This window comes from Pararhizobium sp. P1_E7 (assembly GCF_056405855.1).
The window spans coordinates 1-55197 of sequence record NZ_JBFUBH010000013.1 but is presented as its reverse complement, the minus strand read 5'-3'; the positions used below and the strand labels follow the sequence as shown (position 1 = coordinate 55197).

The window sequence follows — 55197 nt, the reverse complement described above, 5'->3', positions numbered from 1 at the left end:
TCATCATCGAGACCTTGCTTGCCGAAGAGCCGGGCAGCGTTACGCTCTGCACCCTGGGGGCGCTGACCAATATCGCGCTGGCGCTCAACAAGGCGCCGCAGATTGCCCCGCGTGTGCGTGAACTGGTGATGATGGGCGGCGGCTTTTTCGAGGGCGGCAACATCACGCCGGCTGCCGAATTCAATATCTATGTCGATCCCGATGCGGCCGACATCGTCTTCAAGTCGGGTATCCCCATCGTGATGATGCCGCTCGACGTTACCCACCGGGTGCTGACCTACAAGACGCGCGTCGAAAAGATCAAGGCGATCGGCTCGCCGGCTGCGGTTGCGATGGGTGAGATGCTGGAATTCTTCGAGCGCTTCGATATCGAGAAATACGGTTCCGATGGTGGCCCGCTGCATGATCCGACCGTGATCGCCTATCTGCTGCGTCCCGAGCTGTTCAAGGGCCGCGACTGCAATGTCGAGATCGAGACCAGGTCGGAACTGACCGTCGGGATGACGGTGGTCGACTGGTGGCAGGTCACCGGCCGCAAGCACAATGCCAAGGTGATGCGCGAGGTCGATGACCAGGGCTTCTTCGATCTTTTGACGGAGCGCCTGGCGCGTCTCTGAGCATTGGCAGCACGGCATTGGCAACAACGGCGTCGCAAAGGCGCCGTTGTCTCGGCTCACAGGCGCTGTGCCCAATCCGACTTCACAACTACGGTGTCGTCGTCGTGGGTTGCGTGGTCGTCGTGCCGGTTGTGCCGGTCGCAGGCGTACCCGTTGTTCCGGTTGCAGGTGTCTCTGTTGCCGGAGTATTTGTTACGGGCTTGTCCGCCGATGGGGTTTCCACCGCCGGTACATTGACGTTCACGTCGGTGCCGCCACCGCCGTTGAGGTTGATAACGCCGGTAAACATCAGCAACCCGCCGATGACGACCAGCGCCACAATCACCGCCACCACCCAACTGGCGGTGCTTCGGCCTGAATTGACAACTGTTGGTCCACGATCAGTCATCTTAAGCTCCTTCGCGTTGAACTACAGCTGTAACGCAGAAGTTCTGCGAAAGTTCCCCTTTAGGTTGGTCAGTGATCATGGGGGAAGGCGATGTGCCGGCGGTGACCGATGATTGCCGCGGCGACCGGCGCATTAAGGTCAAACGGCGCCACATGGGCGCCGTTTGCATCTCGGTTGTCTTGTTTCAAGGCCGGGGCTCAGAACTCTTCCCAGTTGTCCTGGGCGAGAGCCGTATTGCCCGAAACCTGCGGCACTGCCCTTTGTGGCGGGGCAACGTAGCGGGCCGGCGCCGGCTTGGCAGGCGTGCTATAGCTTGGCGCGGATGCCTTGGCAGGCGTGCGCATGCGGTCAGCGGTGCTGCGCAGCATCTCAGCCGAAGACTGGCCCTGACGAGCGACATGGAAGCGAGAGACCAGCGCGCTCAGCGCGCGTGCCTCTTCGTTCAGCGCCATGCTGGCGGCGGTGGTTTCTTCCACCATCGCTGCGTTCTGCTGAGTCACCTGGTCCATCTGGTTGACCGCCGTGTTGATCTCCTTGAGGCCGACGGCCTGTTCGGATGCCGAGCCGGAAATCTGGCGGATCAGGCCGTTGATCTGGACCACCTGGTCGGCGATCTTCTGAAGCGCACCGCCGGCGCGGCCGACGAGATCGACCCCGTCGCGTACCTGACCGGCCGAGGTGTTGATCAACTGCTTGATCTCCTTGGCGGCATTGGCCGAGCGCTGGGCCAGTTCGCGCACTTCCTGGGCAACGACGGCAAAACCCTTGCCGGCATCGCCCGCGCGAGCAGCCTCGACGCCAGCGTTCAGCGCCAAAAGGTTGGTCTGGAAAGCGATTTCGTCGATGACGCCGATGATCCGGCTGACTTCTCCCGAAGATTGTTCGATGCCCTTCATGGCGGCAATCGCCTTCTGCACCACTTCACCGGACTGTTCGGCATCGTTGCTGGCGGTCTCGACGGATTTCGCTGCGACCTTGGCATTGTCGGCGCTGGCATTGACCTGCGAGGTCAGCTGATCAAGCGCCGCCGCCGTTTCTTCCAGGCTTGCCGCCTGCTGTTCGGTACGGTGCGACAGATCGTTGGCGGCGTTGCTGATTTCGCTGGTGCCGGTGCCGATATTGACGACCGAGGTGTTGACCGTCTGGATCGTCTCTTCGAGGCTGTCCATGGCGGAATTGAAGTCGGTCTTCAGCTGGGCATATTCGCCGGGGAAGTCTTCGGTGATGCGATAGGCAAGGTCACCCGAGGAAAGCTGCGACAGGCCCTTGGCGAGCTTGGCGACAATCTCGCGCTGGGTGGCGTTCGACTGGGCGCGTTCGGCTTCGGACTGGCTGCGCTGCTGTTCGGAAGACTGACGTTCCTGCTGCGCTTCGGCTTCCAGGCGCTTGGTGTCGGCCAGCCGGTGGCGGAAGCCTTCGAGCGCCTTGGCTACGGAGCCGGTCTCGTCGGTGCGGTCCTGTCCGGAGACGGCGTTGGTGTAGATGCCGCTGCTGAGGTTTGCAACGTCGCTGACGAGGCCAGCAAGCGGCTTCTGAACGAAACTGCGCACGGCCAGATAAAGGCCGAGAAGAACGGCGCCGAGCACGATCAAGCCGCCAGCGATCATCATGTAGGTCTGGTCGACGACCGGTGCGTTGATGGCAGTCTGCGGCACATCGACGAGGACGACCCAGGTCGCGTTCACATCGGGCAGGGTGAAGGGATAGACCACCCGCTCGAAGGTCGCGTTGCCGTCATAGGTCAGATCATGGATCATGCCCGGCTGCGAGCTGGACAGCGCCTTCTTGACGATGTCCGCGCCGATGCCGTCATATTCCTTCATCAGGAGATCGGGGATTGGCGAGACCAGCCATTTGCCGMTCTGCGACAGCAGCGTCACGCGGCCGGAACCGAAGGGGCGGATATCCTTGACCTTATTGGCAAGCGAAGTCAGGGAAACATCGACGCCGCTGACGCCGATCAGCTTGCCATTGGAGATGACCGGGTAGGCGATCGAGGACATCGAGTTGTTTTCGCCGGTCGTCGTCTCGGTGTAGGGCTGCGACATCGCGCCCTTGAGGCTCTTGGCCGCCAGCGAATACCAATCGGCAGGATAGTCGGAATCGAAGGTCGAGAAGGCGATGCCGGTCTTGCTCTTGGTCCAGTAGGGGTTCAGCGTACCGTCCTTGCTGGCGCCGAATTCCTTCTGGCCTGCATAGTCCTTGGCCTTCCCGTCGAAGGCATTCGGCTCCTCGGCAAACCAGCTGCCGAAAGCGAACGTGTTCTTTTCGACATTGGTCTTGAGCATATCGACGATGCCCTTGCGGTCGAGATAGCCGCCTTCATGGCCGCGTCCGATGACGCCGGCCGTCGAACGGGCAGCGCCCGCCAGTTCGGCAATGTTGCTGGCAATGTCGGACGCAATGGATTTTGCTTCGGTGCGCGCCTGGTCCAGCACCAGTGTTTCGACCCGATCCTGCGTCTGGGAAATCAGCACGTAGTTGGAGGCGAGAAGGACGAGCGCGATCGTGCCGCCCGTTACCGCGATGAGTTTTGTGGCCAGCGATCTGGCCTGGAACTTGAACATGAATGGCCCCGCATTGTGAGAGGTCCGCGGGTTTCAAGCCGCGGAATGACGCGATCTTTGGATGGAAGATGCCCCCTCATGGAGCGCCAGATGCCGACCGGCATCGTGAGGCCACCCCTGATCCTTGGAAGGCGGCCTTTGCAGCTGTTTGATAGCCCGATATTTATTAAAATTGGGACAATATCAAAAACCGAAATCCGGCTGTTTTTGACGGATGTTCGCTGGAATGCCGCACCGGCGACTTTCGCTGTCCTGATTGCGCAGCCGCCGATCTCCGGGTCGCAACCGGTCAGATTTTTAGATCAACCTCGGCGGCCTCTGGGATGGCCGGCTGCGCGCCGGGTTTCAGGCAGGCAAGCGAGCCGGCAACGGCGGCACGGCGCAAGGCTGCGCCGAAATCGATCCCGGCATCGAGACTGGCGGCGAAGTAACCGCAGAACGTATCGCCGGCGCCGACGGTATCGACTGGCTCGATCTTCAAGCCCTTTGCCCGATGGATATTGCCGTCGCGCACCGCAACGACACCCTCGGCACCCAGCGTCACGATGACGGTCTGGCCTGTTTCCGCTGAAAGCGTCCGCATGGCATCTTCACGCTCACCTGCCGAAAGCCCATCGCGGCCGGCGAGCAACTCGAATTCCGTCTCGTTGGCAACGACGATGTCCGCCATCCGGCCAAGCCGTGCGGCGTCCGAAGTCAGCGGCGCAATGTTGATGATCGAGGTGATGCCTTTGCTCTTGGCAGCCACGAGCGCCTTTTCCACCGAGGCCGGTGGAATTTCGAGCTGAAGCATCAGCGTATCGCCGGCGCTCATTGTCTCGACGGCGGATTGCGCATCCCCTGTGTTCACCGTGCCGTTGGCGCTGGCCACGACGACGATGACGTTTTCGCCGTCACCGCCGACAAGAATATGCGCGGTGCCAGTCGGTTCGCTGACAGTTTTTGTCAGCGACAGATCTGTGCCGGCCTGTTTCAACAGAGCCAATGCGCCATCGGCAAAACTGTCTGTCCCAACCGCACCGGCCATGCGAACGGTCGCTCCGGCCCGCCGCGCCGCCAGAGCCTGATTGGCGCCCTTGCCGCCGGCGGCGGTCGAAAAGCCTGTACCGGTCACGGTCTCGCCGGGCTTCGGCAGGCGTGCTGTGGTGGCGATCAGGTCCATGTTGATGGAACCAAAAACGGTGATCATGCGAAGCGTCTCCCGGGGCAGGCGATTTTTGCAGGGACAGTGCCCGACAGGGTCAGTCCTCGTCAACCACCCGCAGCTTCAATTGCCCGATGCGGGTGTCGAAGGATTTCTGATCCGGCTTGCCATCTGCGTCAGCGCCAGCTGTTTCGAGATCCAGCGCCTCGATGCGCGTGCCGCGCCGCTTGAGCTTTTCCGACGAAACCAGAATGTCGTCGACATCCTTCTGCGTGGTGAGGAAATGGCCGTGCAGCTTGCGCACCCGGTCGTCGAGCCGGGTCAGGTCCTCCATCAGCCGGATCACCTCGCCCTGGATCAAATGGGCCTGCTCGCGCATCCGGGCATCCCGCAGGATGGCCTGAATAACCTGGATCGACAGCATCAGCAGCGATGGCGAGACGATGACGATGCGCGACCGGTGCGCCTTCTGGACGATCCCTTCGAAATGCTCGTGGATCTCGGCGAAAATCGATTCGGAGGGAACGAAGAGGAAGGCCGTCTCCTGGGTCTCGCCGGGGATCAGGTACTTTGCCGAAATATCCCTGATATGCACTTCCATATCGCGGCGGAACTGTTGCTGCGCCTGGCGGATCATCTCCGGGTTTTCGGCACTGCGGATGGCGTTCCAGCCTTCGAGCGGAAATTTGGCATCGATGACCAGTACCGGCTGACCGTTCGGCATGCGGATCGTGCAGTCCGGCCGCGATCCGTTGGACAGTGTCGTCTGGAAGGCATAGGCCCCCATCGGCAAGCCGTCTGCGATGATCGTTTCCATGCGCGACTGGCCAAAGGCGCCACGCGTCTGTTTGTTGGACAGAATGCTCTGCAGTCCCGCCATGTCCTTGGCAAGCGACTGGATATTGGTTTGCGCCGTGTCGATCACCGCCAGCCGCTCCTGCAGCCGGCGCAGATTTTCGTGCGTTGCCTTCGTCTGTTCGGTAATCGACGTGCCGAGCCGGTGCGTCATGCCGTCGATCCGCTGGCTGATCGACTGGTTGAGCTCGGACTGGCGGGCGCCAAAAACATCGGCCATGGCCGCGATACGGCCCTGCATCTCCGTCTGCGCGGCCAGGAGCGCGGTCATGCGCTGCTCGGCGTCAACAGCCGATTGCCGGTCCCGGCGCCGTCCAAGCGCCATCGGGATGCCGGTCAACAGCAGGATGGCGACAGTGGCGAACAGGCACATGCCGAGAGTTATCGGGTAGGAGCCCAGAATGAAAAGCGGCTGATCGAGCGTGAGAATTGTTGGTTCCATCGGCATAGCCTAAGCGGATTCGCGGGCAGTGACCAGATCAAAGCATGAACATTGGTGAATCGATCGATACAAACTGCTGCATTTGCTGCAAAAATCTTGAAAACGAGAATTCCATCGGCGCCAAAGATCGGTTATGGGAGCCGGATGACCATCAAGCCGCTCATCATTCTCCCCGATCCCGTGCTGCGCCAGCTGTCCAAGCCGGTGGAAACGGTCGATGCCGATGTCCGCCGCCTGGCCGACGACATGCTGGACACAATGTATGACGCGCCGGGCATCGGCCTTGCCGCGATCCAGATCGGCATCCCGCGCCAGATGCTGGTGATCGACGTGTCGAAGGAGGGTGAGGAAAAGCAGCCGCTGGTTTTCATCAACCCGAAGGTACTGACCACATCCGACGAGCGGTCCGTCTACGAGGAAGGCTGCCTGTCGATCCCCGACTACTATGCCGAGGTAGAGCGGCCAGCGACGATTACGGTCGAATATATCGATCTCGAAGGAAAGCAGCTGACGGTCAAGGCCGACGGCCTTCTGGCGACTTGCCTGCAACACGAGATCGATCATCTGAACGGCGTGCTGTTCATCGACCACATCTCCAAGCTCAAGCGCGAAATGGTGATCCGCAAATTCACCAAGGCCGCCAAGACCCGCGGCGCCAAGGCGATCTGACGCTTCCATTGAAAATCCGGGCCTTTGGAACTATGATATCAGTGATATCACAGTGGAGGTTGCGCATGGGCGATCTGCTGATCCGAAATATCTCTGATGCTCTGAAGCGCGACATCGCCGCTGCGGCCGACCGCACCGGGCGCAGTCTTTCCGACGAAGCCAAGGAGCTTTTGCGTAAAGGGCTGATTGCCGAGAGCGGCATCAAGCCGGTGGAGGAACAGTCTGCCTACGATGTTCTGCGTGCGGCCGTCGCAGATTGCCTGATGACGGATGAAGAGCACGACGAGTTCATGGCCGCAATAGAAGAAAGCCGGAAGAACGACCTTGCGCGGCCGGGCTTTGAATTTGAATGATTGTTCTCGATACCAATATCGTGTCGGAAATTGCAAAGGTCACTATTCATCCGGCCGTGATAAAATGGCTTAGGCGAAGAAGCATGTTGGAACTCTTCGTCAGTGTCCCAACAGGAACGGAGCTTGCCTACGGCGCGGAGAAAGTTTTCATCCGGGATCGTTCGACTCGCTTCATTGCGATGATGGAAGAGACATTGGAGCGTCGGTTTTTCGGTCGAATACTCGGGTTTACAATGGAGAATGCCATCACGACGGGCCGGCTCCGTGCGAAGCGCGAAAGTGCCGGCCGCCCGATCTCGGTTCAGGACGCCATGATCGCCGCAATCTGCCTGTCGCATGATGCTACGCTTGCGACCCGCAACACAAAAGACTTCGAGGGGCTTGATTTGAAGCTCGTAAACCCGTTTGAAGAGGCTTGACCAGAACGGGGAACCGCGCACCATGCCGCTTCGCATCATCTTCATGGGAACGCCGGAGTTTTCGGTTCCGACATTGGCGGCGCTGGCTGAGGCGGGTCACAAGATTGTCGCTGTTTACACCCAGCCCCCGCGTCCGGGTGGACGCCGTGGCCTCGACCTGCAGAAATCGCCAGTGCATCAGGCCGCAGAGCTTTTGGGCATCGACGTGTTGACGCCGGTCAATTTCAAGGACGCCGCCGACCGCCAGACCTTTCGCGATTTCGACGCCGATGTCGCCGTCGTCGTGGCTTACGGCCTGCTGTTGCCGGAGGAGATTCTGAGCGGCACGAGGCTCGGCTGCTACAACGGCCATGCGTCGCTTCTGCCGCGCTGGCGCGGGGCGGCACCCATCCAGCGGGCGATCATGGCAGGTGACCATGAGACAGGGATGATGGTGATGAAAATGGACAAGGGGCTCGACACCGGCGATGTGGCGCTGACCAAGGTGGTGGCGATCGGCAGCGAAATGACGGCCGGCGAACTGCATGACAAGCTGATGCTGGCCGGCGCCGGCCTGATGAAGGAGGCGATGGACAAGCTCGATGGCGGCGACCTGCCGCTGACGCCGCAAACCGGGCATGGGGTGATCTATGCCGCCAAGATCAGCAAGGCGGAGACGCGGATCGATTTCAAGAGGACCGCCACCGAGGTTCACAATCACATTCGCGGCCTTTCTCCCTTTCCCGGCGCATGGTTCGAAATCCCGGCCGCCGGCAAGCCGGAACGCGTCAAGGTTCTCGCGTCCGTTGTTGAAAGGGTGGGCGGTGAAACCGGCACGGTCCTGTTCGATGACCTGACGATTGCCTGCGACAACGGTTCGGTGCGGTTGACCCGGCTGCAGAAGGCCGGCGGCAAGGTACTCGATGCGGATGATTTCAGGCGCGGCACGCCCATTCCCGCCGGCACAAGGCTTTCCTGATGCCGCGTTTCCGCATGACCATCGAATATGACGGCTCCAATTATGTCGGCTGGCAGCGGCAGGACAACGGTCCTTCGGTGCAGGGTGCCGTCGAAAAAGCGATCCTGGCTTTGACCCGCGAGCCTGCCTTGATCCGCGGTGCGGGGCGGACTGATTCGGGGGTGCATGCCCGTGGTCAGGTGGCGCATGTGGATCTCTCGCGGGCGTGGAAGCCGGAGACGTTGCGCAATGCATTGAACGCTTATCTCGGCCAGGCCGGGCAGCAGGTGTCGATCATCGAGACGGCGCAAGTGCCGGATGGTTTCGATGCCCGCTTTTCAGCGCTGAGACGGCATTATCTCTACCGCATCATTTCCCGGCCGTCGCCGCTGGCGCTGGAGGCGAAGCGTGCCTGGTGGGTGTCGAAGAAACTTGATCATGAGGCCATGCATGCGGCCGCCCAGATGCTGGTCGGCTATCACGATTTCACCACGTTCCGCTCCACCCATTGCCAGGCAAACAGCCCGTGGCGGACACTCGACCGGCTCGATGTGACGCGGGAGGCGGATGTCATCGAAATCCGCGCGACGGCGCAGAGTTTCCTGCACAACCAGATACGCTCGTTTGCCGGCACGTTGAAAATGGTCGGCGACGGGCGCTGGACGCCGGATGACGTGCGCGCCGCCCTGGAGGCGAAGGACCGCAAGGCGTGCGGTCCGGTCGCGCCGCCGGACGGACTTTATTTCATGCAGGTCGATTACTAACCCGGCGCGTTACACCGGCATCAGGCCGAGATAGCGTTGCAGGCCCTCGCCAAGCATCAAGGACGGCAGGATCAGCAGCGCCGAGAGTGCCACGGCCAGCAGCGTCTGGTTGCTGGTAATCGTCTTCATCAGCCGGAAGACAGCCGTGAAGGCCGCCATCAGCAGGATCAGCGACAAGAGGCTGGTCAGCCCCTCGCTGCCGGGCAGGATGAGGCGGATCGCCGCCGGGACTGCCATGACATAGAAGACCGGGACCCAAAGCCAGTTGGTGGCGATGATGATCACCGCCAGATGGTCGGCGTAATCGAGCGGCTTGGCGAGAACGGCCATCAGCACCAGCGGCAGGATCCAGGTAGCAAGATCGACCAGAAACAGCTTGAGAATGAAGAGTAGGCCCGCCCCGCTATCGACGGGCATGTTCGCCAGATAATAGAGGCGCCATGCCCCCCAGCTGACTGCCATGGCCGGCAGGCACCAGAGGAAAGCGGCAAAGGAGCGCMAGACGCCGATCGCTGTTATGTCGAGCCACTCGAGACCACTCCTGTCGCCCAGAACCAGCAGCCAGACGCCCTTCAGATAAGCAGCGATCTCCTCAATCTGCGGCATGGCCAAACCAGCGGCGGATGAAGGTTTCGTAGATCTGCGTCAGGGTTTCGAGATCGGCGACGGCGACGCGCTCGTCGACCATATGCATGGTCTGGCCGACAAGGCCAAACTCGACGACTGGGCAATAATCCTTGATGAAGCGCGCGTCCGACGTGCCGCCGGTGGTCGAAAGCTTCGGCTCGCGGCCGGTCACGGCTTCGACCGCGCCCGACAGCGATGCGATCAGGGAATTGTTGCGGGTGAGGAAGACATGGCTTGGCCGTTCGTTCCAGACGAGATCGTACCTGACCGGCGGGCGGCCCGGGCGCAGGGGGCTGTCCGTCGCGGCGCGATCGAGCCGGGCAATAATCTCGGCCTTCAGGCTGTCGGCATCCCAGGTGTCGTTGAAGCGGATATTGAAGCTTGCCGATGCCTTGGCCGGAATGACGTTGACCGCCTTGTTGGCCACGTCGATCGTCGTCACTTCGAGATTGGACGGCTGGAAATTGTCGGTACCGCCATCGAAGGGCGGGTCCATCAGGGCTTGCGTCAGGGCAAGAATGCCGCGCACCGGGCTGTCGGCCAGATGCGGATAGGCGGCATGGCCCTGGACGCCGTGCACGGTGACGGTGCCGGACAGGGAGCCGCGCCGGCCGATCTTGATCATGTCGCCGAGATGGTCCGGATTGGTCGGCTCGCCGACCAAGCAGGCATCCCAGCGCTCGCCCCTGGCGGCAGCCCATTCGAGCAGCTTGGTGGTGCCGTTGATGGCGGGGCCTTCCTCGTCGCCGGTGATCAGGAACGAGATCGAGCCCTCGGGCGCCCCATGCTTTTCGATGTGGCGGGCAACCGCGGCGGCGAAACAGGCGATGCCACCCTTCATGTCGACGGCGCCGCGGCCATACATTTGGCCATCGGCGATATCAGCCGAAAACGGACCGTGCGTCCAGGCGCTCTCATCGCCGACCGGCACGACATCGGTATGGCCGGCAAACATCAGATGCGGGCCGCCGGTGCCAAGCCGGGCGTAGAGGTTTTCGATATCCGGCGTGCCGTCCTCGGTCGCCATCACCCGATCGACGGCAAAGCCGAGCGGCTTCAGTATCGCTTCGAGAGCAGCCAGCGCGCCGCCTTCGGCAGGGGTCACGGAAGGGCAGCGGATCAGGGTGGAGAGATTGGCGACGGGATCGATAGCGGTCATCAAGAAAGCCTGTTGTTTCGCGGGGCTTGGTTTAGCCGATCCATGCGGGGCTGTCACGCGGTTAGCCGCTCTTGAGCGAGAGGTGAATCTATCTCTCCTTTCCTGTGGGGAGAGGGGGGCGATGTCTTTACCCTTCCCTTGAGGGGAAGGGTCGGAGCGAAGCTCCGGGGTGGCGTGATCTGCGGCATACTCGATGGATTGTGCTGTTCGCGGTGGTCACCCCCACCCGGCGCTTTGCGGCGACCTCTTCCCTCACGGGGGAGGTGGAACGGCTTTCAGCCACGCCCGGAAAATCCGTCGTGGGTTTGCTTGCATTCACTGACTTGGCCGGGGCGCTGGAAAGTGCCGTGACTAAGTTAGTTTATATGGCGCCTTCCAGCGCCCCGTTCAGTGGTGGTCGATGGGCAACTCCGGTTTCTCTGCGCGGATGATCGGCCGCCTTTTCCAGGGTGGCGCTGACGGTTTTCACCGCCGCGCCACGAAAGGCCTGTCTTTCGACACACCAGTCGCCGGTCCTCATGTGTGCCTCACAGGCACGCCCCGCCATTTTGCAGACGAGAGGGAAACCACTTTCTGACCATCCACCGGGCAAAGGCTTACGTCTGTCCCTCACCCGGCACCGGCCCCGTCTCACCGCTACGCCTAGCGGTCTAGCCGATGACAGGACGGGAAAGATGATGGCACAGGTTTTGGGGGCGGGGATTTGCGGGGATGATTTTTTTGACGGACGAAGGACAGCGACCGCGGACGGGATGGGGCGATAAGTGCTTGACTTAGAATGAAAGCTGCCCGGTATCGCTCATCAATACGGGAGTTGATCACATGAGTGGCCCGGCATCGAGGAGGCACATATTGTCCTCGGTCATCCTCGGGTCAAGCCCGAGGATGACGAGCTGCTGGGTAGCGGTTCCATGCGGCTCATGCGCCGTGTCTGAATTCCGTCCACAGCAGCGAGGATGGCGGGCACCGTTTATGGTATCCTTCATCCCTGGAGAACGATCCGGAACATGAGCCAGCGCAGGTTTTGGCGCAACATCGGCTCGCCATCCCTTGTCGTCCCATGCGTAGTTCTGCCAAACAGGGGGACAACAATGACCCGATGCGCCCGCAAGAGCGCATCGCGTCGAGACGGAGTTTTGAGATTGAGCGTTGCCTTCACCAAGGACGAGAGTGCCGAAACGGCTGCGGAAACCCTGTTGCCGGATCGTCCGATTTCCCCGCACCCGAACCGTGTGACGGAAGCCGGATTGAAGGCGCTGGAGCTGCAGCTTCAAGAGGCACGCGCGGCCTATGAGGCTGCAAGCACAATCGAGGACATCAATGAACGGCGGCGGCAGGCGGCAAATCCCTTGCGCGATATGCGCTATCTTGCGGCAAGGGTTCATACGGCAGAGGTTGTTCCCGCCCCGGCGTCGATCGACAAAGTGTCCTTCGGCAGCACGGTAACGTTCAGCCGCAACGACGGGCGCGTGCAGACCTATCGTATCGTCGGAGAGGACGAAGCCGATCCCAAGGCCGGATCGATTTCCTTCGTGTCGCCGGTGGCACGGCTTCTGACGGGCAAAGCTGCCGGCGATGTCGTGGGCGCGGGCGATCAGGAACTGGAAATCATCGCCATCGCTTAGAGTGCCCGCCGTCCTTTGTCCTTTGTCCATTTGACCGCCCGTGGCTATTGCCCGCGTGAAATGGCCTGGATGGGCTGGAAATGTTCGGTTCCACTCTTATTTCTGCCCGGATTTGGAAGACGAAGAGCGAAAGGACACTGCAATGGCAAAGAATACCATCTGCCTATGGTATGACAAAGATGCCGAGGCCGCCGCCCGTTTCTACGCCCAGACATTTCCCGACAGCGCAATGGGCGCTGTCATGCGTGCCCCTGGCGACTATCCGGACGGTAAACAGGGAGACGTGCTGGTTGTTGAATTCACCGTTGCGGGTGTTGCCTGTATCGGCCTGAATGGCGGTCCTGCATTCAAGCACAACGAAGCCTTCTCATTCCAGATCGCAACTGACGATCAGGAGGAAACCGATCGCTACTGGAACGCCATTGTCGGCAATGGCGGCCAGGAAAGTGAATGTGGCTGGTGCAAGGACAAGTGGGGTGTGTCCTGGCAGATTACACCGCGTGTCCTGACCGAAGCGATGGCGGCAGGCGGTGACCAGGCAAAGCGCGCCTTTGATGCGATGATGACCATGAAGAAGATCGATGTCGCAGTGATCGAAGCGGCTCGCCGCGGCTAGGCGCCCTTTTTGCCGGAGCATCCGCGGCGCAAACGCGGCTTTGATGGCTTTTTAGGGCGGCCGTCACCAGCCGCGCCAGCCGGCCGATGCCACCAGTTCGTTGCGGATGAAGGCGATGTCGTCGGAGGCGGCAAGGGTGCCTGCGCCGGGGAGACGGCTGCGGCGCAGCGATTTCAGGGTGGGAATGCGGCGTGCGGTCTTTTCGGGAAGATCGGGTTCGTGGAGGTCTTGCGCATCAAAGGTGGCCGAATCGACCGAGACAACGCGGATGCCACGCTCCGAAAATTCGCGGGCAAGGCCAAGGGTGAGCATGTCTATGGCGCCCTTGATGGTGGACTGCGTCTCTGCGTCCGGCGTCGTGCCGTCCGGCGTGGCACTGCCCGTCACGCTCATGTTGATGATGATGCCGCCTTTGCCGGCAAACTGGCGGGCCGCTTCCTGGCACATCAGGAATGTACCGAAGACATTGACGGCAAAGGCCCGATTGGCATCTGGCTGCGGCTCGACGCGGAAGACGGCGGCGCTGTTGACGACGATATCCGGCCTGCCGAAAATCTCTTTCGCGGCGCGGAAGATGCGCTTCACATCCTGCGATTTCGAGACATCGCCCTGAACCGCGACGGCCCGGCCGCCGCGCCGGACGATACCGGCAGCAACGCGGGATGCACCCTCGCTATCGGCGGCATCGTTGATCACGACGGCGGCACCTTCGGCTGCAAGGCGGGCAGCGACCCGAGCGGCTGGTCCATTGGCAGCGCCGGTGACGACGGCGGTTTTACCGGTCAATCTGGTCATGGCAAATATCCTTGATTGTTCGGATTGTTCATCCGATGTGCCAATCATGCGGCAGACCCGTGCTTCAGCGTTACAACGATACTCCGAGATTTATATGCGATCCTGCAAATGTGAAGGAGGGGACATTCCCCGGGCGGATTTTCCGGAGTAGCGTCGGATCAATCGAAACCAGGGCATCGTTTCCGCTCCATGCAGAACCAGACAGAACGCTTCGGTGAAATCGCTGCGATCATTTCGCGGCACACGTCGGGAACAGGCATGTTCACGACGGCGATCGAGAACCTGTTCTTCGGGCGCCAGACCGCGCCGACGAACCCTGTGCATCTCGCCCATCGTCCCGCTTTCGCGCTCATTGCCCAGGGTCAGAAAAGTGTCACGCTCGGGCAGGATGTCTATCATTACGGGGTCGGCGATTGTGTTGTGGTGTCGTTCGACCTGCCGGTTATCTCCCGGGTCAGCGTAGCCAGTCCGCAGGCGCCGCATCTGGGGCTTGGCATGGTGATCAATCCCGATCGGCTACGTGAGGTGCTGCAGAGGATCGCCGTTCCATCAGTCGCGGCAACCGCCGATGGCATGCGGGGTCTTGTCGTCCACAAGGCTTCGCCAGCTCTTGTGGACGCGACACTCCGGTATCTGAGACTCCTTGATACTCCGAACGACATTGCAGGCGTGGCTCCCCTCGTCGAACAGGAAATTCTCTATCGTCTTCTGACGGGACCCTACGGGCCACGGTTGATCCAGATTGCCACGGCCGACAGCCCGGGAAATCGGGTCGCCAAGGCGATCGCCTGGCTGCGCGAGCATTACGTCCGGCCGCTGCGGATCGAGGACCTTGCCGAGCATTGCGGCATGAGCGTTTCGTCGCTGCATCATCATTTCAAGGCGGTCGCGGCCATGACGCCGATGCAGTACCAGAAGCAGCTGCGGCTCAACGAAGCGCGCCGCCTGATGCTGGTGGAGAACCTGGACGCCGGAACCGCCGGGCACACGGTCGGCTACCAGAGCCCGTCGCAGTTCGGACTGGAATATACCCGTTTCTATGGCCAGTCACCGCTGCGCGACGTGGCGATGCTGCGAACCCAGGTCGCGGCCGAATAGCAAAACCGTTTGAACGCGCAGACCGGCGTTCGAAAAACCCCGGGGTGGCAACACAGCCGTTGCACCCTGCATGCCTGAAGACCCCGCCCGCGCTGCCGGGCCTTTCCGCCATCTCAAATCACAGAACTATGGAGCCTACCCATGCGTTACAATCAGCTTGGCAATACCGGCCTGTTCGTTTCCGAAATCTGCCTGGGGACGATGACCTTCGGCGCCGCGGGGGGCGGCATGTGGGGTGCGATCGCCGATGTCGATCAGGATGCGGCCGACCGGATCGTCGAGCGGTCGCTCGCGGCCGGCGTCAATTTCATCGATACGGCCGATGTCTATTCGGCCGGTGAATCCGAACGGCTGCTCGGGCAGTCGCTGATCAATCTGGGGATCGACCGCAAGGATGTGGTCATCGCCACCAAGGTCTTCGGCCAGATGGGCGATGGGCCGAACGATCGCGGCGCCTCGCGCGGCCATATCATGGATTCGGTCGAGGCGAGCCTTGAGCGGCTGCAGATGGACCATATCGATCTCTACCAGATCCACGGCACCGATACGGTGACGCCGATCGACGAGACGCTGCGGGCGCTGGACGATCTGGTTTCGGGCGGACTGGTTCGCTATGTCGGCATGTCAAACTGGCAGGCCTGGCGGATCGCCAAGGCGCTCGGCGTCTCCGAGCGCCGGGGCTTTGCCCGGTTCGAGACGCTGCAGGCCTACTATTCGATCGCCGGGCGCGATCTGGAGCGGGACATCGTGCCGCTGCTCAATGAAGAAAAGATGGGGCTGATGGTCTGGTCTCCGCTCGCCGGCGGGCTCTTGTCAGGCAAGTATGGACCGGGCGCGCCGGGCAATGGCGAGGGCCGCCGGGCGAGCTTCGATTTTCCGCCGGTCGACAAGGACCGCGCCTGGGCCTGCGTTGCCGCCATGCGCGAGGTTGCGGAAAAGCACGGTGCCAGCGTCGCCGAGGTGGCGCTCGCCTTCATCCTGGCCAAACCCTTCGTCACCAGCGTCATCATCGGTGCCAAGCGGGTGGAGCAGCTGGATGAAAACCTGAAGGCGGTGAAGCTTAGGCTCGATGCCGGCGATCTGGCCCAGCTGAACGATGTCAGCGCGCTGCCGCCGGAATATCCGGGCTGGATGCTCGAGCGGCAGGGAGCAGCGCGCCGGCCGCAACCGTTTGAACCGAAGGCTTGATGCCGCAGGACACGACGACGTATTTCTGCGCTGAGTTACCCCTCATCCCAGCCCTCTTCCCGCCCGCGGGGAGAGGGGACGACGGAGTTTGCCGCGGGTCCCTTCTCCCCGTCAAAAGGTGCCCGAAGGGCGGGTGAGGGGCTGTCGTATGCTGTCTCATGACGTGCAGCACCGTAAGTCTGCTGCAGAATGCCGACAGGCGGCGGCATGGCCATCGAACAAGCCGCCATGCGGGCTGCCTAATCCTGCCCGCTATTCGCGGCCGTAGTCGTTTGGTCCATCGGTGCCAGGCCACAGGCAAAGTGCGAGGAAGAGGACCGGGCTGAGCACGGGAATGAACAGGCAGATGGCGAGCTGGCCGGGATAGCCGATATCGTGCAGGCGCTTGATCGTCATGAGCGCGATCGAGGCTGTGGAGACAAGCGCGTCAACGACCAGGATCAGGGTCCAGAGCGCCAGCGCAACATCGTTTCCCTGATTGGCGAACATGCGGGTGAGGACGAAGCCGCTCATTGCGGCCCAGAACAGCCAGCCGAGGAAATAGGGCAGGCGGCTGACGCGGCCGGAGGGGCTGAAGAACAACCAGGACATGCTCCGCTGCCCCTCCGTGGTCATGGTGATCAGTCTCGCAAAAGTTCGTTGATGCCGGTCTTCGAGCGGGTCTTCTCGTCGACGCGCTTGACGATGACGGCACAATAGAGGTTCGGCGCGGCCACGCCGTTCGGCATGACGGCGCCCGAGCCCATCGAGCCGGCAACGACGACGGAATAGGGCGGTACCTCGCCATAGGTCACTTCGCCGGTGGCGCGGTCGACGATCTTGGTCGACTTGCCGATGAATACGCCCATGCCGAGCACAGAGCCTTCGCGCACGATGCAGCCTTCGACCACTTCCGAGCGGGCGCCGATGAAGCAATTGTCTTCGATGATCGTCGGACCGGCCTGCATCGGTTCCAGAACGCCGCCAATGCCGACGCCGCCGGAAAGGTGCACATGCTTGCCGATCTGGGCGCAGGAGCCGACGGTTGCCCAGGTATCGACCATCGTGCCTTCGCCGACATAGGCGCCGAGATTGACGAAGGACGGCATCAGGATGGCGTTGGGCGCGATATAGGCCGAGCGGCGGACGACCGCGTTCGGCACGGCGCGGAAGCCGGCTTCACGGAACTGGTTTTCGCCCCAGCCTTCGAACTTCGAGGGAACCTTGTCCCACCAGGTCGATTGGCCAGAACCGCCCTTGACGACCGCCATGTCGTTCAGCCGGAAGGACAGGAGAACGGCCTTTTTCAGCCACTGATTGACCGTCCAGTTACCATCAGCGCCGCGTTCGGCAACGCGCACCTTGCCGCCGTCGAGCAGATCAAGTGCCGTATCCACCGCATCGCGAATCTCGCCCTTGGTATGGATGGTGACGCTATCGCGGTTGTCGAAAGCGGTGTCGATGGTCTGCGACAGGGAGGCGAGATCATGGGTCGTCATCGGAATTCCTTAAACTTCGGCGTCTATCGTAACCTGCTCTAGAGCATGATTCCGAAAAATTGAAGTGGTTTTCGGTTGCGGTCGGCGGTGGATGAGGGTGTATGTCCCGGAATGGGTGCGGGTGATTTGATCCGTAGCAACCGGGATGTTGAAAGGAGCATCCGGCAGCGATGATTTGCGGCCGGTTTGCGGCAGGAAAGTTTGACATGGCAAGAATGAAGAAGCGGAATCTGCGGCGCAAGGATGGGGTCTGGGACCCTTTGGTCGACAGCCAGCAGACGCGCCAGCGCGCGGCAGGCGTTCCGCAGACACCACAATCGATGTCGCCCTCCTACAGGCTCGCCTATACGGATGATGATTTCATGGCCCGTGAAGAGCTGCGCCCCGTCCGGCTGCAGCTGGAACTGCTGAAGCCGGAAATGATCATGGCCGAGCGCGGCATCAACTCGACGGTGGTGATGTTCGGCGGTGCCCGCATTCCCGAGCCCGGCGGCGACGCCTGGGCGGCGAAGAACGAGATCCAGCGCCAGAACCTGACGGCTGCCTCGGTCTATTACGACGAGGCGCGGAAATTCGCCCGCCTCTGCTCGCAGCATTCGGCGCAGACGCACTACAAGGAATATGTCGTGACCACCGGCGGCGGACCGGGTGTGATGGAGGCCGGCAATCGCGGTGCCGACGATATCGGCGCGCCGTCGATCGGGCTGAACATCGTGCTTCCGCACGAGCAGGCGCCCAATCGCTATGTGACGCCGGACCTGTCGTTCAACTTCCACTACTTCGCCATCCGCAAGATGCACTTCCTGTTGCGGGCCAAGGCTGTCGTGGTCTTTCCGGGCGGTTTCGGCACGCTCGATGAACTGTTCGAGACCATCACGCTGATGCAGACAGGCCGCATGGCCCTGGTGCCGCTGATCCTGTTCGGTGAGAAATTCTGGCGTACGGTGGTGAATTTCGAGGCGCTGGCCGAGTTCGGCACGATCGCACCGAATGATGTCGATCTGCTCCAGTTCGTCGAAACCGCCGAGGAGGCCTGGGAGATCATCGCGAAATTCTACGAGACAGTCGATCCGGCAAAGGTGCCGGTCGCATCCGGCGTGCGGTAAACGGTCGCGATCCTGTCATGTCCGGCCCGTGCCCGAGCCAAACGGCGCGGGCTGCGTTTTCCCGGCCACCGGCTTTCTGTCGCAGTGACAGGCGGCCGCTGCTGTGGCAATGAGCCTTCATGAAAACCCTGCGGCTTGTCTTGAGAGATAGAGTGTCGGCCGGCGCCATTGCGGTGCTGTTCGCTGCCATGCTTTTGATGCAGGGGCTTCTGGCCGGTGTCGCCAACGGAACGATGGCAAGCGCTGCCGTCGATCCGTTCAATATCCTCTGCATCGCGCACGAGGACGGGCCGCAACACAGCCTGCCCGATGGTGGGCCGGACAAGGCCGCCCACGACCTGTGCGCCACGCTCTGTCAGCTGGCGGCGGGTTACACGCCGGCGCTGCCCGGCCGTTCCGTAGACATCGCTGCTCCTGTCTTCAGCGGCGCGGCCGAAATCTATTTCGCGGCCAAGTCTGCGCCCCGGGCCGCCATTCGCAGTTTCTTCGCTGAAGCCAGGGCTCCTCCGACCATCTCCGCATGACGTAGTCAATCACGGCTGCGCGCCTCGCGCCGGCCGGCATTTTCGCTCATCTGGAGATACTTCATGTCCGATTTTACCATCGGCCGCGTCAGCGCCGCTATTGCGGTGCGTTCGCCGTCCGATCTCTACCGCGCTGTCTGGCGCTGGCATTTCTACGCAGGCCTGCTCGTCCTGCCATTCCTGATCACGCTTGCCGTCACCGGCGCGCTCTACCTGTTCCGCGACGAGCTCGATGGTCTTGTTTACGCCGACCTGAAACGCGTCGAAATTCAGGAAAGCGGTGCGACGGCCGCGCCGTCGGCGATGGTTGCGGCAGCGCTTGCCGCCTATCCCGGCAAGGCTGTCAAGTATATCGATCCGCCTTCACCGGCGGGTTCTGCCGAGATCACCGTCAGCACGCCAGCGGCCGGAAAGCTGGCAGTTTACGTCAACCCCTATGACGGCAGGGTGCTGGGGACGCTTCCCGATCGCGGTACCATCATGTGGACCATTCGCACCCTGCACAGTCTCAAGTATTTCGGCTCGTTTGCGCGGGCGCTGATCGAGATCGCCGCGGGCTGGTCGGTGCTTCTGGTCGCCACCGGTATCTATCTGTGGTGGCCGCGCAGTCAGACGGGCGGGGTCTTGAGCGTGCGCGGCACGCCGAAACGGCGGGTATTCTGGCGCGATACCCATGCGGTCAGCGGCATCTTCGTCGGCTTCTTCATCGTCTTTTTGGCGGTGACCGGCATGCCCTGGTCCGGAGTCTGGGGCGAGAAGGTCAACGAATGGGCGAATGGCAGCAATTTCGGCTATCCGGCCGGCGTGCGCACGTCCGTGCCGATGTCCGGCGACCATCTCGATCATGTTGCCAAGACCACGTGGTCGCTGGAGCAGGCACAGGTGCCGCAGTCGTCAGGGCATGGCGCAACGGCAATCAGTCTCGATCAGGCCGTCGCCATCTTTGACAAGCTCGGTCTGCATGATGGTTATGCGGTGAATATCCCGATGAAGCCGGAAGGCGTCTATACCGGTTCCGTCTATCCGGATGATGTGTCTGAGCAGCGGGTGGTGCATCTCGACCAGTATAGCGGCGAGCCGCTGATCGATATGAGCTATGCCGATTACGGCCCGCTCGGCAAGGCGCTGGAATGGGGCATCAATGTTCACATGGGGCAGGAGTTCGGGCTCGTGAACCAACTGGTGCTGCTCGCCGCATGCATGGCCATCGTCCTGCTGGCGGTTTCGGCTGCGGTCATGTGGTGGAAGCGCCGGCCGAAGGGCTCGCTCGGCGTGCCGCCGATGCCGGCGGACAAGCGGGTGTTTCGCGGCCTGATCGCGCTTCTGGCCATCGGCGGCATCATCTTTCCGCTTGTCGGTCTCTCGCTGGTGGTGATGCTGGTGCTGGACTGGAGCTATCCGCACTTTCGCCGTGCGATCCGCTTTGCGCCGCCGTCCGGGGCGTGATCTGCGAACAAGAAAGACGCCCCGGCCGTTGGCTGGCCGGGGCGCAGTTAAGCTTTGGTAGTTCAAGCCTTTGATAGTAAGGGGACTTTCCGTGTCGAAACTGTGTTTCGACACGGCAAATCAGCCTTCTGATACAAGCCGTCTGAGGAAGCCCGTCAGGTCTTCGGTGACGTAATCGACCTGGGCATCGCCATCCTCGGTCTTCTCCCAGGCTTCGGCAAACTCATATTCGAAATTGCGCGGCACCAGCAGAACCGTCTTCATGCCAAGCATCTTCGGCACGACCAGATTGCGCGGCAGGTCCTCGAACATCGCGGCGTGCCTGGTGTCGACCCGGTGCAGGCTCATGAACTTGTGATAGGTGTCGCCGGCTGGCTTCGGCACATATTCGGCTGCGACGATATCGAAAATGTCGTCGAAATGGTCGAGGATGCCAAGCGCCCGCGCCGTCATCTCGGCGTGCTTGACGCTGCCATTGGTGAAGATGAACTTGCGGCCCGGCAGCGCCTTGATCGCCTCGCCAAGCGCCGGGTCGGCCGGAACGACGGAATAGTCGATCGCATGCGCCTTCTGTAGGAAATCGTTGGGATCGATGCCGTGATGGATCATCAGGCCCTGCAGCGTGGTGCCGTGATCGCGGTAATATTCCTTCTGCAGCGCCTTGGCCGAAACCGGGTCCAGCGTCAAAAGGGCTGCAACATAGGCCGTCATGTTGCGGTCGATCTGCGAGAACAGATTGACGTGATGCGGATAGAGCGTGTTGTCGAGATCGAACACCCAGTCGGTGACATGGGCGAAATCGGCTTTGGTCGGCAGGCGGTCGAGCTGTGTCATGGGCGCGTTATGCCATGGGTCGCGGCGGACGCAAATGGGAAATATGTCGCGCCGGTCAGGCCGCCCTGACGATGAAGACGATTTCCTCGGAGGAGGCTTCGTCGAAGGGCTCCAGCAGCCAGCCGCCGTAAACGGCTTCGGCCCGCAAGCCGGAAGCTGTCAGCCGGTCTTCGATCTCCGCCCGCGGCAGGAAGAGTAACTCACTGGAGGAGACGAGTGTGCGGCCGGCCATCGCATAACGGGTATCGAAAGCAATGCGGCGGTTGGCCATGTGTGAGACCCGGCGCGACTGGCGGACGGTTTGTCCATCGGCTTCAAGATCGGCATCCCGGTTCCAGCGGGCCGGCCAGTCGATGGCGGGGTTGCGGCTTTCGAACGCGATCATGCCGCCCGGCGCAAGATGCTGGCGCATCGTTGCCAGGGCCGCAAGGATATCACTGTCTTCGAGAAAGACCTGGAAGGCGTGGCCGGTCATGATGATCAGATCGAACCGTTTGGGCGAATGGAAATCCTGCGCTGAAGATTGCACCCATTCGATCCGCGTGCCGTTGGGCTTCTGCCGGGCGATATCGAGCATGGCCTTGGCCGGATCGACGCCGGTGACCGCGTGGCCCTGAGCGGCATAGGCATCGCAGAGCAGCCCGGTGCCGCAGCCGAGATCGAGAACGCGTCTGGACTTCTGGCCGGCCAGCGCCAGATAGAAATCCCGGTCGCTCGACCAGCCGCTGTCGAGATCGTAGAGTTCCGCCAGCGATGGCTCTTCATAGTGCAGGTCGGGCATCAGGCGTCCTTGGTCGAAATTGTGCTGAGAAAGCTAACCCGGCGCATGAGCTGTGCAAGGTTGGAGCCCGGTTGTCACAGGTTTGCGATGGAAACAGGAGCAGCCTTGTTGCTCAAAGGCGACAATGGTTCGGTTGTACGACGCGGGGCGATGGATTCCGGGCCCCGGGCATGGTAGCCCGCAGGGATGCAAACCTGGATCGTCATTACCATCGCGGCTGCCTTCCTGCAGAACATCCGCTCCGCCATACAAAAACACCTGAAGGGTGTCATGGGTACGACCGGAGCGACCTTCGTGCGCTTCGGTTATGGCGTGCCGTTCGCGTTGTTTTATCTCACGATTCTGTGGCGCGGTTTCGACCGGCCGCTGCCGGTTCCAGATGGGCATTTCTTTCTCTGGGCGGTGGTCGGCGGGCTGTCGCAGATCGCTGCGACCTTCCTTCTTGTGCACCTGTTTTCCTTCCGCAACTTCGCAGTCGGAACGGCCTATTCGCGCACCGAGCCGGCGCAGGCGGCATTGTTCGGGCTGATCTTTCTCGGCGAGGCGGCAAGCCGGGGAACGCTGGTTGCTATCGCCATCTCCGTCGTCGGGGTGATGATCATCTCGGTGGCGCGCACGCCGCTCAGCGTCAGATCGCTGGTGACATCGGTTTTCACCCGGACGGCGGGAATAGGGCTGCTGTCCGGCACGTTCTTCGGCCTGTCGGCGGTGTCTTACCGGTCCGCGTCGCTGGCGCTGGCGCCGAGCCTGCCCGAGCCGGATTTCGTCATGCAGGCGAGTTTCACGCTTGGCTTCGTCATCCTGTTGCAGACCGCGACGATGCTTGCCTGGATCCTGATCCGCGAGCCGGCGGAATTGAAGCGCGTGATCGCCGCCTGGCGGCCGGGCCTGCTGGTCGGGTTTGCCGGCGCGTCGGCCTCGTTCGGCTGGTTCATGGCGATGACGCTGCAGCAGGCGGCGATCGTCAAGGTGGTGGCGCAGGTGGAAATGCTGTTCACCTTTGCATCGGCCGTGTTCATCTTCCGCGAATGGATCAACAAGCTGGAGGTTATCGGCTGCCTGCTGATCGTGCTTGGCGTGGTGATGCTGCTGGTGATTTAGAGCCTCATTTATGGTGCGAGGCACGAACCTCAACAGATCCGTGAAATCGGACGGCCGCATCTGGCGCAAGCAGTGGCGTTGAGGCATGAAGTCTACTGGAATTGTTTTCGGAGGAAAGACGATGAACCAGACGGACAAGGCAAAGGCGTTTACCGACCTGCATCGCAAGGGCGATCCGGTGGTGCTCTATAACATCTGGGACGCCGGCAGTGCCAAGGCCGTTGCCGGGGCGGGGGCCAAGGCGCTGGCGACCGGAAGCTGGTCGGTGGCCGCCGCCAATGGCTATGGCGACGGACAGGAAATCCCGCTTTTGCAACTCGTCGACATTGCCCGCAGCATCGTGACCGCGACCGATCTGCCGGTGACGATCGATTTCGAAGGCGGCTATGCCGACGGCGCGGAAGATGCGGCACTCAACGCCGGCCGGGTGATCGATGCCGGCGCAGTCGGCATCAATTTCGAGGATCAGGTGGTCGGCGGCAGCGGACTGCATACGATCGAGGCGCAGGCGGCGCGGATCAAGGCGATCCGGGCGATGGCCGACGAAAAGGGCATTCCGTTCTTCATCAATGCCCGCACCGATCTCTTCCTGAAACTCTCCGATCCCATGCGGCACGCGCCGCTGGTGGACGAGGCGATCGAGCGGGCGGCGGCGTATGCGCAGGCCGGTGCCAGCGGCTTCTTCGTCCCAGGACTGTCGAACCCGGATCTGGTTGGCCGGGTCTGCGAGGCGGTGTCGTTGCCGGTCAATGTCATGATGCGGCCGGGCATGGCTGATGTGAAGGCGCTGGCCGGGCTCGGCGTTGCGCGCGTCAGCTACGGGCCGGGGCCGTACCGGGCGATGATCGAGTGGCTGAAGGGCGAGGCGAGCGGGGTTTATCAAGGACGCTAAAGTGGGCTTTACGAGGAGTGCCCGCGGCCTGCTGAACGGTTTTGGGAGCGGGGAACCTCAGCCCCGGCGGCGGCGCGTCTGCGCCGCTGAAAAGACCCCGCTCACGCGACGGACGTCGCGGGGCTGGATTCCTGTGACATCCCTCGGGTCAAGCCCGAGGACAGGAATGAGGGAAGCGGGGCCATTTCGACGGCGCCTGCCGCTCTGATCCAAACCAAATACCGCCGCTTGTTACCGTTTACGGAACGATCAGCGTTCCCGCACCATGCTCCGTGAAGATTTCCAGCAGCACCGAATGGGCCGTCTTGCCGTTGAGGATGACGACGCCTTCGACGCCGCGGGCAAGCGCCTCGATGCAGGTCTCGACCTTCGGGATCATGCCGCCGGAAATCGTGCCGTCCTTGATCAGCGCATAGGCTTCCGCGACGGAGAGCTCCTTGATCAGTTCGCCCTTCTTGTCGAGGACGCCGGGAACGTCGGTGAGGAAGAGCAGGCGCGTGGCGTTCAGCGCACCGGCAATGGCGCCGGCGAAGGTATCGGCGTTGATGTTGTAGGTCGCGCCGTCGCGGCCAGGCGCAACCGGGGCGATGACCGGGATCATTTCGGAGCGCGCAAGCAGGTCGAGCAGGGTGCGGTCGACCTCGACGATCTCGCCGACGAAACCGAGGTCGAGAACACGCTCGATGTTGCTGTCGGGGTCCTTGATGGTCTTCTTGGCCTTTTCGGCAAACACCATGTTGCCGTCCTTGCCGCAGAGGCCGATCGCCCATTCCCCGGTCTGGTTGATCAGCGCGACGATTTCCTTGTTGATCGAACCGGCCAGCACCATTTCGACGATCTCGACCGTCTTCTGGTCGGTGACGCGCAGGCCGCCTTCGAATTTCGATTCGATGCCCATCTTGGTCAGCATCGCGCCAATCTGCGGGCCGCCGCCATGGACGACGATCGGATTGACGCCGGACTGTTTCAAAAGTGCTATATCCGCGGCAAAGGCCTTGCCAAGCTCGGCATTGCCCATGGCGTGGCCGCCATATTTGACGACGATCGTCTTGTTCTCGTAGCGCTGCATATAGGGCAGCGCCTTGGCGAGAAGATTTGCCTGGATTTCGCTTTCGGATGCGGACATGGAAACACCTCTGAAAATAGCCGGGTGCTGTTTAGCGCAAGTTCCCGGTGGAGGGAATGATCCGTGGCAAAGATAAAGCCGGTGTGACATTGCAGGCCGCAGCCGGTTTTATCTGACGCGTGTCCCTTTTATCCCCGAACTTGTGCCCTATGTTTGCCGCTGACGGGCTGGGGACCGGAAACATCGATGGCCATAGACGACATTTCCACGCTGATCGGCAGGGTTTCGCTGAAAGATCGCGCCGCCTTCTCCGCTCTCTACAGGCAGACCAGCCCGAAACTTTTTGCCATTTGCGTCCGTATCCTGAAAGACCGGGCGGAAGCGGAAGAGGCTCTGCAGGAAATCTACATCAAAATCTGGCAGCGGGCGGACCGCTACGTGAGCGGCGGCACCCATCCGATGTCATGGCTTTTGGCGATTGCGCGTAATCACGCGATCGATCATCTGCGGGCGCGAAAGCCAGTGGCAAACACGATTGACGAGGCATATGATCTGGCAGATTCTGCGCCGGACCCGGAAAAAACCGCCATCAATGCGGCGGAGGGCCGCCGGATCGACACTTGCATGAACGAACTCGAGGCAGACCGTGCCGATGCCGTGCGCAAGGCCTATGTCGAGGGGTTGAGCTACGAGGAACTGGCCGGGCTTTTCGGCGTTCCACTGAATACGATGCGAACGTGGCTGCGCCGCAGCCTGTTGAAACTCAGAGAGTGCATGGAGCGATGACCACACAGAACCCCGAAAGCGGAGATTCCCGTCGCGACCAGGTGATTGCGGGCGAATATGTGCTGGGTGTTCTGTCCGCCGACGACCGCCGGAAGGTCGAGGCGCGCATGGTGCTCGACGGCGCTTTCGCCGCAATGGTCAATCACTGGCAGAACAATCTCACGTCCTTCGATGACGCCTATGAGCCGATTGCGCCACCACCGCAGGTGCTGGCCTCCGTCGAGCGCCGGCTGTTTGCCGAGCAGGCAAGACCGGCCGTCGCTGCGGGCGGGTTCTGGCGTTCGCTGGTGTTCTGGCGCGTGCTGACACTGGCATCGGTTGCAGGTCTGGTGACCGTTGTGACATTCTCCTCCGGCATCCTGAAGCCGACGAGCCAGACGAAGCCGCTGGTGGCCGAGCTGACCGGCGATGCCAGCGCGACGATCAACCTGCTTGCGCAATACGATGCCGGCAACGGCGCGCTGAAAATCACGCCCGTCGCTGCAAAGCAGGCCGAGGCCAAATCGCTGGAACTGTGGCTGATCGAGGGGGATAACCCCGCCAGGTCTCTCGGCATTCTGCCGCAGACGGGCGAGGGCGAAATCATCATTCCGCTGGAGCTGCGTTCGAAGTTCGGTGCAGGCGTGACGCTTGCAGTCAGTGTCGAGCCATTTGGAGGATCGCCGACGGGAACGGTAACCGGTCCCGTGGTCGCGGCCGGAAAGACACGCCAGCCTTAGGCAATCGATCGCCGATAACGTTAGCCCTTACTTACAAAATGCTGCGCACGAAAGAGCGCAGCATTTTTTTCGATCGATGGATTGTCATAAAATCATAAAAATCAAATATTTGAAGAATTCGTATTTTTCCTGAAACTCTTTCCCCGTCCCTGCCGTTCCTTGCCTTGTCCTCTGCGCAGAGAACATGAATTTCAGAAAATTGGGAGAGGCCCGCCTTCGCGGGTCCGCGAGATCAACAGGAAGGAATAGAAATGTTCAACTCCATGCTGCGCACGGTCACCGTTGCTTCGATACTGACTGCAGGCGCTTTTGCTGCGCATGCCGAAAATCCGATGGTCGGCGGCGCGCCGATGTATGACAACAAGAATATCGTCGAGAACGCCCTCAACTCCAAGGATCACACGACGCTGGTCGCCGCCGTCAAGGCTGCCGGTCTCGTCGAAACGCTGCAGGGGAAGGGCCCGTTCACGGTCTTTGCCCCGACCAACGAAGCGTTCGCAGCCTTGCCGGCCGGCACCGTCGATACGCTGCTGAAGCCTGAAAACAAGGAGATGCTGACCAAGGTGCTGACCTGCCATGTCGTGGCGGCCGATGCCATGTCCGCGGCGATTGCCAAGATGGTCAAGGACGATGGCGGCACCCATGACGTCAAGACGGCCGGCGGTTGCATTCTCAAAGCCAGGGATGACGGCGGCAAGATCACTCTGACCGACGAAACCGGCGGCGTCGCTACAGTCACCATCGCCGACGTCAAGCAGTCGAACGGCGTCATCCATGTGATCGACAAGGTTCTGCTGCCGAAGTCCTGACCGGATACATGCCCTAGTGGCTTGGGTGCCGGATGCACCGTCAACGCATTTTCGGCCCCGGCCGGGACTTCTCCGGCCTCAAGGTCACCGGTTTTCACTCACCGGTGGCCTTTTTACATCGTATTCAAGCTGCTGCTCACGCGAGATTGATCGGCATTTGTTTTGCCGCAAGACAAACGCCGCATTAGCTTGTCTGGAATTGCCGAGGCCATTCGGCAGACGGGAGAACACCATGACAAGCCGCCGCATCTTTCTTCTTTCCGGAGTTGCCATCGCCGCTGCCGCGGCGTTTCGCGGGTTTGGGCCAGTGGCGATCGCCGCCGAGACTTTCGAAGTGACGAAAACCGATGCGGAATGGAAGGCCATCCTCACCGACGAGCAGTACCGGATCCTGCGCCACGAGGACACGGAACGGCCGTTCACCAGCGCCCTCAACACCGAAAAGCGCAAGGGCATCTTCCACTGCGCAGGCTGCGATCTGCCGGTCTATTCGTCGGACGCGAAATATGACAGCGGCACGGGCTGGCCGAGCTTCTGGGAGGCGCTGCCGAAGGCGGTGGGCACGCGTGAAGACACGTCGCTGTTCATGACCCGCACCGAATGTCACTGCAGCCGTTGCGGCGGGCATCTCGGCCATATTTTCGACGACGGTCCGCAGCCGACCGGCATGCGCCATTGCATCAACGGAATGGCAATGACGTTTTCGCCTGCGCCGGCTGCCTGATCGCCGTTACAGGGTACCCGGGGCCGGAGCGGCCGATTGGGCGCCGGAAAGCGCTGCCTGCAGCTTGGCTTCCTGATCCGGCGAAAGCGAGGTTTTCAGCACCTTGCCGCGCAGGCCGGAGAGTTCGGCGAGCACCTTTTCCGGCTGGATCTTGCGCACCAGGATGAAGAGCGCCGAGGAATTGTTGGGAATGGTGTCACCCAGCGACTTGATGAAGTCGTCATCGATACCGTAATCGGCGAGCGAGCCCGAAAGCGCACCGGTACCGGCACCGATCGCGCCGCCGATGGCAAAGCCTGCCAGCGGATTGAGGAACAGAAGGCCGACCAGGCCGCCCCAGAGCGAACCGCTGAGCAGCCCCGAGGTGGCGCCGATTGCGGTCAGGTTCATGCTTTGCTTCAGGTGGACCTTGCCGCTCTCGTCGCGCACGACGACGACGGCATCCTCGAGATCGATCAGATATTCCTTCCTCAGCGTATTCAGCTTCAGAAGCACTTTGTCGGCTTCGCCGGTGTTGTCAAAACCAACGACGATCAGATCGGACATGTGTTTTCTCCTTGAACGCTTGACGTATCGAGTTGGCCTGAAGGCCGCCCCGTGCGCGGAGATAGAGCACATTTCATGACAGTGTAGTGTGACAGCGGCAATCAGGTTGAAATGGCGACGCGGATGGCGTCGCGCAGCTCTTCCATGCCGATGCCTTTCTCGGACGACGTCGCAAGCACTTCCGGGAAGGCCGCCGGCCGCTTCTTGATCTTCTCCAGCGTTTCGGAAATCAGCCGGGGAACCGCGGGATCCTTGATCTTGTCGGTCTTGGTCAGCACGATCTGATAGGACACGGCCGCCTTGTCGAGCAGGTCCAGCACGTCGTCGTCATTCTTCTTGATGCCGTGGCGGCTGTCGATCAGCACGTAGACGCGCTTCAGCGTCGAGCGGCCGCGCAGATAGTCGAAGACCAGCTTGGTCCAGGCGTCGACATGTTCCTTCGGTGCTTGCGCATAGCCGTAGCCGGGCATATCGACCAGCGCCATCGGCGGCAGGTCGCCGGGCTGGCCGGAATAGCCGTCCGGCACGAAATAGTTGAGTTCCTGGGTGCGGCCCGGCGTGTTCGACGTGCGGGCAAGACCCTTTTGCCCCACCAGCCCGTTGATCAGCGACGACTTGCCGACATTGGAGCGGCCGGCAAAGGCGATTTCCAGCGGGCCTTCCGGCGGCAGGAACTTCATCGACGGCACGCCGCGGATGAATACCCATGGCCGCCCGAAAAGGGGCTTGTCGTCCTGCGGCGTAACGTCTGTCATGGCGGTCCTGTCCTTGGCTTTTGTTCAGGACTTCACGGTTTTGTGCCGCCATGTCAAGAAAACTCGCGAATTTCGCAAATTTGCTCAGGCGGCCGCGCGCCGCTGCCGCCACATCTCGATGCCGAGATAGGAGAGGAGGGCGATGAGCACGATCGTTCCGCCGAAGATCGTGTTGAGGCTCGGGATCTCGCCGTGGATCAGAGCGACCCAGAGCGGCGCAAGGATCGTCTCGGCGGTGCCGAGCAGGGCTGCGAGTGCCGACGGGATCAGCCGGGCACCGGTGACGAAGAAGGCCAGGCCAAGGCCGAAGTTCAGCGCGCCGAACGTCACGAGGATGCCGAGTTCCGGTAGCGTGACGCTGAGACCGGACGCCATGATCGCCGCAACTGAACCCGCGACGATGGTGCCGAAACAGGCGGCCGGCGTCATGCGCACATGGGCGTACCTGCGGGTAATGACGGTGGCGAGCGCGAAGACGAAGGCGATCAGGATGGCCAGCGCATCGCCGATCGGCGAGACCGCGCCGCTCATGGAATCCGACACCATGATGGCGACGCCGCCAATGACGGCGGCGATGGCAAGCCAGGTCAAAAGCGAGACGCGTTCGCGAAAGACGATCCAGCCGATCAGCGCCGCAATCAGCGGCACGCCGGCCTGGATGAGAACGACATTGGCGACGGTGGTAAAGGCGAGGGCCAGGATGAACGAGGTCGAGGCGGTGGCAAAACACAGCCCGACAGCGATACCCGGCAAGCCCATATTGCGAAACAGCGCGACGGTGCCGCGCGGGCCATCGCGCACGAGCATGAACCCGATCAGGAAGAGGGCTGCGAAAAACGAGCGCCAGAAAACGATGGTCCAGCCATCCTCGATCGACAGGAAGCGCGCCAGCGTGCCTCCAAAACTCCAGACGATGGCCGAGCCGAGCACCAATGCTGCGCCCTGCGTCGCGGTTTGTTGGCCGGTGGTTACGGATTGCTGCAGTGTGGAGGGCTGCGACATGGCGAGAATCCGGTTGCTGTGACTGTAATGTAAAAGCCGACCGGCCGGCAGGCGCCGGTATTCGCGACAGAGGACTGTCGCAAACCTTGCAGCACAGCGGTGGCGCCGTCGTCTTGAGGTGCTGCTTCCATTTAACCCTGAAAGGGTTCAGCCGGCGGTGATCGCCTCGATGAGCAGCGCCTGCAGTTGTGCGATGGCCGGGCTCTGTTCGGTGCTGGAGCGGTGCAGGGCAAGCTCGATACGGCCAGGGGCGGGCAGCCCGGATGTGGCGGGATCAAGCACCCGCAGATGCGGCGGCACGCCTTCGGCCGTGCGCAATGTCACGCCAAGACCTGCGGTCACCGCTGCCCACAGGCCGCCAAGGCTGGGGCTGGCAAAGGCATGCCGCCATTCGATCCCTTCACGGTCAAGCGCCTCAAGACCGGCGCTGCGAAACGCGCAAGGGGAATCGAAGGCGATCAGCGGCAGCGGTTCGCTGGTGTCCAGCGTAAACCCGTCCGGGCCGATCCAGACGACGGGCCGCGTCGCGATGATCTGTGCATGCGTGTCCCCCATCCGGCCCCATGTCACCGCCAGATCGAGGTCGCCACGCTCGACGCCCTGCGCCAGTGCCGAGCCGCGATCGACGCGGGCTTCGACGCGCACCTTGGGGTGCGCCCGGGCAAAGCGGCCGAGCAGGCCCGGAAACCAGGTCTCGGCAAAATCCTGCGGCAGGCCGATCCGCACCCAGCCCTGCATGGCCGAAAGTCCGGTCATGGCGCTGCGCGCCTCGTCGTTAAGGTCGAGGATGCGCCTGGCATAACCGATCAGGATGTCGCCGGCCTCCGTCAGCGCCAGGCCGCGCCCCTGCTTTTGAAACAATGTCTGGCCCGCCTGTTCCTCCAGCTTGCGCAGTTGCAGGCTGATGGCGGACGGGGAGCGGCCAAGGCGATCGGCGGCCTTGGCAAAGCTGCCAAGATCGATCCCGGTGACGAAGGTTCGCAGCACGTCCATGTCGATATTGACGGGTAAGACCATTCTGTTTTGCCAAACTGATTGTTCAGAAGTTCCAATTTTTCAAAACTAATGTGCAGCAGTAGTCTCAACGCGTCAACACATTCCAGGAAAGGAAAACGCACATGCCCTTCGTTCATATCCAGGTTGCCGGCGCCCATATCGGCGCACGCGAAAAGCAGCGGCTGCAGCAGCAGGCCACCGGCTTCATGGTGGATATCATGCGCAAGCGGCCGGAAGTTACCGCCGTCCGGGTCGATGTGGCCGAGCCCGGAAGCTGGACGGTCGGCGGCGAACCGGTTCCGGTTGCCGCCCATCTCGATGTCAAGGTGACCCGCGGCACCAATACGCATGAGGAAAAGGCGCGCTTTGTGGCTGCGGTGGCGGCGATGTTCAAGGAAGTGCTCGGGCCAGACCTGCCGGTTGCGACCTATGTCGTCGTCGATGAGATTGAGGCCGATGCCTGGGGCTATGACGGCGTGACCCAGGAAGAGCGCCGCCTGCTGCGTGCCCAGGCCGCGGCGGCCCAAGCAGCGCGTGCTGCCGCCTGAACCCAACTCTGAGCCAGAATGACAAAGGCCCCGGATGTGATCCGGGGCCTTTGACTGGGTGACTACCGATGCTCGGCGCGGGCGCTTTGCGGCCTATTCGGCCGGTTTCGGCTTCTTTGCGAACAATCCCTTGAGATTGTCGAACAGTTCGACCTTGGCGCCGTGGCGTTTCATGATGAACGCCTGCTGGATGATCGACAGCGTGTTGTTCCAGGCCCAGTAGATGACCAGACCGGCCGGGAAGCTGGACAGCATGAAGGTGAAGACCAGCGGCATCCAGGTGAACAACATCGCCTGGGTCGGGTCCGGCGGCGTCGGGTTCATGCGCATCTGCAGGAACATGGTGATACCCATGACCAGCGGCCAGACGCCGATCATCAACGCATGTGGCACGGCGTAGGGGAGCAGGCCGAACAGGTTGAACAGCGAGGTCGGATCCGGCGCCGACAGGTCCTGAATCCAGCCGAAGAACGGCGCATGGCGCATTTCGATGGTGACGTAGATCACCTTGTAGAGTGCGAAGAACACCGGAATCTGGAACAGGATCGGCCAGCAGCCGGCGATCGGGTTGATCTTTTCGTCCTTGTAGAGCTGCATCATAGCCTGCTGCAGCGCCATGCGGTCGTCGCCGTGCTTCTTCTTCAGTTCCTCCATCTTTGGCTGAACCTTCTTCATATTCGCCATCGAAGCGTACTGCTTGCTGGCGAGAGGCAGGAACAGGGCCTTGACGACGATGGTGGTCAGAAGGATCGCAACGCCGAAGTTGCCAAAATAACGGAAGAAGAAGTCCATCAGTTTGAACATCGGCTTGGTGATGAAGTAGAACCAGCCCCAGTCGATCAACAGGTCGAACTGCGGGATCGAATAGGTCTTTTCGTAGCCACCAACCAGCGGCACCTGCTTGGCGCCGGCAAAAACCAGGGTCTTCAGGTCCGTGGACTGGCCGGGCGCAACCGTTACGGCATCCTGCTTGTAGTCGGCCTGGAAGCGCGGACGGCCGTCGGTAAAGTGCTCGTACTTGGATTCGTAGGCGAGGGTCTGCGGCGGAACGATCGCTGCGGCCCAGTACTTGTCGGTGATGCCGAGCCAGCCGGTCGTTGCCTTTTCGTGCTTGACCGGAACGTCGTTTTCAACCTTGCCGTAGGCAATTTCGTTCAGGCCGTGTTCGCCGATCACGCCGATGAAGCCTTCGTGCAGAACGTAGACGCTCGGGGTTGTCGGCTTGTTGAAGCGGGTGACGCGGCCGTAGGTGGAGAGCGATACCGGAGCCCCACTGCCATTGTTGATCGTGTCGGCGATCTGGAACATGAAATGTTCATCGACCGAGATCGTGCGGGTGAAAACCACGCCCTTCTCGTTGGTAAAGGTCAAAACAACGGGAGTTGCAGTCGTCAGCTTGTCGCCGCTCTTGACCGTCCATACGGTGGCCGGGCCCGGAACGGTACCGGTTGCCGCGTCGCCGATATAGCCGACTTCGGCAAAGTAGCCTTCCGGCGTGTCCGAGGGGCTGAACAGGGTGATCAGCGGGCTCTTGTCATCGACGGTCTCGTGGTATTCCTTCAGCTTCAGGTCGTCGAAGCGCGCGCCGGTCAGGTTGATCGAGCCGCTCAGCGCTGCCGTGTCGATGGAAACACGGGCCGATTTGGCGATCGCCTGGTCACGGGTTTCAACAGCGCCGGGGACTGCGCCCTGGGCCGGCTGTGCCTGTCCGGAAACAGCGGGCGTTGCTGCCGGCTGGTTCTGCTGGGTGATCTTCTGCTGGGCTTCCGCCGCAATCCGTTCTTTCTCCATCTTCGGGTTCACATAGAGAAATTGCCAGGCAATCAGGATGAGCACTGACAGCCCGATCGCCACGAAGTAGTTGCGGTTTTTTTCCATCATTCTTTCCTGGAGCCGGCCGGGGGCCGTGAATATTTTTGCTTGCTTTCGATCCGCTCGCAGAGGGTCTTGCCGATCCGCTCGAAGGGCGCGTTCAAAAGGTCGCGTCTGGCGACAATCACATAGTCGTGTCCGGGCTTCATTGCAAATCCGGCGGAAAGCCGAACGGCTTCCTTGAGGCGCCGGCGCATCCGGTTGCGTTCGACGGCATTGCCATGCTTCTTGGTGACGGTGAAGCCGACACGCGGGCCGGTTTCCGGCTCGCCGCGGTCACGTTCGCCACGGTCAAGAACTTCCAGAAGAAACAACGGGCCCTTCCGCTGCTCTCCCTTGCGCACGGCAAGAAACTGCGGCCGGCTTTTCAGCCGCCCGGCAGTTGATTTAGGCTTGGGTGATGTCATTCGCCCGCGCTCCTTCCTGGAGCAGGAGCATCCAGCGTCCACAGGGACGTTTGAAGGATGCTCCGGCGCCGTGAAGCCGCGCATGCAGGTTTCGCGAAGATTAGTGCGCGAAGACGCGGCACGCGCCAGACGGCCTTAAGCCGACAGACGCTTACGGCCACGTGCCCGGCGGGCAACGATAACCTTGCGGCCACCCTTGGTGGCGATACGTGCACGGAAGCCGTGACGGCGCTTGCGAACAAGCTTGGACGGTTGATAGGTACGCTTCGTCATTTATTTTAATACCGCGGTGTGCGGCCCTTCTTGGGTTTGCTTCTTAGCAAGGGAGCGTTACGTTCCGGACATGGCATCGCGCAAGGCGCAAGGGGACTTGTCCGGACGTGGGCGGCTTATAAGAGCAAAGAGCCGCGAAAGTCAATCGCCGGGGCTGAAAAGCTGGGGTTGCCGCGTGTTTCGCTGGTTTGGAACGCTCGATGCGCCGGGAGGTGGAGATCGTAATTTTCAACTTACGATTGAAATTTAGTGCATGATAATGTAATTGCTTAAACAAAGCCCTAAGACCAGAACACTAGAATTGTTCAGTTCCATTAGGGGCTTCGTTAACCATCGTGGYCCCAGTGTCGAGCCCAATGCAAGAACCCGTAAGCTGTGCCTTTCATGGCCTGTTGCCGGTCCCAGGGGAGACACCTAAAATGAAAATTCGAGGCAAGATCTATCTCATCGTCGGCGTGATGAGCCTGATCGCGCTGGCCGTGACCGGCATGGCGCTCACCGTGATCACGCAATACAATGCAAGGATCGTCCAGTTCGACAATGCCTCGGATCGCGCCTTTAACGGCGAGCATCTGAACCGTCTTGTCACGGCCGTCGTCATGGACGCGCGCGGGATCTACGCAGCTCCCACTGTCGAAAAGGCGAAGCCTTTTGCTGAAGGCCTGGCGAAGAACCTCGACAAGATCGACGTTCTGTTGACGGAATGGACGCCGCTGGTTCCTGCCGAGGAAGTTCCCGCCTTCGAAGCCGTCGTCAAGCGCGCCGCCGAGTTCCGCACCTTCCGCACGGAAACCGCCCGTCTCAGCCAGGAAGTCTCGCCGCAGGCCGCCAACGAGCAGGGCAACAACGAACTCAACCGCGCCAACCGCAAGGCTTTCCAGGCCGAGATCGATGCCATCGTGGAAACGGACCGGGCGGCTCTGGATACCATCCAGAACGAGGTCAACGCGATTGAAAGCCGGATGATCCTCATGGTGCTCCTGACGGCCGGCTTTGGCCTGGTCATCGGCGCGGGGACGGCGTTCTATATCGGCACCAAGCAGCTGAGCCAGCCCATCCTGCAATTGACGGGTACGATGAAGCAGCTTGCCGATGGCGACCTGAATGCGGATGTGCCGTTTGCCGGACGCAAGGACGAGATCGGCGAAATGGCTGCCGCCGTCGAGGTATTCAAGCGCAATGGCCTGGCCGTGCGCGAACTGAATGCACAGGAAACGGCGCTGCGTGAGAAGAGCGCTGACCTCCAGTCGAGCATCGCCGTCGTCGTCACGGCGGCTGCCGCCGGCGATTTCACCCAGCGGATCAGCAAGGACTACGGCAATGCGGACCTCAACCGCTTCGCAGCCAGCCTCAACGAGCTGGTGGACGGCGTCAACAGTGGCGTCAACGAGACCCGACGCGTCATTGCAAGCCTCTCGGGCGGCGATCTGACGCAGAACATGCACGGCAATTTCCAGGGCGCCTTTGCCGAGTTGCAGCAGAACGTCAACGACACGCTTTTCACCCTGCAGAACACCCTGCGTGAAGTGCGCACCACGACGGACTCGATCAACGGCAATTCGTCCGAGCTGCGCTCGGCAGCCGACGACCTGTCGAAGCGTACCGAACAGCAGGCAGCAGCGCTCGAGGAGACCTCCGCTGCCCTGGAGCAGATCACCGCTGCCGTTCGCAACTCGACCGACAGGGCCCAGGAAGCGACCGTCATGGTCACCGAGGCCAAGCAGAGTGCGGCGCAGTCGGGCGAAGTCGTCCGCAAGGCCGTCGATGCCATGGGCCGGATCGAGCAGGCCTCCAGCGAGATCGGCCAGATCACCAATGTGATCGACGAGATCGCCTTCCAGACAAACCTGCTCGCGCTCAATGCCGGTGTCGAAGCCGCACGGGCCGGCGACGCGGGCAAAGGCTTTGCGGTTGTTGCCCAGGAAGTGCGCGAGCTTGCCCAGCGTGCGGCCAGTGCCGCCAAGGACATCAAGGGTCTGATTGCCAAATCCGGCTCGGAAGTCGCAACCGGCGTCAAGCTGGTGCAGGAGACCGGTCAGGTGCTCGGGCAGATCGAAACGCGGGTGCTCAACATCAACGATCACATCCATTCGATCGCAACGGCCGCCCGCGAGCAATCGACAGGTCTTGGCGAGGTCTCGACCGCCGTCAACCAGATGGACCAGGTGACCCAGCAGAATGCCGCGATGGTTGAAGAAGCCAATGCCGCCACGCACAAGCTTTCCGCCGAAGCCGACAGCCTGGCGCGGCTGATCTCGCACTTCAAGCTCGATGACGGCGCGCCGTTGCGGGTTGTCGCTGCTCCGGTTCGTGAAAATACCCGTCCGGTCGCTTCGCCTGCCCGCAAGATGATGGGTACCGTCGCCCGCGCCTTCGGCGGTGGATCGGCCAGCGCTGCCGTGTCGAAGGACAATTGGGAAGAATTCTGATCCGTTAGACCGAACGAGACTTGAACAGCAATCCCGCAGCGATCCCGTATCGCTGCGGGATTTTTCATGCCGATCACGGCGACCCTATCCGGTCATGACGGAGATTGGAAAACGTGCCGTCATCGCCTATTATATACCCCTGACACGCATGCCGTTCGTCCGGGCGACCATCCGTCTGCGCAGACGCTGCGGCTGAGACGATGGAATTCTACGGCATGACGGCAGAACCAACTGAAACCACGGCCCCTCAACGGCAGCCGGCCCGCGCCGGGTTTTTTCGTGGCCTGTCCGGCAAGCTTCTGTTTCTGACCGTTGTCTTCGTCATGCTGGCCGAAGTGCTGATCTTCGTGCCGTCCGTCGCCAATATGCGCATCCGCTGGCTGGAAGACAGGCTCAATACCGCCGCGGCGGCCGGCGTGGTGGTCGATGGTCTGCAGGACGTGCAGCTGTCGCGGCCGCTACAGGAAGAAACCCTGATGGCGACCGGGACCAAGGCCATCGTTCTCAGGCGCAAGAACGAATCACGGCTGATCGCGGCGGTGGACATGCCGCCGGACGTCGATGCGCAGTACGACATTGCGGCCATGACGCCGATCGCCGCCATCGGCGATGCCTTTGACACGCTTTTGTTCGGCGGCAGCAAGGTTGTCCGGATCTACGGTCCGATCGGCGACAGCGATGCGATCATCGAAGTGGTGATGGAGGATGCCAGCCTGCGCAAGGCGATGCTGATCTATTCGCGCAATGTGTTCTTCCTGTCGCTGGTCATTTCGCTGTTTACCGCGACCCTGATCTTCCTTGCCATCAACCGGCTGATGATCGTGCCGATCCGCCGCATGACCACGAACATGCAGGAATTCTCCGTCGAACCCTCCAATCCCGCCCGTGTTCTGGAGCCGGCGGCGGGGCGCGACGAACTGTCGATCGCAGGGCAGCACCTGTCGGCGATGCAACAGCAGCTGCAAAAAACGCTGAAGCAGCAGAAGAACCTTGCCGATCTCGGTCTCGCCGTATCGAAGATCAACCACGACATGCGCAACATCCTGGCGTCGGCGCAGCTGATTTCGGACCGCCTTGCCGATGTCGACGATCCGATCGTCAAACGTTTCGCGCCGACGCTGCTGCGCACCATCGACCGCGCCGTCGGTTATACGACCGAAGTGCTCTCCTATGGCCGAACGACCGAGCCGGAGCCGCATCGCCGCTTCGTCAGGCTGCGGCCGCTGGTCAGCGATGTCGGCGAAATGCTGGCGATCGACCCGAATGCCGGTATCGAATTCAGCATCCAGATCCCCGAGGACCTGCAGGTCGATGCCGACAGCGAACAGCTGTTCCGCGTCGTTCACAATATCTGCCGCAATGCCGTCCAGGCGCTGATGAACGACACTTCCGACAGCGGCGCTCCCCGCATGATCAGCGTTTCGGCAATGCGCACCGGCAGCGTCGTCAGTATCTCCGTCGATGATACGGGCCCCGGCATGCCGCCCAAGGCGCGAGAAAACCTGTTTGCCGCCTTCAGGGGCTCCGCCCGCTCGGGCGGGACCGGTCTGGGTCTTGCCATCGCCCGCGAGCTGGTGCTCGCCCATGGCGGCACGATCGCGCTGGTGGAAAAGTCGACGCCGGGCACGTTGTTTCGAATCGAACTGCCCGACCGCCCCGTGCCTCTCGACGCCTTCCGCTCGAAGGCCAGGCACTGACAGCATATTTTTTAAATCCGCGCCAAGGCGGGTGAAACGGCGCTGTGGAAAGGCTTTGCGGCTGAAATCCATCCACAGTTTCAAGGATATACGTGGGCAGTTTCATCAAAAAAGAAAATTTCTGCGCAAATTCGCTTGCATTCCCCGGTTGGACGTTTTAGAGGATCGCCACGCAAGCGGTTGACGCCGCAGCGAGAAGCACCCGTAGCTCAGCTGGATAGAGCATCAGACTACGAATCTGAGGGTCGGACGTTCGAATCGTTCCGGGTGCGCCATTTCTTTCAATGACTTATCAGTAAGACAAGATGGTTTTCGCCCCTGGGCGAAACGCCGCCGCAGCTTGTCGCTACGCCAGCACCCGATCAATCGAGATCATCTTTTCTGCCGCAATGCTTCGATCAGCGTGCGGGTTTTGCCTGTGGCATAGACAATGTCTTCGTGCTCGAGATGCACGGTGATCTCGACGTCCTTCCAGCCGGCACCGTTGTCGCGGGCAAAGATCAAAGCCTCTTCCAGCGACGGAAAGACCGATGCCGGCGTGCCGGCAACCCAGAACTGCACCGAGCATTCCGCATCTGCATAATTGGTGAGCGCCTTGATGGGGTCAAAAGTCATGCGAATCTCCGGCGGGTTTCTGCGTTGCTGCCCGACGACTGAGCGCCTCGGTAACGCTGCTATAGCTGGAAAAAGCCGATCAGTCTCTCGGGCGCGATCATCCATACACAATCGAAAGTGTTCTCGCGCTAGTTCGCCGCACCCTTCATCGTCTCGCGCGGCTGACCGAAAGGCTTGCAGGTTTCAGCGTTTCGCCAGGATTTCCAGCGTCCGGGCGTCGGCCTCCCCGCTAAAATAACGCTCGATCGCCGTGCGGAACGGCTCGGGATCGTTCGCAGTCTCTCGAAACAGCGTCATCGACGAGCGCAGTTTCAGATCGTCGGGCGAGCCGAAGATCTGATGGGCGGTGCGATTGCGCACGGCATTGATCGTGCGGGTACATTGGACGAGACGGCTCCCAAGCAGCGGATGGGCGAGATAGGCGTGGGCCTCGTCCAATCCGGAAATGCCAAACAGGAGCGCGGTCGGCGAATGGCCGAGACCGGCGAGCTGCGGGAAGATGAACCACATCCAGTGGCTCTGCTTGCGGCCATGTTCCAACTCGCGAAGGGCGGTCTCATAGACCGATTCCTGCGCCTCGACGAAGCGGGAAAGGTGGTAGGGGTCGCTCATGTGCTGCACCTCCAAACCTTGCGGGTTTAGCCGCGCCTGCAACAGGCGCGGCTTCGTCATCCTACCATTTCTGGTGAACGTGGGCCTTGATCAAACGCTCATAGACATCGGCAAGCTCGGCCAGTGTTTCCGCAGGAATTGAGGCAAGGCCGCTGGCGGCGGCATTTGCCTTGGCCTGCGCCTCGTTACGGGCCCCGGGGATGACGACGGACACCGCCGGGCTCTGAAGGATCCAGGCGAGCGCGAACTGCGCCATCGACGCGCCCTGCGGCACCAGCGGGCGCACCTGCTCGACGGCCTCCAGCGCAACATCCAGCGGTACGCCGGCAAAGGTCTCGCCGACATCGAAGAATTCGCCGTGGCGATTGAACTTGCGATGGTCGTCATCGGCAAACTTTGTGTCAGCGGTGATCTTGCCGGACAGGAGGCCCGAAGCCAGCGGCACGCGCACGATGATGCCGACATTCTTCTTTTGCGCCTGCTCGAAGAACAGGTCGTGCGGGCGCTGGCGGAAGATGTTGTAGATGATTTGGATCGTCGCGACGCCGGGATATTCGATCGCCTTCAGCGCTTCCTCGACATTCGAGACCGAGACGCCATAATTGCGGATCTTGCCCTTGACGGCGAGATCGTCCAGCGCGCCGAACATCTCCGGCCGGTAGAACACCTCGGTCGGCGGGCAGTGGAGCTGCACGAGGTCGAGCGTCTCGACGCCGAGATTGGCAAGGCTGCGATCGATGAAGGCCTCGATATTGGCGGCGGTATAGCCATCGGCGACATGCGGGTTGAGCCGCCGGCCGGCCTTGGTGGCAACGAACGGTTTTTCACCGCCGCGCTCTTTCAGCACCGCGGCGATGATCTTTTCCGAGCGGCCATCGCCATAGACATCGGCTGTGTCGATGAAGGTCACGCCGGCATCGAGCGCTGCGTTCAGCGCGCGCTTGCCGTCATCCTCGGAAATGTCACCCCAGGAGCCGCCGATCTGCCAGGCGCCGAAGCCGATTTCGGAAATGGTGGCGCCGGTGCGCCCCAAAGTTCTGTTTTTCATGTTTGTTTCCTCGCCGGATGGAGCGTGCCGCTCCTCCAATCCCGCTCCATCTGAGCGGGAAAACTCTGTCTACCCGCTGTTTCTATTCCGAATATGACAGGCTGGCCAGCATCCAATCTTTCAAGAGGGCCGGATAAAATGAAAAATCATTCTTGTTTTCAAGGCGTTATAGCGCGTCGACCTGCCGTCAGTCACAGTCCGCGGCAATGGCCTCATCCGCCCTTACGGAACAAGCGGCCATCTCCGTCATCCCCTCTCTCCGCGCGCGGGGCGAGGGTGAGGGGCAACCCGGCCCAGAAATACGTCGTGTCGTGTGCTGTGGCTGTTAATCATCCAAGGCGAGGGCTGTCCGGCCGCGGCTCAGATCAAGGATCATGGCGGCGGCGGTCTGAACTGCGTCCTTAGGGATTTGCAAGACGAGGCTGGCGCCGGTGTCCGTGAAAGTTTCCGTAGCGATGACCACGCCCAGCCCGGCGAGCCGGGCCTTGATCAATGCCAGGTCGGAAAATTCGCAGTCGACCGCTGCCTCGATCGTCTCGATGACCTCTACCTTTTCCGCTGCGCGCAGGCAGATGGCAGCCGTGCCGCCATAGGCGCGGATCAGGCCACCGCTGCCCAGCAGCGTGCCGCCGAACCAGCGGATGACGACAACGGCGATATGATCCAGCGCCTGGCCGTCGATCGCCTGCAGGATCGGTTTTCCGGCGGTGCCGCTCGGTTCGCCATCGTCGTTGAAGCGGTAGGTCTGGCCGATGCGGAAGGCCCAGCAGTTGTGGCTGGCGGTCAGGTCGGAATGCTCGGCAATGAAGTCCCTGGCCGCCTGCTCGCTGGATACGGGGCCGCAGACCGCGAGAAACCGGCTTTTCTTGATTTCCTGCGTGTGGGTTTCTGTGCGTTGAAGCGTGAACATTGGCTGGCCCGTTTGCGCGGTGATAGCGCATCGGGTGGCGCGATGCCAAGAGAGTCGTTTCCGGTGGGATGGCTCCCAACCTCCGTCATCCTCGCCCTTGTGGCGGGGATCCAGCAGCGCCGCGKCCGCGGCGCTGAAGACTCTTGCTTTMGGCGTGGAACATGGTTCTCTCGCCGCGCAGACGCGCGGTGGCTGGATCCCCGCCACAGGGGCGGGGATGGCGGGGGATGGAGTGTGCCTTGGAAATCCCAACGCCCACCCAGGGCGTCCTACCCGATGGACATCAGGCTCGCATTACCGCCGGCGGCGGCGGTGTTGACGCTGGTGGAGACTTCTTCGAGCAGCCAGTTGAGGCAATAGGCATCGGGGTTCTTGGCAAGCTCTGCCGTCGATACTGCCTGTACCAGAACCAGCGGGCCGGGGAGGGCGGCGATCTGCTTGTTGACGGTGCGGATACGGTCCGCCTCGCCTTCAATCAGTGCACCGGCAAAGGGCACGTCCATCCTCCAGTCGGTGGTGAAGGAAACGCGGGCGGCGACCGTGGCGGGCAGCGATGCCAGTGCTTCCTTGAGGCCGGATGCCGTATCGACCACGGCTGCGTTACCGGTGGCGAAGGCCGCGGCAAGCTGGCGGTAGAGACCATCGGCAGTCTGCGGCACCAGCAGGATACGGCCACGCGGATGCAGCGCATAAAGGTTGCGCTCGCCAACCGGGCCGGCAAGCTCGGTGGTGAGGCCGAGCGCCGACTGGCTGCCGGTTTCGCGGGCGTCCTGCGCCTGGGTTCTCAGGCCCTTGCTGTCCAGCCACTTGGCAAAATCCAGCAGGACCGGATCGGTATGGACCGAGCTGTGCTGCGGTGGAACCGGCGGCGTGGTGACGAGCCGGCCGAGATAGAGCGGGCCGCCCGCCTTCGGGCCCGTGCCGGACAATCCACGTCCGCCAAACGGCTGGACGCCGACGACCGCGCCGATGATGTTGCGGTTGACGTAGAGATTGCCGGCTTTCACCCGCGAGGTGACATGGGCAATGGTCTCGTCAAGGCGAGTGTGCAGGCCGAAGGTCAAGCCATAGCCGGTGGCGTTGATGTCGTCGATCAGCCGGTCGAGATCGTCGCGCTCGTAGCGCAGCACGTGCAGCACCGGGCCGAAAACTTCGCGCTTCAGGTCGGAGAGCTGCTTCAGCTCGATGATCGTCGGCGGCACGAAGGTGCCTTGCGCGGTGGCTGGCGACAGCGCGATCTGCTCCACCTTGGCACCGATGCCGCGCATCGTTTCGACATGCTTTTCGATGATGCCCTTGGCTTCCGCCGTAATCACAGGGCCAACATCGACGGCAAGGCGGTCGGTACGGCCGATATCCAGTTCATGCAACGCGCCCTTCAGCATGGTCAAGACGCGATCGGCAACGTCGTCCTGCAGGCAAAGCACGCGCAGCGCCGAGCAGCGCTGGCCGGCACTGTCGAAGGCAGAGGCGATGACGTCACCGACAACCTGTTCGGCAAGGGCTGAGCTATCGACGATCATCGCGTTCTGGCCGCCGGTTTCGGCAATCAGCGGGATCGGGTGGCCGGAGGCGGACAGGCGGTCGGCAAGTTGCGCCTGGATCAGCCGGGCAACCTCGGTCGAGCCGGTGAACATCACACCGGCGATGTTCGGGGCTCCGACAAGGGCGGCCCCGACACGGCCGTCGCCCGGCAGCAGTTGCAGCGCCTCGGCGGGAATACCGGCCTCATGCAGGATGCGCACGCCTTCCGCGGCGATCAGCGGGGTTTCTTCGGCAGGCTTGGCCAGGACCGGATTGCCGGCGACCAGGGCCGCGGCGATCTGACCGGAGAAAATGGCGAGCGGGAAGTTCCACGGGCTGATGCAGACGATGGGGCCGAGCGCATGGTGGGCGGGGCCGAGTGTGCGGGTCGCCTGCTCGGCGTAGTAGCGCAGGAAGTCGATGGCTTCGCGGACTTCCGCAATCGCGTTCGGCAGCGATTTTCCGGCTTCGCGGACAATCAGGCCAAGCAGCGTCGGCATCCGGGCCTGCATCAGGTCGGCGGCGCGCACCAGGCATTGGGCGCGCTCGGCGGGCGACACGGCGCTCCACTTGGCGCCTTCGGCAAGGGCGATTTCGACCGCCCGGCGGGCGTCGTCCGCGGCGGTTTCGATAACGGAGCCGACGACATCGCGGTGATCGCCGGGATTGAGAACCGGGCGGCTTTCGCCACGCAGCGTCTCAGCGCAGAGATGCGGGGCGGCCGTCCAGTCGATCGCAGCGCTGGCCTTCAGCGCCTCCGACAGCATCGACAGAGAGGCTTCGTTGGAGAGATCGAGACCGGCGGAATTGCTGCGTCCGGCATAGAGATCGACCGGCAGCTTGATCTGCTCATGTTGAGCGCCCATCACCGGCATGGCGCGGACCGTATCGACAGGATCGGCGATCAGCTCGTCGATGGAGACGGCCGGATCGGCGATGCGGTTGACGAAGGACGAATTGGCGCCGTTTTCAAGCAGGCGGCGAACGAGATAGGCAAGCAGCGTCTCATGCGTGCCGACCGGCGCATAGATGCGGGCCGGGCGGTCGAGATTGGCCTTGCCGACGACCTCGTCGTAAAGCGGTTCGCCCATGCCGTGCAGGCACTGGAACTCGTATTTGCCGACCTTGAAATCGGGACCGGCCATTTCATAGATCGTTGCCAATGACTGGGCATTGTGGGTGGCGAACTGCGGGAAGATCACGTCGGTGGCGTCCAGCAGCTTGCGGGCGCAGGCGATATAGGAAATGTCGGTGTAGATCTTGCGGGTATAGACCGGGAAACCGTCGAGCCCATCGATCTGGGCGCGCTTGATCTCGGCATCCCAATAGGCGCCCTTGACGAGGCGCACCATCATCCGGTGCTTGGCGCGGCGGGCGAGGTCGATGATGAAATCGAGAACGAACGGGCAGCGCTTGCCGTAGGCCTGGACGACGAAGCCCATGCCGTTCCAGCCGGAGAGAGCCGGATCGAGGCGCAGCGCTTCGAGCAGGTCGAGCGAAAGCTCCAAACGGTCGGCTTCCTCGGCATCGATGTTGAGGCCGATATCGTAGCTCTTGGCGATCAGCGCCAGCGCCTTCACCTTCGGCAAAAGTTCGCCCATGACGCGGGCCGACTGCGCACGGACGTAGCGCGGATGCAGCGCCGACAGCTTGATCGAGATGCCGGGGCCTTCATAGATGCCACGGCCGGCCGATGCCTTGCCGATGGCATGAATGGCGTTTTCGTAATCGGCATAATAGCGCTTGGCATCGGCGGCGGTCGTCGCCGCTTCGCCCAGCATATCGTAGGAATAGCGGAAACCCTTGGCTTCCAGCGGCCGCGCGCGCTTCAGCGCCTCGTCGATGGTTTCGCCGGTGACGAACTGCTCGCCCATCATTCGCATCGCCATATCGACGCCCCGGCGGATCACCGGTTCGCCGGCCCGCGCGATCAGGCGGGTCAGCGCTGCCGACAGGCTGCGGTCGTTGACGGTGGAGGTCAGCTTGCCGGTGACGACGAGGCCCCAGGTGGCAGCATTGACGAACAGGGAACGTCCGCCGCCGATATGCGAGCGCCAGTCGCCGTCGGCGATCTTGTCGCGGATCAGCGCGTCGCGGGTCGCCGTATCGGGAATGCGCAACAGCGCTTCGGCAAGGCACATCAGCGCCACGCCTTCCTGGCTCGACAGCGAATATTCATGCACCAGACCCTCGACGCCGGAGCCCTTGTGCTTGGCGCGCAGCGCCGAGATCAGCTTGCGGGCCGTGGTTTTGGCGCGGGCGCGGATATCGTCGGGCAAAGTGGCAGCGGCGACCAGCGGCGGCAGGCATTCGGTTTCCGGGCGGCGGTAGGCGGCGGTGATTGCCTGGCGCAGCATCGTCTGCTCTGCGATCGGCGGGGCAAAGTCGGCAAAGGGCGCGGTTTCGGAGGTCTTGTGTGGCTGCGGCTGGCTCATCGAAATCGTCCCTTTTCGAAGCTGTCAGGCACACGCGGCGTGGCCCGGAATTCATGGGCGCAAAATAAGGTAGAGGTCTCCGGATAGCTATCCGGGAAAATAAACAATAATCAGGATATTTCACCAAATAATTAGGTGTAGACCGTACTATGTGCGGCTGTCGCGAAATCGTGCCGGATCATCCGGCGTCAGAGGAGGACTTTCTGCGACAGCTTGTGGCGGGCCATCAGACACTCGTCGTCGCCCGGCATGCAGGTGCGGCAGACAATCGGGCGCACCGCATAGATCCTGCAGCCGACATGGACGCCGAGCTTGCCGTCGAGCGCCGAACAGCGATTATCCTCGCACCGCATGCCGCCGAGATCGGCCGAGACATACTCAGCGGGGATGCGATCCAGCTCCTCGTCGGTTTCCAGCGAAAAACGCGGCCAATCCTCTGAATAGCTGCAACACGCGCCGCAGCTCTGGCAGTCGAAGTCTTCGGTGGGGACGGCAAGGGTCATGGCACGTAGCCTAGCATGGAATGGTCGCGGGGCGGAAGGCTGTGGCCTTCCATGATGTAACCCTGCCCACAGGGGGGAGGGGCTTGACCATCACGCCACGGCCGCTTCCCGGACTGCGATCTCGTAGTCCTCCGTATGCACCAGAATGCCTGTGTCCGTCATGACGGCGATACCGTAGGCGGCTGGTTCATCGACGCAGAGCGAGGCGTCGGGTGCTTCGAAGGGCATGGGCTGCTGATGCACCGGGCTCTTGAAGACGGAGAAGGGGATGCCGCGGCTGGAGCCGGAAATCGTCCGGTGCACATGGCCGGCAAAGATATGCAGGACATTGCCCCGGCGCTTCGCCACGTCGTAGAAATCCACCTCGTTGATCAGCCGCATCAGGTCCATGCCGGTAAAGCCCGTCGCATGCGGCGGGTGGTGCATGAACAGCAGCACCGGCAGGTCGCCGGCTGTTTCCAGTTGCCGGTCCAGCCAGGCGAGACGCCTGGTGCAGAGAAAGCCGGCATGGCTGCGCGGATAGTCGTATGGGGGAGCAAACAGCGTATCGAGGATCACGGCGCGGCAGTCCGGAAAGTCGATGACCTGCTGGACGAAGCCATCTTCGTCGCGGGCCGCATCCGGAAAGACGCCAAGGAACGTTTCGCGGTTGTCATGGTTGCCGACGGTGATGGCAAGCGGCGGGATCAGCCGGTCCATCAGGGTTTTCAGCCGCTCGTAGGAGGGCCGGTCGGCGCGGTGGGTGAGATCGCCCATGATGATCACCCGGTCCGCATCGGCATGGTAGCGGTTGACATGGTCGATGCCGGCAGCAAGCCGCTGGAAAGGATCGAGCCCGATGATCGACTGGCCCTCAGGGACCATGTGCAGGTCCGTAAACACAATAAGTTTCGTCATTACCGGCAATCCGCTTAAAAAAGAATTTGCTAATTAACGCCATCACCGTGTCGGTACCCGGCGCGGCCGTCAAGCAACATAATTGGGAGGATTCGGTCAAGGCGTGCGTTCAAGCCGGTCCTGAACCGGTGGGTCGATTGGCCAGGGCCGGGGTAGTGGGCTGCTGGCACGAAAAATCCGCCGGCGCGATAACGTCGGCGGATATCTAAACTTCAAGGCCGATATGGCATTCGAGGCGGATATGCGGTGTCCGCTTGCAGTTTCCGGGGAGAGCTTTTCTCACTTCAGGCGGATGGTCTTAGCAAGGACGAGGTTTGCCTGCTCGCCTGGATCGATGCCGGCCGTGGTCGCGGTATCGATCTCGGGGACGATCTTGCCTTGTGCAAAAACATCGCCCTTTGCCGCCGCCTTCGCAAACATTTCGCTGGCCGCAGCGGTGTCTGCAGTTATGCCTTCGCCGCTTTCCAGCATCAGGCCGAGATTGACCATCGCATCGACATTGCCGCGATCGGCCGCCAGCCTGTAGAACTGTGCGGCCTTGCGATTGTCCTCCGCAATCTGCGTGCCTTCGTCCAGCATGACGGCGAGGTTGAAGGCACCCAGATTGTCTCTGGCGACCGACGCCCGCTCGAACCATTGCGCGGCAAGCTTACCATTGGACGATGTGCCGATGCCGTCGCGATAGGCAACGCCGAGATTGTAGGCGGCGATGATATTTCCGGTGGCGGCGGCCTTCTGATAAAGCGCGAATTCCGTCGCATGGTCGCCGCGTTCGCCCAGCATCATGGCATAGTTCACCATCGCGATCGCATGGTTGCCTTCGGCCGCCTTTTCCAGCATCGCCATGGCCTGGCCCCGCTGGCCGGCGGCATGGAGCACACGGGCGAGTTCAAAGGTTTGTCGCGGGCCGCTGCCCTGGTTGTAGGCCTCGCGGCAAGCCGAAAGGGCAATGCCGATGCGGATGTCTTCTGTCGCCACGGGACGAAAGGCCAGGTTGCGTTGCAGGTCGTGTTCGCTGCCGGCTTCCGCGTCACACTGGTCTGCCGGCAGCAATGCCGAGGCGGCCCGGGCGGAGGGAATGGCGATTGCTGCGATCGAAAGCAGGCTGACCGCGGTGAGGAGGAGGGCATTGATGGCTGAAATGCGCTTGCTAGGTCCGTTTTTCATGGCGTTCTCCTTGGTGTTTGTGTCACCCTAGGGGGCAGCCCGGTCTGCGGCTGTTCCTTGGGAAACAGCATGTGGGACCGCCGGGCAGGAGGATGGGGAACAGGCCGGGCAAGAGCGGAATCCGAAACAGTCTGGGACTTCCCGCCCCGTGGACGCGGATCGATCGCCGGAAACCCGACGTTTGAACAAGGAGCAAGGACAATGACGCCAGACCTTCAACTGCTGCGGCAAGGCCTTATCGGACGACGGGTGTTCATCGCCGGCTGCGCGCTGGCCGCGGGCGGTCTTGCCGCCATACCGACGCAGGCAAGCACGGTGATCGGCAAGGCATCGGACGTGCGCGGCAAGGTCAATCTCAAGCGGGCGGAAAAGCAGGAGGTGCTGGCGGCGGGCGGGCAGATCATGGACCATGATCTTGTCGCAACCGGCAGCGATAGTTTTGCAGACCTGGCGCTTGGCGGCGACACACGCATCCTGCTCGGCAGCAAGACGGAGCTTCTGCTCGACAGTTTCATTGCCGGCCAGGGCGGTACGATGGAGCTCGGTCTGGGGCAGATGGTGTTCGACCGGCCGGAAGGCCTGCCAAAGATCGATCTGGCGCTTCGCACCACGTTCGGCATGATCGGCGTGCGGGGCACGAAGTTCTTCGCAGGGCCCAATCGCGGCGTCTTTGCCGTTTTCGTCGAGCATGGCCAGGTGTCGGTCGATGCCGGCGGCGTCCAGCGGCTGGTCGGTGCGGGTGAAGGCATCGAGATCGCCAAGCCCGGAGAGGCGCCGAACAAAACGGTCAAATGGAAAGAAGCCCGGATCGTCGAAGCCTATGCCAGCGTCGGCCTGAAGCGCTGACCGTTCTCAGGCTTCGCTGGTGAACAGTTCCATTTCGCCAAAGCCGCGAATCTCGTGCATCCCGACCGAGCGCAGCGTGCGGCCGCTCTCGACGGCGGCTTGCGGGCCGATGCAGATGGCGGTGCCGAGGAACTTGTTGGCTTCTTGGAGCCGGGCCGCAAGATTGATGCAATCGCCGTGCGCGGTGTAATCCAGCTTGCCGCCGGCGCCGACCTCGCCCAGGACGGCAATGCCGGTCTCGATGCCGATCCGGGTGCGGCCGAACTGATGTTCGAGGAAGCCCGGCCGGCGGCGCATTTCCTCCGTCAGCGCCCGTATCGCCTCGGCGCAGTCGATCGCCTTGTTGACGTGATCGTCCAGATCCTCAGGCGCATTGAAGAAGGCGTGCACGGCATCGCCGACCACCTTGTCGACCATGCCGCCATACTGCGCAACGAGGCCGTTGACCTCGGCATAATAGATGTCGAGCAGGGTGACGAGATCGCGCGGCGAAAGCTTYTGGGATAGTGTGGAAAAGCCCTCGATATCGGTAAACAGCGCCGTCACGGGACGTTCCTCGCCTGCCACACGGTCGTCATCCGGGTTGTCGATATAGCGGGCGACGACCGATTGCGGCAGATATTGCGAGAATTTGCTGCGTGCAGCGGATTCCGCCCGTTTGACGCGGGCAAATTGCAGCGTGCTGGTGACAACAAGCACGAAGATCAGAGCAAGGCTGATGCCGACGGCATCGACCAGCAAGGCGGAACCGGCATAGATGACCGCCGATGCGCCGATTGTCGCGGAGACTGCCAAGAGGCCGAGGGCAAACGAGGTGACCGGCCGCAGACGCGTGGCGACAAATGCCACCAACAGCCCGCCGATCAGGGAGAGCGCCGCCTCGAACATGGGAAGCTTTGCCTGCCTTTCCGGAATGAAGCCGGTCAGCACGGCATTGGCGATGTCGGCATGGATTTGCACCGATGGTTCGAGCGGCATGGAGGCGGTGGAGCGCAACCCGCCGAGATTGGGCAGGCTGCTGCCGATCAACACCGTCTTGTCCTTGAAACGCCCGTCCGCGACGCCGCCACTCAACACATCGCCGGCCGACACCGTGCGCGCCTCGATGGCTGCAATGGGGCTGGCGGCAAAACGCAGGCTGCCGTCCTCATCCAGTTCGATCAGCTGGCTCTGAAACTTCAGCCACGCGGGTTGGCCGCCGAGGATCGGCGTGTGTCCGCCTTCAGCCAGGCGGGCGGCTTCAAGCCCCATCGCCGGATAGGCGTCGTTGCCGAGGATCGAGAAGGCCTGGACACGGCGGATGCGGGCATCCTCGTCGCCGACCAGAAACGCCGCCGCCGCCGAGTGTGAGGCCGTCTGCAGAAAGCTGCAGGATGCTTCTGCCCCGTCTATGAACCAGAGATCGGGAATGGTGACCGGTTTCCTGACAGCCACCGGCGGCACGGGGCCTGGATGTTCAGGTCCGCCATCGGCGATCAGGAAGCCTAGAATGACCGGCACGCTGGAAATCGCCTGCGCCAATGCAATATTGGATGGTTCCGCCGGATCACACGCCGTGCTGAAGATGAAATCGACGGCAACGGCCTTGGCGCCGGCCTTTGCCAGTCTGGATAGGAGATCGGCCGTCTCTGTCCGGCCCCAGATTTTGTCCGGCGACTGCTGCATCGATTTGCGATCGATATCGACTACGACGATCTGATCGGATTGCGGTGCCGGAACCCATTGGGTGAGGGCGTCGAAAAACTGTTCCCGCTGCGTTTCAAGCGCCGGTCCACCGTAGAAGAACAGCAGCAATGCGCTCAGAAGGCTCGCAGCTGCTCCAGCAAGAAGCGGCCGGATCCGGGGCAGGCGGAAACTTTTCAAGGCGTTATTCCTCTTGCGGTTCCGCGATCTTCTGCAGGCGGCCGATATGGCAGGTGATGACGCCGTCGGCCCGTTTGATCGCCGAACATTCCTCCAGGGCCAGAATGGCGCGGTTCACCTTGGGGCGGCTGGCGCCGAGGATGCCGGCAATATCCGATTGGCTGAGCGTCAGCCGCAGATTGGCGCTTTCGGGCAGTTCCGCGCCATGAATCTGCTTCAGTGTGGCCAGGAAAAAGCGCGCCACGCGGGCGTGCAGATCGTAGAGCGCGATCGTTTCCAGCCGGTCCGTCGTATCGCGCAGCTGCGAGCAGAGATAGCGTATGATCGATTCGGCGGCGTTCGGCGTGTGGGTGATGAAGTCGAGGAAGGCCTTCTTGCCGATGACATAGCCCTCGGTGACGGTAATCGCGGTCGCATCGGCCGAGCGGGGTTGGTCATCGAGAATGGCCATTTCCCCGAAAAGCGCTCCGGCCTCAATGTGTCTAAGCAGCAGTTCGCGCCCCTGCGGTGTGATCAGCGACAGCTTGATGCGGCCGGACAGGACGGCAATCATGTAGTTGCCTTCATCGCCGCGCTGGAAAATCACCGTTCCGGGTGTCCATTTGCGGTAGGTCGCAAGTCCTGCGATTGCGGAAATCGTCTCCTTGTCGAATTCCTCGAAAATCGGAAAGGAACGCCAGAAGGCAGGACTTTTGTTGATTTCGCTCATACTGCTTCCCCGTCCGCAAGTTCATTGCTACCCCTTTGAAATTCTTCTCGCAGTCTTCAAAGCGTTGCAACAGAAAACACCATGGAATCCGCAATGCCGGCCATGTGTTGGCGATCGTTTGGCATATTTGCTGGTATCGGGTTGCATAGTTGACGATCTCTACGGGTCGTATACTTATTGTGAACGATCTGTTTCGTGTCCGTGGGCTGGATGAATTTGGAATTGCTGATAAATCTGTCGTCAACAACGAACCCAAACCGGAGTCTCTTCCAATGCAGCAGAACGCAGTCCTCCTCGTCGCACGTATCCTTTTGTCGATCCTTTTCATCATGGCCGGCTACGGCAAGCTCACAGCACTCGGCGGCACCGCCGGCTATTTCGGCAGCATGGGCCTGCCGCTCCCGATGGTCACGGCAATCATCGTCACCGCTGTCGAATTGCTCGGTGGCATCGCCATCCTCGTCGGCCTGCTCACCCGTCCGGCCGCTTACATCCTGGCCCTCTTCTGTGTTGCTACAGCCTTCATCGGCCATGGTGATTTCGCAGTCGCCGGCAACGACATCCACTTTATGAAGAACCTTGCCATGGCAGGCGGCTTCCTGTTCGTCGCCACGTTCGGTGCCGGTGCCCTCTCGGTCGACGCCAAGCGCGCCTGATTGATCGCTGGTCCCTGACAATAAAAAGCCCGCCGATTGAAAAGATCGGCGGGCTTTTTCGTGCCCAGGGAATCGTTGGGGGGAGGCGAAATCGTCAGGGGTAGATCACGCCCTTGCGCAGGATGACATTGCCATAAAGCCGCGGTTCGCTTGTCTGGACCACCGTGTGCGCAGCGCGGACCCTTGCATAGAATTCCGGTCCGAGGAGCGGCGTGACCGTGCGCTCCGGTTCATATTTTGCGCAGCAGGCGATGATGTCCTCATGCACCGGGTCAAGCGCGTCACGATCCTGCTTCACGGTGGCGCGAAAAATTGCCGCCGGCACGAAGTCGTCGATCGGCAGGACGCTCAATATGGCGTCGAGGACCGGGACCAGATGATGTCCGTCGAGCCGGATCAGCCGGCGGCCGTGTTCGAGGCCGGGATAATTGCCATCCACCAGTGCGATTTCATCGCCATGGCCCATGGCGCGCAACGTGCTTAAAAGCTCAGGGCTTAGAAGCGGGTTTAGACCTTTCAGCATCAGGGTGTTTCCTTGAAAAGAACGTTGGTATCGATGAGATAACGGGAAAACAGCGGCAGGCTGGCGCCACCGATGGCGCGGGCCTGGGCGCCGACTGCACCCTCGACAATATCAGGCAGGATGACGCCTTCGAGATCGAGTTCGCCGGCAGCCTTGCGGATCGCCACGACGATACGTTCGCGCACCCAGCCGGGAAAACCGCCGTCGATCACCGCCGCGCCGAAATCGATGATCGAGGCGGAGGAGACGATGGCTTGCGCCAGCGCTGCGGCCGTCAGCTGGATCCAGGTTTCCAGCGGCTCACCGAAATCGATCCATTCATCGGCCGAATACCAGAGCGGCTTTGGGTCGATGCCTTTCTCGCGCAGCAGATTTTCGAGCACGAAGATCGAAGCGATTTTCAACAGCTGCTGAGGCTTGCCGTTCTTKTCGGACACCTGTAGCGGGCCGACGGCGCCTGCCGTCCCCGTGCGGCCGGAAAACAGTGCGGAGTTCAAGACGATGCCGCCGCCGATGAACGAGCCGATATAGAAATAGATGAAATCCGGATAGGAAGAACCGGCCCCGAAGATCAGCTCTGCGCCGCAGGCGCTGGTGGCATCGTTCTGCATCAGCACGGGGTGATGCGTGCGGGCAGCTACCTCGTCGCGCAGGTCGAAACCGCGCCAGCTGTTCATCGCCTCTTTCGGGGCGCCGGTCTCCTCGGCCCAGCTCCATAGCTGGAAGGGGGTCGCGATGCCGACGCCGGCGATGCGCCCGCGCTGCTGCTCGGTCAGCATCTTTTCGAGTTTGGGAATGCCCTCGACGATGAAGGACAGGATCTCATCCGGCATCGGGTAGGCATGGGCCTGGTGCAATTGCAGGCGGATAGTGCCGACGAAATCCATCAGCACGAGGTCGCAGCTGCGCCGGCCGATCTTGACGCCATAGGAATAGACGGCATCGGGATTGAGACGCATCGGTATGGAGGGTTGGCCGACGCGGCCGCGCACGGGATCGCCGCGCATCAAAAGGTCGTCTTTTTCGAGCGCCCGCATGATGACAGTCACTGTCTGTGCCGATAAGCCGGACCGCCTGGCGATATCGGCCTTCGACAGGCTGCCGTGGCGGCGCACCAGCGACATGACCAGTCTTTCGTTATAGGCGCGCACGCGGGTCAGATTGGCGCCTCCGCCCGGATCGAAGACATCCGGAACGGTCGATGCACCGCCGGAACCGGCTTGTGATGTCATGCCCGTTTCCTCCCTAAAAAGCGCGATCTCCTATCCGGGTCGGGTTGTCCCAGACTGGCCTCCTCGCCGCGCTTTCATTCTGTTTCTTGTGCGCCCGCTGCAGCAACAAAAGGCGAATGCGCATTTTCTGCGCAGAGAATGGCACAGAATTTTAATAATTCAATTTGATTTATTTATTGACAGGGTTTTATTTTGATGTTTGTTTTGTGTCCGGAAGCGCCACCCGGGCAGAGGAGTTGTTGCGGTGGGCGAAGCCTGACGGACCGGTTCGCCGGGTTTATTTTTCAATCCTTGGGAGGATTTCATGAAGAAGACTATTGTTTCCGCCGCTCTCGGCGCGCTGGCGCTTGGCGTCGTATTTTCAGCCCCTGCCCAGGCTGCCGACGTTTCGGCCTGCCTGATCACCAAGACCGWTACCAACCCCTTCTTCGTCAAGATGAAGGAAGGCGCGGCCGCAAAGGCAGCTGAACTCGGTATCGAGCTGAAGGCCTATGCCGGCAAGGTCGATGGCGACCATGACAGCCAGGTTGCGGCAATCGAATCCTGCATCGCCGACGGCGCCAAGGGCATCCTGATCGCCGCTTCCGACACCAAGGCCATCGT

At 61.8% G+C, this 55197-nt stretch carries 57 protein-coding genes and 1 tRNA gene (1 of these 58 only partly in view); 26 read left to right on the top strand and 32 right to left on the bottom strand.

Translation table 11 applies throughout. The features are described 5' to 3' along the window. Positions 1–617 carry the 3' portion of a nucleoside hydrolase gene (locus AC1D17_RS15195; RefSeq protein ID WP_477566226.1) on the top strand. The gene continues 328 nt to the left of window position 1, outside the view, so 617 of the gene's 945 nt are visible here — the last part of the coding sequence; the start codon falls outside the window, past its left edge; its stop codon occupies positions 615–617. Between the two features lie 88 nt (positions 618–705). Here AC1D17_RS15195 and AC1D17_RS15190 read toward each other — a convergent pair whose 3' ends face one another. The 4 genes from AC1D17_RS15190 to AC1D17_RS15175 all read right to left on the bottom strand — a co-directional run bounded on the left by AC1D17_RS15190 (position 706) and on the right by AC1D17_RS15175 (position 6013). Next, positions 706–1005: a hypothetical protein gene (locus AC1D17_RS15190; RefSeq protein ID WP_477566225.1), complete on the bottom strand. Its 300-nt coding sequence runs from the start codon at positions 1003–1005 to the stop codon at positions 706–708. A 197-nt stretch (positions 1006–1202) separates the two neighbouring features. Then, complete coding sequence (locus tag AC1D17_RS15185; protein WP_477566224.1) at positions 1203–3572, bottom strand: methyl-accepting chemotaxis protein; 2370 nt, start codon at positions 3570–3572, stop codon at positions 1203–1205. A 289-nt stretch (positions 3573–3861) separates the two neighbouring features. Beyond that, positions 3862–4761, bottom strand: a complete 900-nt coding sequence (locus AC1D17_RS15180; protein WP_477566223.1) for a ribokinase — start codon at positions 4759–4761, stop codon at positions 3862–3864. A 52-nt stretch (positions 4762–4813) separates the two neighbouring features. Further along, complete coding sequence (locus AC1D17_RS15175; protein WP_477566222.1) at positions 4814–6013, bottom strand: DNA recombination protein RmuC; 1200 nt, start codon at positions 6011–6013, stop codon at positions 4814–4816. A 144-nt stretch (positions 6014–6157) separates the two neighbouring features. Between AC1D17_RS15175 and def the strand changes: the two genes are divergently transcribed. The 5 genes from def (at position 6158) to truA (ending at position 9155) form a co-directional block, all read left to right on the top strand. After that, positions 6158–6682 carry a peptide deformylase gene (gene def / locus AC1D17_RS15170; protein WP_477566221.1) on the top strand — a complete coding sequence of 175 codons (525 nt, stop codon included), beginning with the start codon at positions 6158–6160 and terminating at the stop codon, positions 6680–6682. A gap of 65 nt (positions 6683–6747) precedes the next feature. Further along, entirely contained in the window at positions 6748–7035 is a 288-nt protein-coding gene (locus AC1D17_RS15165; RefSeq protein WP_477566220.1) for a FitA-like ribbon-helix-helix domain-containing protein, read from the top strand. Next, positions 7032–7454, top strand: coding sequence for a PIN domain-containing protein (locus AC1D17_RS15160; RefSeq protein ID WP_477566219.1), 423 nt, complete (start codon positions 7032–7034; stop codon positions 7452–7454). Before AC1D17_RS15165 ends, AC1D17_RS15160 begins: the two co-directional genes overlap by 4 nt. A 22-nt stretch (positions 7455–7476) precedes the next feature. Continuing rightward, on the top strand, positions 7477–8412 hold the full coding sequence (gene fmt, locus AC1D17_RS15155; protein WP_477566218.1) for a methionyl-tRNA formyltransferase: 936 nt from the start codon (positions 7477–7479) through the stop codon (positions 8410–8412). Continuing rightward, the gene (gene truA / locus AC1D17_RS15150) at positions 8412–9155 is read left to right on the top strand and encodes a tRNA pseudouridine(38-40) synthase TruA (protein WP_477566217.1); all 744 of its coding nucleotides are present in this window, start codon (positions 8412–8414) and stop codon (positions 9153–9155) included. Before fmt ends, truA begins: the two co-directional genes overlap by 1 nt. A 9-nt stretch (positions 9156–9164) precedes the next feature. Here truA and AC1D17_RS15145 read toward each other — a convergent pair whose 3' ends face one another. The 3 genes from AC1D17_RS15145 to AC1D17_RS15135 all read right to left on the bottom strand — a co-directional run bounded on the left by AC1D17_RS15145 (position 9165) and on the right by AC1D17_RS15135 (position 11461). Then, positions 9165–9761 (bottom strand): hypothetical protein, encoded by a 597-nt coding sequence (locus AC1D17_RS15145; RefSeq protein WP_477566216.1) that lies wholly within the window; start codon positions 9759–9761, stop codon positions 9165–9167. Next, on the bottom strand, positions 9748–10941 hold the full coding sequence (gene dapE / locus AC1D17_RS15140) for a succinyl-diaminopimelate desuccinylase (RefSeq protein ID WP_477566215.1): 1194 nt from the start codon (positions 10939–10941) through the stop codon (positions 9748–9750). Before dapE ends, AC1D17_RS15145 begins: the two co-directional genes overlap by 14 nt. Before the next feature lie 361 nt (positions 10942–11302). Beyond that, positions 11303–11461 (bottom strand): hypothetical protein, encoded by a 159-nt coding sequence (locus AC1D17_RS15135; RefSeq protein ID WP_477566214.1) that lies wholly within the window; start codon positions 11459–11461, stop codon positions 11303–11305. 622 nt (positions 11462–12083) lie between these two features. Here AC1D17_RS15135 and greA point away from each other — a divergent pair. Both greA and AC1D17_RS15125 read left to right on the top strand, forming a co-directional pair. Next, entirely contained in the window at positions 12084–12566 is a 483-nt protein-coding gene (gene greA / locus AC1D17_RS15130) for a transcription elongation factor GreA (RefSeq protein WP_477566213.1), read from the top strand. Between the two features lie 142 nt (positions 12567–12708). Next, positions 12709–13182: a VOC family protein gene (locus AC1D17_RS15125; RefSeq protein WP_264220956.1), complete on the top strand. Its 474-nt coding sequence runs from the start codon at positions 12709–12711 to the stop codon at positions 13180–13182. Between the two features lie 63 nt (positions 13183–13245). On the opposite strand, the gene AC1D17_RS15120 is transcribed toward AC1D17_RS15125, so the two are convergent. Then, on the bottom strand, positions 13246–13977 hold the full coding sequence (locus AC1D17_RS15120) for an SDR family NAD(P)-dependent oxidoreductase (protein ID WP_477566212.1): 732 nt from the start codon (positions 13975–13977) through the stop codon (positions 13246–13248). Positions 13978–14166: 189 nt separating this feature from the next. Here AC1D17_RS15120 and AC1D17_RS15115 point away from each other — a divergent pair, with 189 nt between their 5' ends. Continuing rightward, positions 14167–15075, top strand: a complete 909-nt coding sequence (locus tag AC1D17_RS15115) for an AraC family transcriptional regulator (protein WP_477566211.1) — start codon at positions 14167–14169, stop codon at positions 15073–15075. 141 nt (positions 15076–15216) lie between these two features. After that, positions 15217–16263: an aldo/keto reductase gene (locus AC1D17_RS15110; protein ID WP_477566210.1), complete on the top strand. Its 1047-nt coding sequence runs from the start codon at positions 15217–15219 to the stop codon at positions 16261–16263. 252 nt (positions 16264–16515) lie between these two features. On the opposite strand, the gene AC1D17_RS15105 is transcribed toward AC1D17_RS15110, so the two are convergent. Continuing rightward, a complete protein-coding gene (locus AC1D17_RS15105; RefSeq protein WP_477566209.1) occupies positions 16516–16878 on the bottom strand; it encodes a DUF805 domain-containing protein in 363 nt (120 codons plus the stop codon). Positions 16879–16883: 5 nt separating this feature from the next. Then, on the bottom strand, positions 16884–17741 hold the full coding sequence (gene dapD / locus AC1D17_RS15100; RefSeq protein ID WP_477566208.1) for a 2,3,4,5-tetrahydropyridine-2,6-dicarboxylate N-succinyltransferase: 858 nt from the start codon (positions 17739–17741) through the stop codon (positions 16884–16886). A 206-nt stretch (positions 17742–17947) separates the two neighbouring features. Between dapD and AC1D17_RS15095 the strand changes: the two genes are divergently transcribed. The 3 genes from AC1D17_RS15095 to AC1D17_RS15085 all read left to right on the top strand — a co-directional run bounded on the left by AC1D17_RS15095 (position 17948) and on the right by AC1D17_RS15085 (position 20817). Then, positions 17948–18847: an LOG family protein gene (locus AC1D17_RS15095; protein ID WP_477566207.1), complete on the top strand. Its 900-nt coding sequence runs from the start codon at positions 17948–17950 to the stop codon at positions 18845–18847. Between the two features lie 119 nt (positions 18848–18966). Beyond that, positions 18967–19371 carry a hypothetical protein gene (locus AC1D17_RS15090; RefSeq protein WP_477566206.1) on the top strand — a complete coding sequence of 135 codons (405 nt, stop codon included), beginning with the start codon at positions 18967–18969 and terminating at the stop codon, positions 19369–19371. Between the two features lie 63 nt (positions 19372–19434). Continuing rightward, positions 19435–20817 carry a PepSY-associated TM helix domain-containing protein gene (locus tag AC1D17_RS15085; protein ID WP_477566205.1) on the top strand — a complete coding sequence of 461 codons (1383 nt, stop codon included), beginning with the start codon at positions 19435–19437 and terminating at the stop codon, positions 20815–20817. A 120-nt stretch (positions 20818–20937) separates the two neighbouring features. Here the strand turns inward: AC1D17_RS15085 and AC1D17_RS15080 are convergent, their stop codons facing one another. Together AC1D17_RS15080 and AC1D17_RS15075 are read right to left on the bottom strand one after the other, a co-directional pair. Beyond that, positions 20938–21651, bottom strand: a complete 714-nt coding sequence (locus AC1D17_RS15080; RefSeq protein WP_477566204.1) for a pyrimidine 5'-nucleotidase — start codon at positions 21649–21651, stop codon at positions 20938–20940. 55 nt (positions 21652–21706) lie between these two features. Continuing rightward, complete coding sequence (locus AC1D17_RS15075; protein WP_477566203.1) at positions 21707–22432, bottom strand: class I SAM-dependent methyltransferase; 726 nt, start codon at positions 22430–22432, stop codon at positions 21707–21709. Between the two features lie 186 nt (positions 22433–22618). Between AC1D17_RS15075 and AC1D17_RS15070 the strand changes: the two genes are divergently transcribed. Together AC1D17_RS15070 and AC1D17_RS15065 are read left to right on the top strand one after the other, a co-directional pair. Beyond that, positions 22619–23533 carry an EamA family transporter gene (locus AC1D17_RS15070; protein WP_477566202.1) on the top strand — a complete coding sequence of 305 codons (915 nt, stop codon included), beginning with the start codon at positions 22619–22621 and terminating at the stop codon, positions 23531–23533. A 121-nt stretch (positions 23534–23654) separates the two neighbouring features. After that, complete coding sequence (locus tag AC1D17_RS15065; protein ID WP_477566201.1) at positions 23655–24425, top strand: isocitrate lyase/PEP mutase family protein; 771 nt, start codon at positions 23655–23657, stop codon at positions 24423–24425. 238 nt (positions 24426–24663) lie between these two features. Here AC1D17_RS15065 and argB read toward each other — a convergent pair whose 3' ends face one another. Next, complete coding sequence (gene argB, locus AC1D17_RS15060) at positions 24664–25551, bottom strand: acetylglutamate kinase (protein WP_264220746.1); 888 nt, start codon at positions 25549–25551, stop codon at positions 24664–24666. 186 nt (positions 25552–25737) lie between these two features. On the opposite strand from argB, the gene AC1D17_RS15055 reads away from it, so the two are divergent. From AC1D17_RS15055 to msrB, 4 genes are all read left to right on the top strand, one after another. Next, the gene (locus AC1D17_RS15055; protein ID WP_477566200.1) at positions 25738–26277 is read left to right on the top strand and encodes a sigma-70 family RNA polymerase sigma factor; all 540 of its coding nucleotides are present in this window, start codon (positions 25738–25740) and stop codon (positions 26275–26277) included. Continuing rightward, entirely contained in the window at positions 26274–26996 is a 723-nt protein-coding gene (locus AC1D17_RS15050) for an anti-sigma factor (protein WP_477566199.1), read from the top strand. Before AC1D17_RS15055 ends, AC1D17_RS15050 begins: the two co-directional genes overlap by 4 nt. A 251-nt stretch (positions 26997–27247) precedes the next feature. After that, positions 27248–27805, top strand: a complete 558-nt coding sequence (locus AC1D17_RS15045) for a fasciclin domain-containing protein (protein ID WP_477566198.1) — start codon at positions 27248–27250, stop codon at positions 27803–27805. 232 nt (positions 27806–28037) lie between these two features. Further along, positions 28038–28529: a peptide-methionine (R)-S-oxide reductase MsrB gene (msrB, locus tag AC1D17_RS15040; protein ID WP_477566197.1), complete on the top strand. Its 492-nt coding sequence runs from the start codon at positions 28038–28040 to the stop codon at positions 28527–28529. 6 nt (positions 28530–28535) lie between these two features. Here msrB and AC1D17_RS15035 read toward each other — a convergent pair whose 3' ends face one another. The 4 genes from AC1D17_RS15035 to AC1D17_RS15020 form a co-directional block, all read right to left on the bottom strand. After that, positions 28536–29075, bottom strand: coding sequence for a DUF1269 domain-containing protein (locus tag AC1D17_RS15035; RefSeq protein WP_477566196.1), 540 nt, complete (start codon positions 29073–29075; stop codon positions 28536–28538). Between the two features lie 101 nt (positions 29076–29176). Then, on the bottom strand, positions 29177–29830 hold the full coding sequence (gene yihA, locus AC1D17_RS15030) for a ribosome biogenesis GTP-binding protein YihA/YsxC (protein ID WP_477566195.1): 654 nt from the start codon (positions 29828–29830) through the stop codon (positions 29177–29179). Between the two features lie 84 nt (positions 29831–29914). Continuing rightward, on the bottom strand, positions 29915–30832 hold the full coding sequence (locus tag AC1D17_RS15025) for a DMT family transporter (protein WP_477566194.1): 918 nt from the start codon (positions 30830–30832) through the stop codon (positions 29915–29917). 147 nt (positions 30833–30979) lie between these two features. Beyond that, positions 30980–31849: a LysR substrate-binding domain-containing protein gene (locus AC1D17_RS15020; RefSeq protein WP_477566193.1), complete on the bottom strand. Its 870-nt coding sequence runs from the start codon at positions 31847–31849 to the stop codon at positions 30980–30982. 101 nt (positions 31850–31950) lie between these two features. On the opposite strand from AC1D17_RS15020, the gene AC1D17_RS15015 reads away from it, so the two are divergent. Then, positions 31951–32376: a tautomerase family protein gene (locus AC1D17_RS15015; protein ID WP_477566192.1), complete on the top strand. Its 426-nt coding sequence runs from the start codon at positions 31951–31953 to the stop codon at positions 32374–32376. A 93-nt stretch (positions 32377–32469) separates the two neighbouring features. On the opposite strand, the gene yidC is transcribed toward AC1D17_RS15015, so the two are convergent. The 3 genes from yidC to rpmH all read right to left on the bottom strand — a co-directional run bounded on the left by yidC (position 32470) and on the right by rpmH (position 34928). Continuing rightward, positions 32470–34254: a membrane protein insertase YidC gene (gene yidC, locus AC1D17_RS15010; protein WP_477566191.1), complete on the bottom strand. Its 1785-nt coding sequence runs from the start codon at positions 34252–34254 to the stop codon at positions 32470–32472. Then, positions 34254–34655 (bottom strand): ribonuclease P protein component, encoded by a 402-nt coding sequence (gene rnpA, locus AC1D17_RS15005; protein ID WP_477566190.1) that lies wholly within the window; start codon positions 34653–34655, stop codon positions 34254–34256. The genes yidC and rnpA overlap by 1 nt, the downstream gene beginning before the upstream one ends. A 135-nt stretch (positions 34656–34790) precedes the next feature. After that, positions 34791–34928: a 50S ribosomal protein L34 gene (rpmH, locus tag AC1D17_RS15000; RefSeq protein ID WP_037104763.1), complete on the bottom strand. Its 138-nt coding sequence runs from the start codon at positions 34926–34928 to the stop codon at positions 34791–34793. A 419-nt stretch (positions 34929–35347) separates the two neighbouring features. Between rpmH and AC1D17_RS14995 the strand changes: the two genes are divergently transcribed. The 3 genes from AC1D17_RS14995 (at position 35348) to AC1D17_RS14985 (ending at position 39329) form a co-directional block, all read left to right on the top strand. Further along, entirely contained in the window at positions 35348–37357 is a 2010-nt protein-coding gene (locus tag AC1D17_RS14995) for a methyl-accepting chemotaxis protein (RefSeq protein ID WP_477566189.1), read from the top strand. 215 nt (positions 37358–37572) lie between these two features. Then, positions 37573–39054, top strand: a complete 1482-nt coding sequence (locus AC1D17_RS14990; RefSeq protein WP_477566188.1) for a sensor histidine kinase — start codon at positions 37573–37575, stop codon at positions 39052–39054. Between the two features lie 198 nt (positions 39055–39252). Next, positions 39253–39329, top strand: a tRNA-Arg gene (locus tag AC1D17_RS14985). 97 nt (positions 39330–39426) lie between these two features. Here the strand turns inward: AC1D17_RS14985 and AC1D17_RS14980 are convergent. The 8 genes from AC1D17_RS14980 to AC1D17_RS14945 all read right to left on the bottom strand — a co-directional run bounded on the left by AC1D17_RS14980 (position 39427) and on the right by AC1D17_RS14945 (position 48765). After that, on the bottom strand, positions 39427–39669 hold the full coding sequence (locus tag AC1D17_RS14980; RefSeq protein WP_477566187.1) for a hypothetical protein: 243 nt from the start codon (positions 39667–39669) through the stop codon (positions 39427–39429). Between the two features lie 183 nt (positions 39670–39852). Next, complete coding sequence (locus AC1D17_RS14975) at positions 39853–40281, bottom strand: DUF1810 domain-containing protein (RefSeq protein ID WP_477566186.1); 429 nt, start codon at positions 40279–40281, stop codon at positions 39853–39855. 61 nt (positions 40282–40342) lie between these two features. Beyond that, on the bottom strand, positions 40343–41329 hold the full coding sequence (locus AC1D17_RS14970; RefSeq protein WP_477566185.1) for an aldo/keto reductase: 987 nt from the start codon (positions 41327–41329) through the stop codon (positions 40343–40345). Between the two features lie 325 nt (positions 41330–41654). Then, on the bottom strand, positions 41655–42239 hold the full coding sequence (locus AC1D17_RS14965; protein WP_477566184.1) for an IMPACT family protein: 585 nt from the start codon (positions 42237–42239) through the stop codon (positions 41655–41657). Between the two features lie 269 nt (positions 42240–42508). Further along, positions 42509–46198 (bottom strand): trifunctional transcriptional regulator/proline dehydrogenase/L-glutamate gamma-semialdehyde dehydrogenase, encoded by a 3690-nt coding sequence (gene putA, locus AC1D17_RS14960; protein ID WP_477566183.1) that lies wholly within the window; start codon positions 46196–46198, stop codon positions 42509–42511. A 188-nt stretch (positions 46199–46386) separates the two neighbouring features. Next, positions 46387–46701 (bottom strand): YkgJ family cysteine cluster protein, encoded by a 315-nt coding sequence (locus tag AC1D17_RS14955; RefSeq protein ID WP_477566182.1) that lies wholly within the window; start codon positions 46699–46701, stop codon positions 46387–46389. A 90-nt stretch (positions 46702–46791) separates the two neighbouring features. After that, positions 46792–47598, bottom strand: coding sequence for a 2', 3'cyclic nucleotide phosphodiesterase SpdA (gene spdA, locus AC1D17_RS14950; RefSeq protein WP_477566181.1), 807 nt, complete (start codon positions 47596–47598; stop codon positions 46792–46794). A gap of 279 nt (positions 47599–47877) precedes the next feature. Next, positions 47878–48765 carry a tetratricopeptide repeat protein gene (locus AC1D17_RS14945; RefSeq protein WP_477566180.1) on the bottom strand — a complete coding sequence of 296 codons (888 nt, stop codon included), beginning with the start codon at positions 48763–48765 and terminating at the stop codon, positions 47878–47880. Between the two features lie 222 nt (positions 48766–48987). On the opposite strand from AC1D17_RS14945, the gene AC1D17_RS14940 reads away from it, so the two are divergent. Then, positions 48988–49611, top strand: coding sequence for a FecR family protein (locus AC1D17_RS14940; protein ID WP_477566255.1), 624 nt, complete (start codon positions 48988–48990; stop codon positions 49609–49611). 6 nt (positions 49612–49617) lie between these two features. Here AC1D17_RS14940 and AC1D17_RS14935 read toward each other — a convergent pair whose 3' ends face one another. Both AC1D17_RS14935 and AC1D17_RS14930 read right to left on the bottom strand, forming a co-directional pair. Continuing rightward, positions 49618–51474, bottom strand: a complete 1857-nt coding sequence (locus AC1D17_RS14935) for a CHASE2 domain-containing protein (protein WP_477566179.1) — start codon at positions 51472–51474, stop codon at positions 49618–49620. Positions 51475–51478: 4 nt separating this feature from the next. Then, entirely contained in the window at positions 51479–52183 is a 705-nt protein-coding gene (locus AC1D17_RS14930) for a Crp/Fnr family transcriptional regulator (protein ID WP_477566178.1), read from the bottom strand. 272 nt (positions 52184–52455) lie between these two features. Here AC1D17_RS14930 and AC1D17_RS14925 point away from each other — a divergent pair, with 272 nt between their 5' ends. Then, entirely contained in the window at positions 52456–52839 is a 384-nt protein-coding gene (locus AC1D17_RS14925; protein ID WP_477566177.1) for a DoxX family protein, read from the top strand. Between the two features lie 94 nt (positions 52840–52933). Here the strand turns inward: AC1D17_RS14925 and AC1D17_RS14920 are convergent, their stop codons facing one another. Both AC1D17_RS14920 and AC1D17_RS14915 read right to left on the bottom strand, forming a co-directional pair. Beyond that, positions 52934–53362 (bottom strand): RbsD/FucU family protein, encoded by a 429-nt coding sequence (locus tag AC1D17_RS14920; protein WP_477566176.1) that lies wholly within the window; start codon positions 53360–53362, stop codon positions 52934–52936. Continuing rightward, entirely contained in the window at positions 53362–54594 is a 1233-nt protein-coding gene (locus AC1D17_RS14915; protein WP_477566175.1) for an ROK family transcriptional regulator, read from the bottom strand. The genes AC1D17_RS14920 and AC1D17_RS14915 overlap by 1 nt, the downstream gene beginning before the upstream one ends. 304 nt (positions 54595–54898) lie before the next feature. Here AC1D17_RS14915 and AC1D17_RS14910 point away from each other — a divergent pair. Next, the coding region (locus AC1D17_RS14910; RefSeq protein WP_477566174.1) for a substrate-binding domain-containing protein at positions 54899–55197 on the top strand (299 nt) is incomplete at its 3' end.

Coding starts and splice junctions, on each gene's coding strand:
- AC1D17_RS15190 (WP_477566225.1), bottom strand. CDS start 1,005: ATGACTGATCGTGGACCAACAGTTGTCAATTCAGGCCGAAGCACCGCC.
- AC1D17_RS15180 (WP_477566223.1), bottom strand. CDS start 4,761: ATGATCACCGTTTTTGGTTCCATCAACATGGACCTGATCGCCACCACA.
- AC1D17_RS15175 (WP_477566222.1), bottom strand. CDS start 6,013: ATGGAACCAACAATTCTCACGCTCGATCAGCCGCTTTTCATTCTGGGC.
- def (WP_477566221.1), top strand. CDS start 6,158: ATGACCATCAAGCCGCTCATCATTCTCCCCGATCCCGTGCTGCGCCAG.
- AC1D17_RS15165 (WP_477566220.1), top strand. CDS start 6,748: ATGGGCGATCTGCTGATCCGAAATATCTCTGATGCTCTGAAGCGCGAC.
- AC1D17_RS15160 (WP_477566219.1), top strand. CDS start 7,032: ATGATTGTTCTCGATACCAATATCGTGTCGGAAATTGCAAAGGTCACT.
- fmt (WP_477566218.1), top strand. CDS start 7,477: ATGCCGCTTCGCATCATCTTCATGGGAACGCCGGAGTTTTCGGTTCCG.
- truA (WP_477566217.1), top strand. CDS start 8,412: ATGCCGCGTTTCCGCATGACCATCGAATATGACGGCTCCAATTATGTC.
- dapE (WP_477566215.1), bottom strand. CDS start 10,941: ATGACCGCTATCGATCCCGTCGCCAATCTCTCCACCCTGATCCGCTGC.
- AC1D17_RS15135 (WP_477566214.1), bottom strand. CDS start 11,461: ATGAGGACCGGCGACTGGTGTGTCGAAAGACAGGCCTTTCGTGGCGCG.
- AC1D17_RS15125 (WP_264220956.1), top strand. CDS start 12,709: ATGGCAAAGAATACCATCTGCCTATGGTATGACAAAGATGCCGAGGCC.
- AC1D17_RS15120 (WP_477566212.1), bottom strand. CDS start 13,977: ATGACCAGATTGACCGGTAAAACCGCCGTCGTCACCGGCGCTGCCAAT.
- AC1D17_RS15115 (WP_477566211.1), top strand. CDS start 14,167: ATGCAGAACCAGACAGAACGCTTCGGTGAAATCGCTGCGATCATTTCG.
- AC1D17_RS15110 (WP_477566210.1), top strand. CDS start 15,217: ATGCGTTACAATCAGCTTGGCAATACCGGCCTGTTCGTTTCCGAAATC.
- AC1D17_RS15105 (WP_477566209.1), bottom strand. CDS start 16,878: ATGACCACGGAGGGGCAGCGGAGCATGTCCTGGTTGTTCTTCAGCCCC.
- dapD (WP_477566208.1), bottom strand. CDS start 17,741: ATGACGACCCATGATCTCGCCTCCCTGTCGCAGACCATCGACACCGCT.
- AC1D17_RS15095 (WP_477566207.1), top strand. CDS start 17,948: ATGGCAAGAATGAAGAAGCGGAATCTGCGGCGCAAGGATGGGGTCTGG.
- AC1D17_RS15090 (WP_477566206.1), top strand. CDS start 18,967: ATGAAAACCCTGCGGCTTGTCTTGAGAGATAGAGTGTCGGCCGGCGCC.
- AC1D17_RS15085 (WP_477566205.1), top strand. CDS start 19,435: ATGTCCGATTTTACCATCGGCCGCGTCAGCGCCGCTATTGCGGTGCGT.
- AC1D17_RS15080 (WP_477566204.1), bottom strand. CDS start 21,651: ATGACACAGCTCGACCGCCTGCCGACCAAAGCCGATTTCGCCCATGTC.
- AC1D17_RS15075 (WP_477566203.1), bottom strand. CDS start 22,432: ATGCCCGACCTGCACTATGAAGAGCCATCGCTGGCGGAACTCTACGAT.
- AC1D17_RS15070 (WP_477566202.1), top strand. CDS start 22,619: ATGCAAACCTGGATCGTCATTACCATCGCGGCTGCCTTCCTGCAGAAC.
- AC1D17_RS15065 (WP_477566201.1), top strand. CDS start 23,655: ATGAACCAGACGGACAAGGCAAAGGCGTTTACCGACCTGCATCGCAAG.
- argB (WP_264220746.1), bottom strand. CDS start 25,551: ATGTCCGCATCCGAAAGCGAAATCCAGGCAAATCTTCTCGCCAAGGCG.
- AC1D17_RS15055 (WP_477566200.1), top strand. CDS start 25,738: ATGGCCATAGACGACATTTCCACGCTGATCGGCAGGGTTTCGCTGAAA.
- AC1D17_RS15050 (WP_477566199.1), top strand. CDS start 26,274: ATGACCACACAGAACCCCGAAAGCGGAGATTCCCGTCGCGACCAGGTG.
- AC1D17_RS15045 (WP_477566198.1), top strand. CDS start 27,248: ATGTTCAACTCCATGCTGCGCACGGTCACCGTTGCTTCGATACTGACT.
- msrB (WP_477566197.1), top strand. CDS start 28,038: ATGACAAGCCGCCGCATCTTTCTTCTTTCCGGAGTTGCCATCGCCGCT.
- AC1D17_RS15035 (WP_477566196.1), bottom strand. CDS start 29,075: ATGTCCGATCTGATCGTCGTTGGTTTTGACAACACCGGCGAAGCCGAC.
- yihA (WP_477566195.1), bottom strand. CDS start 29,830: ATGACAGACGTTACGCCGCAGGACGACAAGCCCCTTTTCGGGCGGCCA.
- AC1D17_RS15025 (WP_477566194.1), bottom strand. CDS start 30,832: ATGTCGCAGCCCTCCACACTGCAGCAATCCGTAACCACCGGCCAACAA.
- AC1D17_RS15020 (WP_477566193.1), bottom strand. CDS start 31,849: ATGGTCTTACCCGTCAATATCGACATGGACGTGCTGCGAACCTTCGTC.
- AC1D17_RS15015 (WP_477566192.1), top strand. CDS start 31,951: ATGCCCTTCGTTCATATCCAGGTTGCCGGCGCCCATATCGGCGCACGC.
- yidC (WP_477566191.1), bottom strand. CDS start 34,254: ATGGAAAAAAACCGCAACTACTTCGTGGCGATCGGGCTGTCAGTGCTC.
- rnpA (WP_477566190.1), bottom strand. CDS start 34,655: ATGACATCACCCAAGCCTAAATCAACTGCCGGGCGGCTGAAAAGCCGG.
- rpmH (WP_037104763.1), bottom strand. CDS start 34,928: ATGACGAAGCGTACCTATCAACCGTCCAAGCTTGTTCGCAAGCGCCGT.
- AC1D17_RS14995 (WP_477566189.1), top strand. CDS start 35,348: ATGAAAATTCGAGGCAAGATCTATCTCATCGTCGGCGTGATGAGCCTG.
- AC1D17_RS14990 (WP_477566188.1), top strand. CDS start 37,573: ATGACGGCAGAACCAACTGAAACCACGGCCCCTCAACGGCAGCCGGCC.
- AC1D17_RS14980 (WP_477566187.1), bottom strand. CDS start 39,669: ATGACTTTTGACCCCATCAAGGCGCTCACCAATTATGCAGATGCGGAA.
- AC1D17_RS14975 (WP_477566186.1), bottom strand. CDS start 40,281: ATGAGCGACCCCTACCACCTTTCCCGCTTCGTCGAGGCGCAGGAATCG.
- AC1D17_RS14970 (WP_477566185.1), bottom strand. CDS start 41,329: ATGAAAAACAGAACTTTGGGGCGCACCGGCGCCACCATTTCCGAAATC.
- AC1D17_RS14965 (WP_477566184.1), bottom strand. CDS start 42,239: ATGTTCACGCTTCAACGCACAGAAACCCACACGCAGGAAATCAAGAAA.
- putA (WP_477566183.1), bottom strand. CDS start 46,198: ATGAGCCAGCCGCAGCCACACAAGACCTCCGAAACCGCGCCCTTTGCC.
- AC1D17_RS14955 (WP_477566182.1), bottom strand. CDS start 46,701: ATGACCCTTGCCGTCCCCACCGAAGACTTCGACTGCCAGAGCTGCGGC.
- spdA (WP_477566181.1), bottom strand. CDS start 47,598: ATGACGAAACTTATTGTGTTTACGGACCTGCACATGGTCCCTGAGGGC.
- AC1D17_RS14945 (WP_477566180.1), bottom strand. CDS start 48,765: ATGAAAAACGGACCTAGCAAGCGCATTTCAGCCATCAATGCCCTCCTC.
- AC1D17_RS14930 (WP_477566178.1), bottom strand. CDS start 52,183: ATGAGCGAAATCAACAAAAGTCCTGCCTTCTGGCGTTCCTTTCCGATT.
- AC1D17_RS14925 (WP_477566177.1), top strand. CDS start 52,456: ATGCAGCAGAACGCAGTCCTCCTCGTCGCACGTATCCTTTTGTCGATC.
- AC1D17_RS14920 (WP_477566176.1), bottom strand. CDS start 53,362: ATGCTGAAAGGTCTAAACCCGCTTCTAAGCCCTGAGCTTTTAAGCACG.